The 56,572-nt window shown below is 57.8% G+C and carries 52 protein-coding genes, 1 tRNA gene and 1 other RNA gene (1 of these 54 cut by a window edge); 30 read left to right on the top strand and 24 right to left on the bottom strand.

The genetic code is table 11. The annotated features are described in order from the left end of the window. From AC0V6Q_RS00270 to AC0V6Q_RS00260, 3 genes are all read left to right on the top strand, one after another. Positions 1–505, top strand: the 3' portion of a protein-coding gene (locus AC0V6Q_RS00270) for a metallophosphoesterase family protein (protein ID WP_486166446.1). 302 nt of this gene lie to the left of the window's left edge; the window shows 505 of its 807 coding nt (coding positions 303–807); the start codon falls outside the window, past its left edge; its stop codon occupies positions 503–505. Positions 506–594: 89 nt separating this feature from the next. Next, positions 595–1,905, top strand: coding sequence for a UDP-glucose dehydrogenase family protein (locus AC0V6Q_RS00265; protein ID WP_486166445.1), 1,311 nt, complete (start codon positions 595–597; stop codon positions 1,903–1,905). 160 nt (positions 1,906–2,065) lie between these two features. Further along, on the top strand, positions 2,066–5,581 hold the full coding sequence (locus tag AC0V6Q_RS00260) for an autotransporter domain-containing protein (protein ID WP_486166444.1): 3,516 nt from the start codon (positions 2,066–2,068) through the stop codon (positions 5,579–5,581). 117 nt (positions 5,582–5,698) lie between these two features. Here the strand turns inward: AC0V6Q_RS00260 and rnpB are convergent. The 5 genes from rnpB to AC0V6Q_RS00235 all read right to left on the bottom strand — a co-directional run bounded on the left by rnpB (position 5,699) and on the right by AC0V6Q_RS00235 (position 10,076). Next, an RNA gene (gene rnpB / locus AC0V6Q_RS00255) (RNase P RNA component class A) lies at positions 5,699–6,100 on the bottom strand. Positions 6,101–6,151: 51 nt separating this feature from the next. Further along, complete coding sequence (locus AC0V6Q_RS00250) at positions 6,152–8,098, bottom strand: alkyl/aryl-sulfatase (protein WP_486166443.1); 1,947 nt, start codon at positions 8,096–8,098, stop codon at positions 6,152–6,154. Positions 8,099–8,138: 40 nt separating this feature from the next. Continuing rightward, a complete protein-coding gene (locus tag AC0V6Q_RS00245; protein WP_486169210.1) occupies positions 8,139–8,882 on the bottom strand; it encodes an N-acetylmuramoyl-L-alanine amidase in 744 nt (247 codons plus the stop codon). Between the two features lie 5 nt (positions 8,883–8,887). After that, the gene (locus tag AC0V6Q_RS00240; RefSeq protein ID WP_486166442.1) at positions 8,888–9,541 is read right to left on the bottom strand and encodes a histidine phosphotransferase family protein; all 654 of its coding nucleotides are present in this window, start codon (positions 9,539–9,541) and stop codon (positions 8,888–8,890) included. 139 nt (positions 9,542–9,680) lie between these two features. Continuing rightward, positions 9,681–10,076, bottom strand: a complete 396-nt coding sequence (locus tag AC0V6Q_RS00235) for a M67 family metallopeptidase (protein WP_486166441.1) — start codon at positions 10,074–10,076, stop codon at positions 9,681–9,683. A 17-nt stretch (positions 10,077–10,093) separates the two neighbouring features. Between AC0V6Q_RS00235 and AC0V6Q_RS00230 the strand changes: the two genes are divergently transcribed. Together AC0V6Q_RS00230 and rpoH are read left to right on the top strand one after the other, a co-directional pair. Continuing rightward, positions 10,094–11,047: an RluA family pseudouridine synthase gene (locus AC0V6Q_RS00230; protein WP_486166440.1), complete on the top strand. Its 954-nt coding sequence runs from the start codon at positions 10,094–10,096 to the stop codon at positions 11,045–11,047. Between the two features lie 114 nt (positions 11,048–11,161). Further along, complete coding sequence (rpoH, locus tag AC0V6Q_RS00225) at positions 11,162–12,061, top strand: RNA polymerase sigma factor RpoH (RefSeq protein ID WP_486166439.1); 900 nt, start codon at positions 11,162–11,164, stop codon at positions 12,059–12,061. A gap of 3 nt (positions 12,062–12,064) precedes the next feature. Here rpoH and AC0V6Q_RS00220 read toward each other — a convergent pair whose 3' ends face one another. Further along, complete coding sequence (locus AC0V6Q_RS00220; protein ID WP_486166438.1) at positions 12,065–12,616, bottom strand: hypothetical protein; 552 nt, start codon at positions 12,614–12,616, stop codon at positions 12,065–12,067. An 82-nt stretch (positions 12,617–12,698) separates the two neighbouring features. After that, on the bottom strand, positions 12,699–13,523 hold the full coding sequence (locus AC0V6Q_RS00215) for a helix-turn-helix domain-containing protein (protein WP_486166437.1): 825 nt from the start codon (positions 13,521–13,523) through the stop codon (positions 12,699–12,701). Between the two features lie 129 nt (positions 13,524–13,652). Between AC0V6Q_RS00215 and AC0V6Q_RS00210 the strand changes: the two genes are divergently transcribed. Together AC0V6Q_RS00210 and AC0V6Q_RS00205 are read left to right on the top strand one after the other, a co-directional pair. Continuing rightward, complete coding sequence (locus AC0V6Q_RS00210) at positions 13,653–15,968, top strand: marine proteobacterial sortase target protein (protein WP_486166436.1); 2,316 nt, start codon at positions 13,653–13,655, stop codon at positions 15,966–15,968. A gap of 65 nt (positions 15,969–16,033) precedes the next feature. Then, the gene (locus tag AC0V6Q_RS00205) at positions 16,034–16,639 is read left to right on the top strand and encodes a sortase domain-containing protein (protein WP_486166435.1); all 606 of its coding nucleotides are present in this window, start codon (positions 16,034–16,036) and stop codon (positions 16,637–16,639) included. Here AC0V6Q_RS00205 and AC0V6Q_RS00200 read toward each other — a convergent pair. Continuing rightward, entirely contained in the window at positions 16,636–17,985 is a 1,350-nt protein-coding gene (locus AC0V6Q_RS00200; protein WP_486166434.1) for a M20 metallopeptidase family protein, read from the bottom strand. The two genes, AC0V6Q_RS00205 and AC0V6Q_RS00200, sit on opposite strands and share 4 nt — an antisense overlap. A 107-nt stretch (positions 17,986–18,092) precedes the next feature. Here AC0V6Q_RS00200 and mtgA point away from each other — a divergent pair, with 107 nt between their 5' ends. The 4 genes from mtgA to AC0V6Q_RS00180 all read left to right on the top strand — a co-directional run bounded on the left by mtgA (position 18,093) and on the right by AC0V6Q_RS00180 (position 21,039). Next, positions 18,093–18,773 carry a monofunctional biosynthetic peptidoglycan transglycosylase gene (mtgA, locus tag AC0V6Q_RS00195; RefSeq protein ID WP_486166433.1) on the top strand — a complete coding sequence of 227 codons (681 nt, stop codon included), beginning with the start codon at positions 18,093–18,095 and terminating at the stop codon, positions 18,771–18,773. A 178-nt stretch (positions 18,774–18,951) separates the two neighbouring features. Beyond that, the gene (locus tag AC0V6Q_RS00190) at positions 18,952–19,542 is read left to right on the top strand and encodes a sigma-70 family RNA polymerase sigma factor (protein ID WP_486166432.1); all 591 of its coding nucleotides are present in this window, start codon (positions 18,952–18,954) and stop codon (positions 19,540–19,542) included. Further along, the gene (locus AC0V6Q_RS00185; protein WP_486166431.1) at positions 19,539–20,318 is read left to right on the top strand and encodes an anti-sigma factor; all 780 of its coding nucleotides are present in this window, start codon (positions 19,539–19,541) and stop codon (positions 20,316–20,318) included. The genes AC0V6Q_RS00190 and AC0V6Q_RS00185 overlap by 4 nt, the downstream gene beginning before the upstream one ends. A gap of 151 nt (positions 20,319–20,469) precedes the next feature. Next, on the top strand, positions 20,470–21,039 hold the full coding sequence (locus AC0V6Q_RS00180; protein ID WP_486166430.1) for a fasciclin domain-containing protein: 570 nt from the start codon (positions 20,470–20,472) through the stop codon (positions 21,037–21,039). Positions 21,040–21,182: 143 nt separating this feature from the next. Here AC0V6Q_RS00180 and AC0V6Q_RS00175 read toward each other — a convergent pair whose 3' ends face one another. The 4 genes from AC0V6Q_RS00175 to AC0V6Q_RS00160 all read right to left on the bottom strand — a co-directional run bounded on the left by AC0V6Q_RS00175 (position 21,183) and on the right by AC0V6Q_RS00160 (position 24,443). After that, positions 21,183–21,875: an aspartate/glutamate racemase family protein gene (locus tag AC0V6Q_RS00175; RefSeq protein ID WP_486166429.1), complete on the bottom strand. Its 693-nt coding sequence runs from the start codon at positions 21,873–21,875 to the stop codon at positions 21,183–21,185. Positions 21,876–21,920: 45 nt separating this feature from the next. Then, on the bottom strand, positions 21,921–22,235 hold the full coding sequence (locus AC0V6Q_RS00170) for a hypothetical protein (protein ID WP_486166428.1): 315 nt from the start codon (positions 22,233–22,235) through the stop codon (positions 21,921–21,923). Positions 22,236–22,253: 18 nt separating this feature from the next. After that, entirely contained in the window at positions 22,254–23,519 is a 1,266-nt protein-coding gene (gene clpX, locus AC0V6Q_RS00165) for an ATP-dependent Clp protease ATP-binding subunit ClpX (protein WP_486166427.1), read from the bottom strand. Between the two features lie 207 nt (positions 23,520–23,726). Further along, on the bottom strand, positions 23,727–24,443 hold the full coding sequence (locus tag AC0V6Q_RS00160) for an ATP-dependent Clp protease proteolytic subunit (protein ID WP_486166426.1): 717 nt from the start codon (positions 24,441–24,443) through the stop codon (positions 23,727–23,729). Positions 24,444–24,558: 115 nt separating this feature from the next. On the opposite strand from AC0V6Q_RS00160, the gene AC0V6Q_RS00155 reads away from it, so the two are divergent. Next, entirely contained in the window at positions 24,559–26,088 is a 1,530-nt protein-coding gene (locus AC0V6Q_RS00155; protein WP_486166425.1) for an amidase, read from the top strand. Positions 26,089–26,153: 65 nt separating this feature from the next. Here the strand turns inward: AC0V6Q_RS00155 and tig are convergent, their stop codons facing one another. After that, positions 26,154–27,746, bottom strand: a complete 1,593-nt coding sequence (tig, locus tag AC0V6Q_RS00150; RefSeq protein WP_486166424.1) for a trigger factor — start codon at positions 27,744–27,746, stop codon at positions 26,154–26,156. A gap of 84 nt (positions 27,747–27,830) precedes the next feature. Next, positions 27,831–27,915, bottom strand: a tRNA-Leu gene (locus AC0V6Q_RS00145). A 137-nt stretch (positions 27,916–28,052) separates the two neighbouring features. Here AC0V6Q_RS00145 and AC0V6Q_RS00140 point away from each other — a divergent pair. After that, complete coding sequence (locus AC0V6Q_RS00140) at positions 28,053–28,340, top strand: DUF3297 family protein (RefSeq protein WP_486166423.1); 288 nt, start codon at positions 28,053–28,055, stop codon at positions 28,338–28,340. A gap of 10 nt (positions 28,341–28,350) precedes the next feature. Here AC0V6Q_RS00140 and AC0V6Q_RS00135 read toward each other — a convergent pair whose 3' ends face one another. Beyond that, positions 28,351–28,959, bottom strand: coding sequence for a CHAP domain-containing protein (locus AC0V6Q_RS00135; protein ID WP_486166422.1), 609 nt, complete (start codon positions 28,957–28,959; stop codon positions 28,351–28,353). A gap of 159 nt (positions 28,960–29,118) precedes the next feature. Between AC0V6Q_RS00135 and der the strand changes: the two genes are divergently transcribed. Together der and AC0V6Q_RS00125 are read left to right on the top strand one after the other, a co-directional pair. Then, the gene (gene der / locus AC0V6Q_RS00130) at positions 29,119–30,558 is read left to right on the top strand and encodes a ribosome biogenesis GTPase Der (RefSeq protein ID WP_486166421.1); all 1,440 of its coding nucleotides are present in this window, start codon (positions 29,119–29,121) and stop codon (positions 30,556–30,558) included. Continuing rightward, a complete protein-coding gene (locus AC0V6Q_RS00125) occupies positions 30,555–31,031 on the top strand; it encodes a DUF2721 domain-containing protein (RefSeq protein ID WP_486166420.1) in 477 nt (158 codons plus the stop codon). The genes der and AC0V6Q_RS00125 overlap by 4 nt, the downstream gene beginning before the upstream one ends. A gap of 85 nt (positions 31,032–31,116) precedes the next feature. Here the strand turns inward: AC0V6Q_RS00125 and bfr are convergent, their stop codons facing one another. The 3 genes from bfr to AC0V6Q_RS00110 form a co-directional block, all read right to left on the bottom strand. Next, positions 31,117–31,596, bottom strand: coding sequence for a bacterioferritin (gene bfr / locus AC0V6Q_RS00120; protein ID WP_486166419.1), 480 nt, complete (start codon positions 31,594–31,596; stop codon positions 31,117–31,119). A gap of 512 nt (positions 31,597–32,108) precedes the next feature. After that, positions 32,109–33,431 carry a DUF418 domain-containing protein gene (locus tag AC0V6Q_RS00115; protein WP_486166418.1) on the bottom strand — a complete coding sequence of 441 codons (1,323 nt, stop codon included), beginning with the start codon at positions 33,429–33,431 and terminating at the stop codon, positions 32,109–32,111. A gap of 80 nt (positions 33,432–33,511) precedes the next feature. Next, positions 33,512–34,624: an SPOR domain-containing protein gene (locus tag AC0V6Q_RS00110; RefSeq protein ID WP_486166417.1), complete on the bottom strand. Its 1,113-nt coding sequence runs from the start codon at positions 34,622–34,624 to the stop codon at positions 33,512–33,514. Positions 34,625–34,942: 318 nt separating this feature from the next. Between AC0V6Q_RS00110 and AC0V6Q_RS00105 the strand changes: the two genes are divergently transcribed. From AC0V6Q_RS00105 to AC0V6Q_RS00095, 3 genes are all read left to right on the top strand, one after another. Next, positions 34,943–35,665: an AAA family ATPase gene (locus AC0V6Q_RS00105; protein ID WP_486166416.1), complete on the top strand. Its 723-nt coding sequence runs from the start codon at positions 34,943–34,945 to the stop codon at positions 35,663–35,665. A 5-nt stretch (positions 35,666–35,670) separates the two neighbouring features. Beyond that, positions 35,671–36,144, top strand: coding sequence for a type II toxin-antitoxin system HicB family antitoxin (locus AC0V6Q_RS00100; protein ID WP_486166415.1), 474 nt, complete (start codon positions 35,671–35,673; stop codon positions 36,142–36,144). 123 nt (positions 36,145–36,267) lie between these two features. Continuing rightward, the gene (locus AC0V6Q_RS00095; protein WP_486166414.1) at positions 36,268–37,566 is read left to right on the top strand and encodes an SPOR domain-containing protein; all 1,299 of its coding nucleotides are present in this window, start codon (positions 36,268–36,270) and stop codon (positions 37,564–37,566) included. Between the two features lie 123 nt (positions 37,567–37,689). Here the strand turns inward: AC0V6Q_RS00095 and AC0V6Q_RS00090 are convergent, their stop codons facing one another. Next, complete coding sequence (locus AC0V6Q_RS00090) at positions 37,690–38,925, bottom strand: dihydroorotase (RefSeq protein WP_486166413.1); 1,236 nt, start codon at positions 38,923–38,925, stop codon at positions 37,690–37,692. Then, positions 38,922–39,956: an aspartate carbamoyltransferase catalytic subunit gene (locus tag AC0V6Q_RS00085; RefSeq protein ID WP_486166412.1), complete on the bottom strand. Its 1,035-nt coding sequence runs from the start codon at positions 39,954–39,956 to the stop codon at positions 38,922–38,924. Before AC0V6Q_RS00085 ends, AC0V6Q_RS00090 begins: the two co-directional genes overlap by 4 nt. A gap of 203 nt (positions 39,957–40,159) precedes the next feature. Between AC0V6Q_RS00085 and sppA the strand changes: the two genes are divergently transcribed. The 4 genes from sppA (at position 40,160) to AC0V6Q_RS00065 (ending at position 45,900) form a co-directional block, all read left to right on the top strand. Further along, positions 40,160–42,058, top strand: a complete 1,899-nt coding sequence (gene sppA, locus AC0V6Q_RS00080; RefSeq protein ID WP_486166411.1) for a signal peptide peptidase SppA — start codon at positions 40,160–40,162, stop codon at positions 42,056–42,058. A gap of 171 nt (positions 42,059–42,229) precedes the next feature. Beyond that, positions 42,230–43,684, top strand: coding sequence for a carotenoid oxygenase family protein (locus AC0V6Q_RS00075; RefSeq protein WP_486166410.1), 1,455 nt, complete (start codon positions 42,230–42,232; stop codon positions 43,682–43,684). Positions 43,685–43,705: 21 nt separating this feature from the next. Then, positions 43,706–44,935, top strand: a complete 1,230-nt coding sequence (locus AC0V6Q_RS00070) for an acetyl-CoA acetyltransferase (protein ID WP_486166409.1) — start codon at positions 43,706–43,708, stop codon at positions 44,933–44,935. A 23-nt stretch (positions 44,936–44,958) separates the two neighbouring features. Next, on the top strand, positions 44,959–45,900 hold the full coding sequence (locus AC0V6Q_RS00065; protein WP_486166408.1) for a winged helix-turn-helix transcriptional regulator: 942 nt from the start codon (positions 44,959–44,961) through the stop codon (positions 45,898–45,900). A gap of 67 nt (positions 45,901–45,967) precedes the next feature. On the opposite strand, the gene AC0V6Q_RS00060 is transcribed toward AC0V6Q_RS00065, so the two are convergent. Both AC0V6Q_RS00060 and AC0V6Q_RS00055 read right to left on the bottom strand, forming a co-directional pair. Continuing rightward, positions 45,968–46,291, bottom strand: coding sequence for a hypothetical protein (locus tag AC0V6Q_RS00060; protein WP_486166407.1), 324 nt, complete (start codon positions 46,289–46,291; stop codon positions 45,968–45,970). Positions 46,292–46,431: 140 nt separating this feature from the next. Further along, entirely contained in the window at positions 46,432–47,631 is a 1,200-nt protein-coding gene (locus AC0V6Q_RS00055; protein WP_486166406.1) for a GGDEF domain-containing protein, read from the bottom strand. 221 nt (positions 47,632–47,852) lie between these two features. Here AC0V6Q_RS00055 and AC0V6Q_RS00050 point away from each other — a divergent pair, with 221 nt between their 5' ends. From AC0V6Q_RS00050 to AC0V6Q_RS00040, 3 genes are read left to right on the top strand one after another with little or no spacing between them, the layout of a single operon-like run. Then, positions 47,853–48,065 (top strand): hypothetical protein, encoded by a 213-nt coding sequence (locus AC0V6Q_RS00050; RefSeq protein ID WP_486166405.1) that lies wholly within the window; start codon positions 47,853–47,855, stop codon positions 48,063–48,065. A gap of 20 nt (positions 48,066–48,085) precedes the next feature. After that, positions 48,086–49,564, top strand: coding sequence for a sodium:solute symporter family protein (locus tag AC0V6Q_RS00045; protein WP_486166404.1), 1,479 nt, complete (start codon positions 48,086–48,088; stop codon positions 49,562–49,564). A 53-nt stretch (positions 49,565–49,617) separates the two neighbouring features. Beyond that, positions 49,618–50,355: a hypothetical protein gene (locus AC0V6Q_RS00040; RefSeq protein ID WP_486166403.1), complete on the top strand. Its 738-nt coding sequence runs from the start codon at positions 49,618–49,620 to the stop codon at positions 50,353–50,355. Here the strand turns inward: AC0V6Q_RS00040 and AC0V6Q_RS00035 are convergent. After that, positions 50,330–51,007 (bottom strand): Fe2+-dependent dioxygenase, encoded by a 678-nt coding sequence (locus tag AC0V6Q_RS00035; protein WP_486166402.1) that lies wholly within the window; start codon positions 51,005–51,007, stop codon positions 50,330–50,332. The two genes, AC0V6Q_RS00040 and AC0V6Q_RS00035, sit on opposite strands and share 26 nt — an antisense overlap. A gap of 81 nt (positions 51,008–51,088) precedes the next feature. Here AC0V6Q_RS00035 and AC0V6Q_RS00030 point away from each other — a divergent pair, with 81 nt between their 5' ends. From AC0V6Q_RS00030 to AC0V6Q_RS00015, 4 genes are all read left to right on the top strand, one after another. Beyond that, positions 51,089–51,922 carry a hypothetical protein gene (locus AC0V6Q_RS00030; protein ID WP_486166401.1) on the top strand — a complete coding sequence of 278 codons (834 nt, stop codon included), beginning with the start codon at positions 51,089–51,091 and terminating at the stop codon, positions 51,920–51,922. Between the two features lie 56 nt (positions 51,923–51,978). Next, positions 51,979–53,259 carry a serine--tRNA ligase gene (serS, locus tag AC0V6Q_RS00025; protein WP_486166400.1) on the top strand — a complete coding sequence of 427 codons (1,281 nt, stop codon included), beginning with the start codon at positions 51,979–51,981 and terminating at the stop codon, positions 53,257–53,259. After that, complete coding sequence (surE, locus tag AC0V6Q_RS00020; protein WP_486166399.1) at positions 53,260–54,015, top strand: 5'/3'-nucleotidase SurE; 756 nt, start codon at positions 53,260–53,262, stop codon at positions 54,013–54,015. Positions 54,016–54,105: 90 nt separating this feature from the next. After that, on the top strand, positions 54,106–55,164 hold the full coding sequence (locus AC0V6Q_RS00015) for a potassium channel family protein (protein ID WP_486169209.1): 1,059 nt from the start codon (positions 54,106–54,108) through the stop codon (positions 55,162–55,164). A gap of 4 nt (positions 55,165–55,168) precedes the next feature. On the opposite strand, the gene AC0V6Q_RS00010 is transcribed toward AC0V6Q_RS00015, so the two are convergent. Continuing rightward, positions 55,169–55,567, bottom strand: coding sequence for a DUF1761 domain-containing protein (locus AC0V6Q_RS00010; protein ID WP_486166398.1), 399 nt, complete (start codon positions 55,565–55,567; stop codon positions 55,169–55,171). Positions 55,568–55,784: 217 nt separating this feature from the next. On the opposite strand from AC0V6Q_RS00010, the gene AC0V6Q_RS00005 reads away from it, so the two are divergent. Beyond that, positions 55,785–56,572: radical SAM protein (locus tag AC0V6Q_RS00005; protein WP_486166397.1), on the top strand; the 788-nt coding region annotated here is incomplete at its 3' end.

Below are 56,572 nucleotides of genomic sequence, written 5' to 3'. Positions count from 1 at the left end.
CGATGCGTTCAAGAAGCCTGAAATCCTGCGCCACTTTTTAAAGCACGGCGGGCGCGAGACAGTGCTGTCCTACGGCATGACGAAAAAGCAATTCAATGCAATGACATTGGAAGAGCTGTTTGCATCTTTGCCAAAGCTGATCCCGCAAAGAGAGCGCGACTATATCGCCTCCTTTGAGGAGTATATTGTGGCAGGCGACTATATGTTCGTCCATGCAGGGATCGACCCTGCGCTCCCGATCGAGGAACAGAAGCGCGCCGACCTTCTGTGGATCCGCGACCGTTTTCTCAGCCATGAGGGCCCCTTGGACAAGGTGGTCGTGCATGGTCACACAATCTTTAACAAGGTGATGGATTGCGGCAATCGGATCGGGATTGACACTGGCGCTTTTCGTTCAGGTGTGCTTAGCGCGCTCGTACTGGAAGGCGACCAGCGCAGGATCATTCAAACGATCCAAAACGGTGACGATCCGGTAGAGATTTTTCACGGGGAACGCGGGCAATAACACTGCCATATCGTTTCGCCGGAATTGTGCGGCCCAAAAGGCGTCGCTCGATGAACCTGAATGACGTTTTGACCCAAGGGACATAGACGATGAAAATTGCAATGGTGGGTTCGGGCTATGTGGGGCTCGTCTCTGGTGCGTGTTTTGCCGATTTTGGCCATGACGTGGTCTGCATCGACAAAGATCAAAGCAAGATTGATCGCCTGCATGACGGCATCATGCCGATCTATGAGCCCGGACTTGATGCTTTGGTTGAAACCAATGTGAAGTCTGGCCGCCTGTCTTTTACGACTTCGCTCGCCGAAGGTATTAAAGACGCATCCGCTATCTTCATCGCTGTCGGCACACCCAGCCGCCGCGGTGATGGCCATGCCGACCTCTCCTTCGTTTATGCCGTAGCCGAAGAAATTGGCGAAAGCCTTTCAAACGACGCGGTGATCGTCACCAAATCAACTGTGCCGGTTGGTACAGGTGACGAAGTCGAACGCATTTTGGCAGACAGCGGAACAAAGCACCGCTTTGCCGTTGTCTCCAACCCTGAGTTCCTGCGCGAAGGTGCCGCGATTGGCGACTTCAAACGCCCCGACCGCATCGTCATCGGTGCAGAGGACGATTTTGGCCGCGACATTATGAGCGAGGTTTACCGCCCGCTGTTCCTGAACGAGTCGCCCATCCTCTTCACCTCGCGCCGCACAAGCGAGCTTATCAAATACGCGGCCAATGCATTTCTCGCGACCAAGATCACTTTCATCAACGAAATGGCCGATCTGTGCGAGAAAGTGGGAGCCAATGTTCAGGATGTCAGCCGCGGCATCGGCATGGACAACCGCATTGGCGCAAAATTCCTGCACGCAGGGCCCGGCTACGGCGGATCATGCTTTCCCAAAGACACCCTTGCCCTTCTTAAAACGGCCGAGGATTACGACAGCCCGACGCGAATTGTCGAAGCTGTGGTCAAGGTCAATGAAAGCCGCAAACGGGCCATGGGCCGCAAAGTCCTGGACGCATTGGGCGGAGCAGACGCTGCACGCGGCAAAAAGGCGGCGCTTCTGGGCCTGACCTTCAAACCCAACACAGACGATATGCGCGATTCCCCTGCTATCGCGGTGGCACAAACGCTGACCGATGCAGGCGTCGAAGTTTCGGCTTATGATCCGGAAGGTATGGAGCTTGCCCAGCCGCTGATGCCCGACGTCAAAATGTGCGCTGATCCCTATGAGGCAATCGAAGGCGCAGATGCCACCGTCATCGTGACCGAGTGGGACGCGTTTCGCGCGCTCGACCTTACCCGAGTCGCGGATTTGGCCAATGCACCGGTGCTAGTGGATCTGAGAAACATCTATTCGCCAGAAGACGTGCGTTCGCGCGGATTCACCTACGCAAGTATCGGGCGCGAATAAGCGCCTGCGCGCAATGATATTTTTTAAACCTTTGCGTTAAGCATAGAGTCCCAAAATAAGCCGGTGCAAAAGTAAATTTTGTGTAAATTTTAACTTGGGAATCATCCCCTAGCTATGTAGCCTCCCTCGCAGGGGAAACACCTATGCAAAGGGGCAATACATGAAAAATCGTATCCTACTCTCTAGCGCGGGCTGCATGGCTCTTGCTGGAGCTCTAGCCACTGCACCTGCTCACGCCTCCGGCGGCGACGCAGCAACTGCAGGCGGCGACGGCCCAACCGATGAAGTCTCATTCCGTCTGGAAGCGGATAATGAGGCTGACACAGACACCGCGGATCTTCGTGCAGCGGTTTCGCCGCTGAACACCTTCCAAGGTATCGATGCGTTTGAATTCCAACCAGACGTAGCAACGATTGCCGATTTCCGTACATCGCGCACCGATGGTGGCTTTATCGGTTCGATCGTTGATCCAGACCAGAGACTCCTCGTTCGCGACGACGTGGGTGTCGATTTTGGCGATCCGGACAACGTAGCTCCGTACGCAGTGCACCTGTTCCAACAGCGCAACTCTGATGGCGGCGTGTTCTTCAACTGCACAGGCAGCGTGATCAACCCGCGTACGATCCTGACCGCCGCACACTGCCTCAACGGCAGCGATGGTCCGATTGCGACGATTTCATCTGAAAGCTACGGCCTTCCGGGCTCTGGCGCAGCGACCACGGTTCTGGTTGCGACGGGTCAGAGCAGCGCCGACCGTATCTTTACCTACATCGGTAGCGGTGCAGGTTATGCTGATGGCGGCGTTGCGTCGAGCACCGATGTCATCATCCACCCGACTGGCAATCCTGATAACATCGGCCTCGGTTTCCCATGGGCCGACGTTGCCTTGATCGCAGTCGATGCGCCGATCACTGACGTGCCGTCTTTGTCGATCCTGCTTACACCGCTCTCCGAAGTAACGCACGTTCTTCAAGTCGGTTACGGCACGAACGGCACCGGCCTCACCGGTGGCACGAATGCGGGAAGCCGCTTCCTTCGCCGTGTCGGTGAAAACATGCTTGGCCTTCTGGGCAGCACCAGTGACTTCATTGATGGCGTATTCCCGGACTTCGCTCCTGCAACGCAGACGCTCGGGTTCGAGAGCCAGAACTACTACTGGACCGATTTCGACAACCCAGACCGTACACCGGAGCAGCAAGCAGGCTGTGACTTCACCGGTTCCAACATCAGCTGTGGCACACTTGATGACGTGCTTGCGATCGACTTCTTCGATGGCGACGCGCTTCCGGGTGAAGCAGGTACGGGTCCAGGCGATTCGGGTTCACCTTTGGTCGCAGATCAGCTTGCGGGCTTCCCGCTTGCAATCGGCGTCCTTTCTGGTGGGTTCGATTTCTTCGGCCTCGGCGGCACTTACTCAGACGTGAGCTTCTACAACCCGCTCTATCCGTTCTTCGAATTCATCACCGAGAACACGTCCTACAAGTATGTCTCTGCGAATGCAGGCGATGGTAACTGGTCGGATGCAACACACTGGACGCAGGATCTCGATCCGGGCTTCTTCATCCAGGATGCAAATGGCGACATCGTCAATGGCATTCCAGTCGGAAACGAGCCAGGCATCACTGCATCTGACGGGAACTTCGGTTCGATCTTGGGTCAGGATATCTCCGGTTTCCCAACCGATATCACTCCTGGCTTCGAAGGCATCGATACGAGCGTTCCTGAAAGCTCAGCTCTGCTCGGCCCAGGTTCGACCGGCTTTGTTCCTCAGAACACCGACGGTACTATCGGCGTCGCATTCGCGAACCCGGCTCAGTACTTCGAAGTTCACCTGAACAATGCAGGACGCACCACTGTTGATCTCGACGTAGAGATCGACAAGCTGGTTGTTAACGCATCAGACGCTGAACTGTTCGTGGACTCGCCATTTGCGTTGACCCTCATTCAGGACATCGAGCAATTCGGTGGCTTGGTTGAAGTCGATGGCACGGTGAACACACCGTTCTACTTCCTCGTTAGCGGTGAGCTTGCCGGTAGCGGTGGTACGATCAACACCAATGCCCTGCTTAACGCCAATGGCCTTCTGAACGCAGGTGGTGCTGGTGCATTTGGAGACATGACCATCAATGGTGATTTCCTCCAAACGTCTGCCGGCTTCACTTGGTCAGACTTCAGCCGTGGTCGCCGCGGTGCGGTTACTTCAGATGTCTATGACATCACGGGAACCGCGTTCCTTGGTGGTACGCTTCTGGTTAGCACAAACGACCGCCGCCCTCGCTTCGGCACAGAGTATACTGCTCTGACCGCTGGCGCGATCGACGGTTCGTTCGATGGCACTCTGCTCCTCAGCAATTCTGCAACTCTGCAGGCTGAGAGCCGTGTAGAAGGCAATGAAGTGATTGTTGAGATCACCGCTCGCAGCCTTCGCTCGCTTGGTCGCGGAACCCAAATGGAATCGCTGGGCGGTGCGCTGGATAGCCTTCGTGCATCACGCTTTGCCGAGTTTGCGGGTCTGTTCGACTTCGTTGATGCGGCAAGCTTCGACACGCTCGGAGGCACATTGACTGCGATCTCGCCAGTGAGCGCGCTCAACCAGACCTTCACTGCAAACTCGTTCTCGCACCGTTTCACAGGTCAGATTGCCCAGCGCACTCTTGCGCTGCGTAATGGATCGCGGGCTGCTGGTGGCTTTACCGCTGCTGGCAATGCGAGCTTCGCGATTGCTGGTGGTGCACCTACGGAGATCGGCAAAGTCGGCACGTTCGGCACCGCTTCCGGCATCTACCTCAACGGTGGACAGGTTCAGCAGGGCGTAACCGGCAACGGTACCGCAGGATTTGGTGCCTTTGGTGTCAATGGTGTCAGCACCGGTGAAATCGGCGCGAATGCTTTCGAACAACTGTCTCTGAACCAGGCCGGTGAAATCACCGTTGGTGCGGATCTGCGTGTCTCGGAAGGCTTCAGCTTCGGTGTAGCGGTGTCCAACATCCGCAACAGCCAGCTGGCGCTTGCCGGTAACCAACCGCAAGAAGACATCAGCCGCTCTGTCGCAATCTACGCGACGTATAGCGACGGTGGTCTCTTCGCTGATGGTTACGCCGGTACTGCCGACCAACGTCTGGGCTCGACCCGTCAGTCATCTGGCGAGTTCTTGAACGCCTTCGACAGCTCCATCGGCCAATCCGATGGCGATCAGGTCTTCGGCGGTGTTCGCCTTGGCTACGCTTTCGACCTTGCCCGGGGCCTCGAAGTTGGCCCAGTGGCCAGCCTCGACTATCTCAGCAACCGTATCGGTGGCTATGATGAAACCGGCGCTGGTGCATTTGGTCTCTCCGTTGCTGACCGTACCTTCACCTCGCTTGGTGCGAAGGTTGGTGCGATGGCTAGCGTTGACATCATGGCATCCGAGAAGGGCTCGCTTCGTGCCTTCGGTTCGGTGGCTTATGCCCGCGAACTGGCTGACACTGAGGACACAGTGGTTGCACACTTCTTCGGTGCTGCAGACACGCCGTTCGAGCTTTCAAACTCACTCGACCCACAATGGGTGAGCGTGAACGCAGGCGCAGAAATGATGCTGGGTAACAACTTCTCGGCTTCTGTCTCTGTCACCTCGGACATGGGCCGCGGCGTTCTCTCGAACGACCAGGCGCAGGCTTCACTGAGCTGGCGCTTCTAAGCCTACACTAGAGCTTTTTCGGCTCTAACAAGCGCCGGGCCTTGCCACTTGGTAAGGCCCGGCGTTTTGCTTTTGTTTTCGGGAATGGACCGGACATCCGTTTCCGGCGCGCTAACAATATCAGGGGGCGTCATAAGCCGGGTTCTGTGTCCCCAATGGGGCGGCAACCATTCATCTGGGCGACCTGTTGCCAAGTGCGCTCAAGCAGCCAACCCGGGTCTTCACGGGGCGAAACACCCCTGCCCGCTCCGAAAAGCGCGCGCGAGACCCCTATTTGGCCTTGCTCCGGGTGGGGTTTGCCGTGCGGAGCCTGTTACCAGACCCCCGGTGCGCTCTTACCGCACCCTTTCACTGTTGCCTGTGGTCCTTAAACCCATCGGCGACCTGCTCTCTGTGGCACTTTCCCTAAACGCTGACCCGAAAGCCAACGCTCGGCGGGCGTTACCCGCCACCCTTGTTTCGTGGAGCCCGGACTTTCCTCGCATACCAAAAGGCACACGCGGCTGCCTCAGCCCCCTGATGCCACGCGCCCTACAGGACCGCGCATGTCTAGGAAAGTCCAAAGACGCGCTAGGGCGTGACGATATCAAACTGTGGATCGGGCTGATCCAGTGATTGGAACAAGCCCAGAAGCGCCAGAGGATTGCCTTCGATCGTTGCTGCTCCACTTGCGAGCAAGGACTGGATATCGACCTCTTGCGCAAGCAGGAGGTTGAAGTCGCTGCGATCAATGGTGAGCGCGGCTGCGGGTCCTTCGGCCGTGCCAGAGCGCGGATACATCACGCTGCGGCGCATATCGACGGTGATGCTTTCCCCGGTGTCGGGGAAGGCGAATTGAAGGACAGCAGGCTCTCCTTGCATCTTGGCCGGATTGAACCGAGTGGCAAGCGCATCAAACAGGTCGAGCGTTGGTACAGCGGCAAGCACCCCGGCAGTGGCAGTGGTGATATCAGCGTTCTCGCGCGGGACACGAAGCTCGTCAGCCGCAGACAGATAGATATTGCGCCAGGTCCCGCCTTCAGACTGGTAACCCAATTGCTCATACGTCGCTGCTAGCCATTGCCGGGCCGCTTCGTTCTCGGGCTCTGCAAACACCAGCGTCTGCAAAAGGCGTGCGCCCCAACGGTATTCGCCTGCCTCAAACGCGGCCTGCCCCTTGCCTAGAGCTGCCTCAGCTCCGCCAAGCGCTTCGACCCACCTAACCGCTTCCTCAGCCTTTGGCAGCGGATCATAATCCGCCGGAACCGCATTCCACCAACCGAAATAGCGTTGATAAACGGCGCGCGAATTGTGTTCATATGTGCCGTAATAGCCGCGCGTTCCAAAATCGCTCGCGGCAAAGTCAGGCTCGCCAATGGCGTTGGCGATCTCGTCCATGGTCGCCCCCTGATTGGCAAGACGCAGGGTCTGATCGTGGGTGAACCTGTATGTGTCACGCTGATTGCGCAGCGCCTCTCGGACATTGTCATTGCCCCAGATCGGCCAATGGTGCGAGGCCAGCATAACTGATGACTTGGCACCAAACTGCACCAAAATATCGTCGATTGTGCGGCTCCACTTGAGGCTGTCACGCACCAGAGCGCCGCGCGGGGTGAGAATATTGTGAAAATTGCGCGTAGCGACCTCGGCGGTGTGGAGCGCGTTATATTGCGGCAGGTAGAACACGAATTCCGATGGTGCTTCTGTGCCACCAGCATCGAGGAACTCGAACATCACGCCGTCAATCTCGAGAGTTTGGCTCTCCACCCCAAGCTCACGCGTAGGTGGAAGCAAGCCAATAGGCCCGGTCGAAAGCTTCGGCCCAAGCCCAACGCCCACTACGCCTTGCGAATTGACCGGAAGGTTTGCGCCAAACTGATATTGTGCGCGGCGACCCATAGCCGCGCCTGCAAGCACGCTTTCGCCCACTGTTTCGGCGGTGAAGCCAGCCGGAGCGATAATCTCGACCTCGCCTGCGGCCAAGGCCTCGCGTGATGTCACGCCCAGCACGCCGCCAAAGTGGTCGGCATGGCTGTGGGTGTAGAGCACGGCGACAACCGGACGCTCTCCCAAGGTAGCATTGGCCAGTGCAAGGCCCGCTTTTGCAGGTGCCGGGGTCAAGAGCGGATCGATCACGATCCAGCCGCTTTCCCCCGCGATCAGGGTCATCACCGACAGGTCATAGCCGCGGATCTGATAGATACCGGGCACAACCTCGAACAGGCCGTGAATTGCGGTCAGCCGGCTTTGCCGCCAGAGCGACGGGTTCACGGTATCGGGAGCCTCAGCGTTGAGGAAATCGAAGTCGGGAATGCTCCACGCAACGCTGCCATCTTCATTAAGAATATCGCCTTCGAGCTGGGCCAAAAGGCCGCGCCGGGCATTCTCGAAATCGGCAGTGTCAGCGAGCGGGAGTTCGCTTGCGACAGCGGCATTGTGAACCACTGTTTGCTCGCTTGCAGCGCCTTGGGGTGGAGGAGCGTTTCCGGCCAATGCAAGAAGTGCCAGCACGGATGCCGTCGCCGCTAAGTGTCTCATCAATATCCCCTCGTTCCCGTTTGTTGCTGCCCTTTTTGAGCTAGCGTGTCAGTCCCTGATCTCTTTCAAGCAGCAATTGCCACAAGATGGCCCCCAATTGCGCATCCGGCCGGCCCTCGATCCGTTCCGGCCGCCAACGCCGCTCAAACGCTTCAATCGCCTTGATACCTTCTGTGATATCATAGCCAAACCGCTCCAAAGCGAGGAGAAAAGCCCCGTCATTGTCGAACGGATCAGCAGCCTCAAACTTTGCAGGCGTAGGCAGGCACAGGCCATATTCCGACAAGCGCTCCCACGGGAAAAGCTCGCCCGGGTCCACTTTGCGCATGGGCGCTACGTCGGAGTGGCCGACCACATTGGCGCGGGCAATATCATAGTCTTTGACGATGCGAGCAACCAGCGGGACCAGCGCTTTGAACTGGCTTTCTTTGAAACCGCGATACCCACCATTCACAGGGTCATGGCCCGGGTGATCAAGCTCGATCCCGATACTCGCCGAATTCACATCCTTGATCCCGCGCCAATAAGACGCGCCCGCATGCCAGGCGCGCTTCGCCTCGCTTACAAGCTGGATCACCTCGCCTTCCTCGGTGATGAGGTAATGCGCGCTCACCCCCGCTTCCGGGTCAGTCAGCCGCTCAAGCGCGGTCTCGACCGGCTTCATCTCAGTGTAATGGATCACCAGCATGGTGATCGGCAGCTGGCGATCGTTGCAATTGGGAGATGGTACAACGCGGTGAACAAGTTCGCTCACCTCCATATCGCGCCAATCACCGTCTCGCATTTCGCTCACCCGATCATACCCTCAGGCTCTGGCAGAACCGCGCCCAGGACAAGCGCGCCGTCGGCCATTGCGAACTGCAACCCGCCGCCCATGTCCCTCGCCAGCAAGGCGATCATGTGAGCGGCTGCCGTGCGGCTTGTGATCTCATCGTCGGGCAGTTCGCCCTGCAAGGCCTGTCCGATGGTTTCATCAAAGGCCAGCTTTTCCGCAGTTGCGCGCGCGACGATTTCGACATTTCCGCCGGTCCGTTCCGCCCCGATGTCCAGCGTGCCGCCCCGCACCAATGCATCCAATGCGATTTGCGAGAGGTTGAGCATAACCTTGATCGCTGCTTTGGGCAGCTTGGCATCGGAAATCGCCCAATTGAGCTCAACGCGTTTTGCATCGGCAGCCAATGATCCAATCACTTCCTGCGCTTCTTCGACAGGCACATATTCGCCAAATCCGCCTGCTGCGCCAAAGGCAAGCCGGAAGAATTTGAGCTTGTCTGTGCTGGTCTTGGCGCTTTGTTCAAGCAGCTCCACACAGCGTTTCTGCATCTCCGGATCGGTTTCGTCAGCCAGAAGCTCGATCCCGTTGGATAAAGCGCCCACAGGCGACAAAAGGTCATGGCACAGGCGCGAACACAAAAGCGCGGCGAGATCGGTTTGTGAAGTCATTTAGGCCCTTGTACGTGAAAAGTTTGGCATTCTTGGCACACTGTCTAAGGCCAAAAAACATCTTCGGCCACAGGCGGGTGCGAAAGTTCCACCAAAGCGGCTCAAAAAATGGACGGGTGCGCTCTGCATGAAGGGGAGATTACCCGCCTACCTCCGCGAAGGAAAGCGGCTGGAACCCTTCAGGAAGTTCTCGCCAGAACGCAATCGCGCCTTCGCCTGCAATCGCCCAGATCATTCTATCGCCCGGCGCCATCTCCTGATCCGTGACCGAGGGTTTGGCCGCGCCTTTGGGATGGGAATGAAAATACCCGAGCAATTCGGGCCCGCCGGACCGCGCGGCACGGTGCGCATCAATCAAGGTTTGGGGGTCCAGTTCGAAATGCGTATGCGGCGCATGGTGCACATTGCGGGCCTCCACAAATTGCGTGATGCGCGCCCCCTCACCCAACAATATGCCGCAGGCCTCGCGTGGGTCAGCGCGCAGCGCGGCATCGCGTAACGCTTCGAGCACGTCTCTTGTCACTTCGATAGCCATCGCCCATGGGTTTAGTCATGTCCGACAAGGAAGTCATCAAAGGCACCATCACAATATCTGCCCGGCTCGACAAGGCTCTGGCAGAGGCAACCGATTTGTCGCGTGCCCGTGTGCAGGCTTTGATTGGGGAAGGCTTGGTGGAAGTCGACGGCAAGCCTGAAACCTCTGCCAGCGCCAAAGCGGCTGCGGGTGCGGCCTTCAGCATATCGATCCCCGCCGCGGTCGAGGCACGGGCACGTCCCCAAGACATTCCGCTTGAAGTGACGTTTGAGGACAAACACCTCATCATCGTCAACAAACCTGCTGGCATGGTGGTGCATCCGGCTGCCGGCAATCCCGACGGGACTTTGGTGAACGCGCTTCTCCATCACTGTGACGGGAGCCTTTCTGGCATTGGCGGTGTCGCACGCCCAGGCATTGTGCACAGGATCGACAAGGACACCTCTGGCCTGCTGGTAGTGGCCAAATCCGATGCCGCGCACGAAAGCCTTGCCGCGCAATTTGCCGAGCATTCGGTTCACCGCCGCTATTTGGCGGTCTGCGCCGGGCACCCTACCCCTTCATCGGGCACAATAGACGAGAGATTGGGCCGCTCGGACCACAACCGAAAGAAAATGGCTGTGCTGGACAAGAATTCCTCTCGCGGGAAACACGCCATTACCCATTATAAGACGCTTCAGAGGCTCTCATCGAGTTCATTGATCGAGTGCCGTTTGGAAACCGGCCGAACGCATCAGGTGCGCGTTCACTGTGCATCAATCGGCCATGCGTTATTGGGAGACCAACTCTACGGTAAAACGCCGAAAGCCCTCAAACCGCTCCTTACCGAGCTGGGATTCGCACGGCAGGCGCTTCATGCGGCTGAATTGGGTTTCCACCATCCCGTTTTGGGGCAAGAACTAAGGTTTTCTGCGGATTTACCGCCCGATATGAGGGAACTAATCGACGAACTTGGCCGTTCTTATCGATGAAATGCACTGCAAAACGAGAGAAACTCGCATATATGTAACCAAGTGGCCCGTAACTCCGGATGCCCATCAGGGGTCCGAAAAGTCGAGGTCGACGCAAGAAAGGTTGGAAATTACGTGAGCACTAAAGCAAAAGTTCCGGCACTCAGCGGCGAGCAAAGCCTCAACCGCTATCTGTCGGAAATCAAAAAATACCCCGTGTTGACCGCCGAGCAGGAATATATGCTCGCAAAGCGTTACGCCGAACACGAAGATCCGGAGGCCGCCTCACAGCTGGTTTCGTCGCACCTTCGTCTCGTTGCGAAAATCGCTATGGGCTATCGCGGTTATGGCCTGCCCGTCTCGGACCTGATTTCCGAAGGGAACGTGGGCCTGATGCAGGGCGTCAAGAAATTCGAACCCGATCGCGGCTTCCGCCTCGCGACTTATGCGATGTGGTGGATCAAGGCGAGCATTCAGGAATACATCCTGCGTTCGTGGAGCCTTGTCAAAATGGGCACCACCGCGGCTCAGAAAAAGCTGTTCTTCAACCTTCGCCGGATGAAGAAGCAACTCGAAGCCTATGACGATTCCGATCTGCACCCTGAGGACGTGACCAAAATCGCGACCGATCTGGGCGTGCCGGAGCAGGAAGTCGTCAATATGAACCGCCGGATGATGATGGGCGGCGATGGCTCGCTCAACACACCGATGCGCAATGGTGAAGAGGGTGCCGGTGAATGGCAGGATTGGCTGACCGATGATCGTCCGCTTCAGGACGAGACGGTTGCCGATGCTGAAGAAGCCAACGTGCGCCACGAAATGCTGGTCGAGGCAATGGATAGCCTGAACGAGCGTGAGCAGCACATCCTGACCGAACGCCGCCTGACGGAAAGCCCACAAACATTGGAAGAGCTCTCACAGGTATACGACGTAAGCCGTGAGCGTATCCGCCAGATCGAAGTGCGCGCCTTTGAAAAGCTGCAAAAAGCAATGCAGCGTATCGCTGGCGACCGCCTGATGCCCGGAGTGGCGTAAGCCTTATCGAGGCAGCGCTTTCAACAGCGCGTCAAAAACAGAAACATCGAAGCGCCGGGGGGGCTCCTCCGGCGCTTTGCGTTTGATCTCGGCCAGCAGTTCGTCCTTTTCCGGAAATTCCCAACGGATCCTACCCGGCAAAACTTCAGACACAGCGCTGAACCAAGCTATCAAATCCGGTTGAAGGGCGAGATGCTGCTCGAAATTACCGCGCCTTCGGGTCGGGTCGCCTTCTTTTTGCGCCCGGGCCACAGAAGGCTCGATCCGCTTGACCAGATATAGGTCCGCAAAACCCAGCCTGCCCTTCGAGATGGCTTCACGGACAAAAACCTGCGCGTGCGCAAACTTGTCGGGCCAATGAAAGCCTGCCCGCTCCATGCACCATGAAAAATGGATCTTCATCGGATCAGTGTCGCAGATGGCAAAGCCGTGCTCGCGCTCAATCTCAAGCGCCATCTGGAATTTTCGCACATTGTGTTCAGCCCAGAAGTGGGCGTGCTCGTCCAGACTGGCAATCGTATCCGGAATATCCCCCTTTACCGGAATTTCAGGCACAAAACGGCCATCGCCGAAACCTTGAGCATATGTCGTCTTTCCAGCAGCGCTAATCCCTTCGAGGACGACAATCATCGGTGGCTCATTTCCTCAGCCGGCAAAAGTCATCGCCCATCGCGGTGTTGAGCACGGCGCGGTATTCGGCGAACTTCGCCGCATCCTCTCCTACAAAGCCGAAAACCGGCTCTGCGATCTGTTCCAACGGCACAAACGCCACTGGACACGACACGGGCACCAATTGCGAACCCTGCCCCACTTGCAAGGTGGAGAGCAGACCAAACATGCGCGCCTCGCGCGTTGCCCGGCCCAGCATGATCATTCGGTACTGACCCTCTTCAGAAGTCATTAGATAGGTGTGGCCCGACAGGTGGGGCATGGAGACAAAGCCGCCCTGCTCGAACTCTGTATCCAGCCGGTCACTTTCCGAGAAGACAAGGTGACCCTTCGCATCATCCCAGAGGATGACCGTGCGGTAGGCATAGACCGCGCCGTCCTCGCCAAAGCTTGCGCGCAAGGTAAGGTATTCGCCTTCGATCCAGCGGACAGCAGGACGCGAGTAAGAACCCATGTGCTCCGGCGCGTGCATGGACGCAGGCGGCGAAACGGCAGGTTCTGTGGCCAAACTCCCCCGCAGAGACGCGCCCAGAGCCTCTTCCAGGCGTACAATCGTCGCGAGGGTAAAGCGGCGGCGACCAGACAATGCCTTTTCCAGCGTCGACACAGAGAGCTTTGCTGCCTGCGCCAAACCGGCGCGTGACAGCCTTTGCCTCGCGATCTCTTCGCGAAGCCGCGCTGCCACACTTGCATCATCGAAATCGCTCATCATCCCTCCGCTCACAAACTCATAGCCCATCGCATCCTCCCCTTCATCCTCTTTGCCTCTCAATTGCCGGACATATCCGCACATTTGCGTAAAACTCTGCCTCAAGCCTCCCAACTGTGCGCCAAAGCGGCGGATATTGGCTGGAATTGGCCGTGGCAGTGCGGCTCAATTCGTCGCTACTGAGATACGACTCAACGATGAATGGAGGCTGACATGCGACGAATTGCGGTTTTTCCGAACCGAGATGCACTGATTGTGATGGGTGTTTTGGGGGTGCTCGCCCTTTTTGCGGTTACCGCGATTTCTTTAAGTTCACGGGCGGTGGCTGGGCCCGCTGCCAATTCCAATGCGGGCATCATGCCTTCGCCAACCTCGCCGCAAGCTGAACGCGTCAATTACACTCCCACCTCTTCGGATGGCGGCTTGATGCTGCGTTCGTCCGGTGAAAAGGGTGTTGCAAGCAGCGTTCCGGCCGTGCGGCTTGGCACAGATATTGTCGCCGATGTCTCTGGCCAGACTGCGCGCGTTACGGTGACACAGGCCTTCCGAAACACCTCCGAGGATTGGATGGAGGCGACCTACCTTTATCCCCTGCCCGAAAATGGCGCGGTTGATACGCTTCAAATGGTGGTCGGCGACCGGATCTTCTCTGGCAAGATCAAGCCCAAGGAAGAGGCAAAGCAGATTTACGAGGAAGCCAAGGCCAATGGCCAGAAGGCTGGCCTTGTCGAACAGCACCGCCCCAATATGTTCCGCAATTCGATTGCCAATGTCGGGCCGGGCGAGACTGTTCTCGTCCAGATCGAATTTCAGGCGCCGATCCAGCAGATCAAGGGCGATTATTCACTGAGAATGCCGCTGGTGGTGGGCCCGCGCTATGTGGCTGGCACCGCCAATGCGGGCGGCTCGCTCACCAGAGCAGCGCTTCTTGCAGGTTCCAGCGATATCCTCGCGCCCACCGCTCATCCCGATATGGTTGCGAAAGCTGGAGGTGGATTGAACCCGGTCTCGATCACGGTGAACCTTGATCCCGGTTTTACGGCCGAGGCGATCTCCAGCCCCTACCACGCGGTCAAAGTCGCCGGCGAAGGAGAGAAACGCACAATTACTCTCAAAGACGGGGCGGTCCCTGCCAACCGCGATTTCGAACTGCGTTGGAGCGCGGGCGATACAGCGCCGCAGCTTGGTCTGTTTAAGCAGTCCCACGGCACGCTCGACTATGTGATGGCAACTATTACCCCGCCCAGCAGTGAACCCACGGACGCCGTGGTGCCCCCGCGCGAAATGATCTTCGTGATCGACAATTCGGGTTCCATGGCAGGGGACTCCATGCCAGCTGCCCGCCGCAGCCTGCTCTACGCGCTTGAAACACTGCGCCCGCAGGACCGGTTCAACATCATTCGGTTCGACCACACGATGGACGAGCTATTCGTTGGAGCGGTTCCGGCCACGGATGAAAACATCGCAATCGGCAAGAGCTTCACCCACGGGCTGGAGGCTGATGGCGGCACGGAAATGCTTCCTGCTCTACGCGCAGCCCTGGATGAGTGCCGGACCCGCGACGTGGTGCAAGCCGCCGAATGCGCTGTGGAAAGCACTGCATCGGGCAGATCCCTTCGCCAGATCATCTTCCTCACCGACGGTTCGCTCTCGAACGAGACAGATATGATGCGCGAGATCGCCCAAAACCGCGGTCGCAGCCGTGTGTTCATGGTTGGCATAGGGTCTGCTCCCAACAACTACCTTATGAGCCGCATGGCCGAAGCGGGGCGCGGAACCTTCACCAACGTGGGATATGGCGATGAGGCAGAGCCGCAAATGCAGCGCTTGCTCGACCGCTTGAGCAAGCCGATTGCGACCAATCTGACCGCGAGTGTGTCAGGCGGCAATCTTGATATTGCACCGCGCGATCTGCCTGACCTTTATGCAGGCGAGCCGCTCGTCCTGCTGGGCCGGACAAAGAACCTTACAGGCACTCTCACCGTTAGCGGCACGATTGCGGGCAAGCCGTGGAGCCAGCAAATCGACCTTTCCGAGGCGAGCGAAAGTGATGTTGTCGCCAAACTTTGGGCGCGTCGCCGGATCGCCGAGGTCGAGGCGGAACGGTACTCGGGCGAAACATCCTATGAGCGGGCCGATGCCTCGATCGAGGAGCTGGGGATGGACTTTCACCTTGTTACCAGCCGCACCAGCCTCATCGCGGTCGACGAAACGCCCAGCCGTCCGGACGGTGCCCGGTTGATGCGTGAAGAGCTTCCGCTTCTGCTACCTGCGGGTTGGGACTTTGACCATCTGTTCGGTGCGCAGCTTTCAGGAGCCTCGCGGGATGTGCCCACGCGCGATTTGGAAGAACGCCAACTGTTGCAACTGCCCAACACCTTAACCGGATATCAGCTCACCCTCGCGATTGGCCTGACCTTGCTGCTCTCAGGGATGGCTGGCGCGGTGTGGTGGAGGCGGGAACGGTTTGCCTATCGGACAGGTAGCAATCGGACGGGTGGCCACGGCCTCCAGCTGGCGGCCCAATGATGCTGACCGTTTCCGCCCGATATCCCGACCAAACCGGAGAGCGCGCAGATCAGAAAGGAGCATTCATGCGCGCTCTTCCCTTGTGGGTCATCGCGAGCCTGCTTTTGAGCGGCGCTGCGGTGACCGCGAAGGCACTTTACATTCCGGTAAAGGCCGAAGTTGCACAGGTCATGCTTACCCGCGCATTTAACGCCAGCGTCGAAAGCGGCCGTCCGGTCAAACCGTGGAGCTGGGCCGACACGGCCCCCATTGCCCGCATCAGCGTGCCTCGACTTGGACAAAGCGAAGTGGTGCTTTCAGGCGGGTCAGGCGAGGCGATGGCGTTTGGGCCGACGGCTTTGGTCGATGATCCGGCGCGCGCACTTACGATCCTGGCTGCGCACAGGGATACGCATTTTGAGTTCGTCCAGAATTTGGTGCCGGGTGATCTGGTGGAGATGGAGCGGCTGGACGGGACGCGCGTAGCCTATCGCATCACCCGTCTGGAAACGGTGCGCTGGGACGAATTTGCCCATCCGCATGATGGACACAGCATCGGTGATGGCGGCCTCTTGGCGCTCACCACATGCTACCCCTTCGACTCAAGCACACCTGGACCCTTACGCCGGGTGGCTTGGGCTGAGTTGGTAGGGGCTGAGCTGGTAGAGGCTGACTTGGTTACTGATCCCTAGTTTGCAGGCGCGAGATCAAGCACCGCTGCAATCATCGCGCGCGTGCCCAAAGTGACGCTTGGACGCGGGGTGACTTTGAACAGGGGAGAGTGGTGACTTGGCACCGCAGGCCCGCCATTGTCGGCCGCGTCAAACGCTTCCTGAGGCGTTCCGCCAACCGCAAAATAATATCCGGGCACGCCCATGTCTTCGGCTACGAAGTATGAGAAATCTTCGGCGCCCATGCCTTGTTGACGAAATTCCTGGAAAGTCTCTTCACCAAGGTCGCGACGCATGACGCCGTTCAAACGCTTTGCCAGATCCACGTCATTATAGGTCACAGGCGTGCCTTCGCTCACCACCACTTCGACCGGCATATCGTCGGGAAGGCCGTGCGCCTTGCCTGTGTTGACCGCGATCCGCTTGATGCTTTCCAACAGCTGCGCGCGCACTTTCTCATCATTGGCCCGAACGGTCAGCTGCAATTCGGCCAGATCAGAAATGATGTTGTGCTTGGACCCTGAGTGGAACGAGCCCACGGTGATAACAGCAGGCTGAAGCGGCTGGACTTCGCGGCTGACGATAGATTGCAGACCGGTCACGATTTGCGAGGCAATATAGACCGGATCGCGCCCAGCATGCGGGCTTGCCCCGTGTGCGCCGATTCCAGGCACCTTGATGTCCACGCTGTCCGCGCTCGAATATTGGATGCCTTCCGCCGCCGATACCTTGCCCGTCGGGAGAACCGAGGCAACGTGGAAGGCGAGCGCATAGTCAGGCGTGCCGAAGCGTTCGTAAAGGCCGTCAGCCAGCATTGCCTTCGCGCCGCCAACACGCTCTTCTGCTGGCTGGACGATGAACATGATCGTGCCCGACCAACTGTCTTTCATCTCAACCAGCTTGCGCGCGGTCCCGACAAGTGATGTGATATGCACGTCGTGTCCGCAGGCATGCATGACGGGATACTCTTTACCGTCCTGCCCAACTTGCGTCGCAGTCGAGGCATAGTCGAGGCCCGATTTCTCAAGCACAGGCAGCCCGTCCATATCAGCCCGGATCAGGATCAGCGGCCCCTCTCCATTTTCCAGCATACCGACAACGCCCGTACCACCGACGCCTTCTGTCACCTCTACGCCCGCCTGACGCAGCTCTTGTGCCATGCGCGCAGCCGTCTCGTTCTCGAGGAAGGACAGCTCGGGGTTTTCATGGAAGTGCACGAAAAGGGGCGCGAGGTAATTGTCATAATCCGCCTCGACCGCGGCTTTGATAGCGGCATGATCCACCATATGATCATCCGCCAGAGCAATCACAGGCGTGCTTGCAAACGAGAGTGCAACGGCTGCTGCGGCGGTGCGGAATAGGTTCATGTCTGCTCTCCTGCGAAGTTTTTCAGCAGAAAGCACGCCCGTTTCCTGCGCGCAAGGTCCAAGCGCAATTGCACCTTGCACAGCGGCACCCTAAATGCGTTTTCACGATGAAGCGCATTGCTACTTTCACCTTACGGATTCTGGCCAAGGCAATCCTCTGGTTTGTGGGGGTGACCCTGTTGCTGGTCATTGCATTCAAGTGGATCCCCGTCCCGATCACGGCGACAATGGTCATGGACGAAAACTCCATCACCAAGGATTGGGAATCGCTCGAGAATATCGATCCCAACCTTGCCTATGCGGTGATCGCCTCTGAAGATGCAAAGTTCTGCGAACATTGGGGTTTCGACGCGGAAGCCATCGGCAAGGCGGCTCTGGAAAACGCCAAGGGTGGCCGGATCAGAGGCGGTTCGACCATCAGCCAGCAAACGGCCAAAAACGTGTTTCTGTGGCAAGGCGGCGGCTATTTTCGCAAAGGTCTGGAGGCGTGGTTTACCTTCTGGATCGAGGCCGTCTGGGGCAAAGAGCGCATCATGGAAGTGTACCTCAATGTCGCTGAAACAGGGATTGGCACTTACGGTGCAGAAGCAGGCGCGCAGCGTTACTTCGGCCATTCCGCAGCGCGGCTTTCACCTGACGAAGCGAGCCGCATGGCGGTCGCCCTTCCTCTGCCCAAAGAACGTGCGGTCATAAACCCAAGCGGATGGCTTGCCCGGCACGGCAACAGGATCGAACGCAGCATCGCCGACGTGAAACAAGGCGGTCTTGCTGCATGTATCTACAATTAGGAACTTTTTGACCTTCGACTCGTCCCCATTGCATATGATGCAAGGATTGACCTAGCTTGATCCCGGTGCTCAAGGGACGATCAGTGAGGAAGAATTACACCGTGCGATGTAAGCCCATTTTGTCAGAATCCAGCCTTCAGCCGGCCACCGTCATGGTGGACGTGGAGCGCATGATCTGATGGCTGACGGTCGCTCTGATCTGGCGGCAAATGCTGCGCGCGAGCGCCTCAAGGCCGCGATGGCGCGCCTGGCAGACGGCGACAGTGCTGCTCTTGAGGAAATTTATCAGGCCACGCGTGTGAAGCTATTTGGAATCTGCCTGCGTATATTGGGTGATACAAAAGAAGCAGAAGACGCATTGCAAGACGTTTACATCAATCTTTGGCAAAAAGCCGACCGGTACGACCCGGAGAGAGCGAGCCCGATTTCGTGGCTCGCGACCTTTGCGCGCAACCGGGCGATCGATCGTCTGCGCACTGGCAAGGTGCGCGGCGGCGCTGTTCCGGTCGAAGAGGCGTTGCCGCTTCCCGACAACAATCCTTTGGCTGATGCCTTGATGGTCGATGCTGAACAATCCGCGCAAATACATAAATGTATTCAAGGGCTTGATGAACGCACCCGTGATCACATCCGAAGCGCATTCTTCGATGGCTTCACCTATGCAGAACTTGCCACACGCGCCGATGTCCCTCTTGGCACGATGAAAAGCTGGATCCGCCGCGGTTTGCAAAAACTGCGCGCCTGCCTGGAAGCGAGTGAGGCGACATGAGCGCGGACAAGACGCCTTTCAACGAAGCGGAACGCGATGACGCGATGAAGGCGGCCGAGCATGCGCTTGGCCTTCTTGAAGGTGAGGAATTGCTTGCCTCGCGTGGAAAACTTGCGACCGATCCCGAATACGCCGCACGCAAGGAATGGTGGGACAACTGGTTTGTCCCGTGGACTGACGAGGTTGCGGGCGCACAGCCAAGCGATGCTGTCTGGGCGCGAATTAGCGCAGAGATTAATGCGTCTCGCGGCGAAACCTCAGGGGATACTGACGGCTCGAATGTCGTCGACCTTACAGCCCGCCTGAGGCGCTGGCAGTGGGTCGCAGGTCTCACCTCGGCTGCCGCCGCTGTGATGCTTGCGCTTATGCTTTTCTCCCCGGGCAGCGAGCCCGGTTCTATCGCCCCATCCCAAGACGGGGTGATTTTGGCTGCAAGCGGTCCTTTGGTCGCCCAGGTGCCAATTGGCGACACCGGCCTTCGGTTGGACGTCACATATATCCCTGAAAGCGAACGTCTTCTGGTCGGAGCCATTGGCCTCACCCCTGACGGCGTCCACGATCACGAATTGTGGCTTGTCCCGTCTGATGGCAGCGCATTGCAATCATTGGGCGTTGTGAAGCCGGGCGAAGTGCTTTCTCAAGAGCTTACCCGCGAAATCACGGCCAATATGGGCGACGGGGCCAACCTTGTCCTCACGCGCGAGCCTATTGGCGGGAAGCCTGAAGACGAAGATGCAGGGCCGGTTGTTGCCGAAGGTGCATTCTCTAAAGTCTGATTGGCATCTCCTAAGAGACTAAAAAACCTTCAGAATTCAGTGTTTTTGTGAAATTTTGGAAAAAAGTTGATCTGCATTGCATCCGCTAGCGAAAGGCTTGCGTAATTTTCAATGCAAGACTGGGAGGGCTTGCACTAACTGGAGATCCCCTATGTCCAAGAATTTCAATGCCTTCCGTGCTGCCGCTCTTGCTGCGGTGGCTGCAACCACCGGTCTTGTTGCAGTAAGCACAACACCGCTTGCCGCCCACCACCACAAGCAGGCCGCCGTCGAAGCGCCCAACATCGTACAGACCGCGCAAAGCACTGGTGTCCACAACACGCTTGTCGCTGCCGTGACTGCTGCTGAACTGGCTGGCACTTTGTCCAACCCCGGCCCCTTCACAGTGTTCGCGCCAACCGACACCGCATTTGCCAAGCTTCCCGCAGGCACCGTCACCACGCTGCTGCGTCCGGAGAATAAGGGCCAGCTGACCAACGTCCTCGTCTATCACGCAGTGTCAGGGTCGGTCACATCCGATGATCTGGTAAAGCTCATCAACAAGCACGGCGGCGAAGCGACCATCGATACGCTTGCCGGTCAGAAGCTCACTGCGCGTCTTTCAGGCGACAACATCATCATCACCGATGCAAAGGGCCGCGCGACCGCTGTCACAACTGCGAATGTGCAAACCTCGAACGGCATCATCCACGTGACGGATGGCGTTTTCCTGCCAGCCTAAACCCCCGTAACAACCCCGCAACACCCGCAAGCGCCACTTCGCTATTCCCCCCTCCCAAAGCAGAAGAGGCGCTAGCAACTGCCCCGCCTGGCTCACCGTTCCCGAGCCAGGCGGGGTTTCTTTTTGACTACGCACTTAGCGTCTTAGGAGAGGGCGAATTCCACCGCAGCTTTTGCATGGAGCTGCGTCGTATCGAACAAAGGCACTGAACTGTCAGACTGGTCGATCAGAAGGCCGATTTCGGTGCAGCCGAGGATAACGCCGCCAGCGCCCTCACTCACAAGCCTCGTGATTATGTCGCGGTAAGCCTCGCGCGATTCCTCAAGCATCTGGCCTGCGATCAGCTCTTCATAGATTACACGGTGAACTTCGGCGCGGTCCTCGGCCTCTGGCACAATGACATCAAGGCCGTGGTGCTCTTCAAGCCGCTCGCGGTAGAAGGGCTCTTCCATCGTGAAAGCTGTACCCAGCAGCGCTACTCTGGTGATCCCGGCCTCGCACACGACATCTGCTACCGTGTCCGCGATATGGATCAACGGAAGGCTTGTCGCCTCTTCGATCTCGTCTGCAAGCTTGTGCATGGTATTGGTGGCAAGCAGCACGCAATCCGCCCCGCCCGCTTCCAGATTCTCTGCACTTGAGACCAGAAGCTGAGCGAGCTCTCCCCAATCGCCTGCGCCTTGCGCTTCGGCGATGGGGCCAAAGTCCAGGCTGTCCATCAGGATTTTGGCAGAATGCGGCGCGCCCAGCCTATCACGCACTGCGCGATTGATTTGGCGGTAATATTGCGCCGAGCTTTCCCAGCTCATTCCGCCAATGATGCCTATGGTGCGCAAGCTATCGGGTCCTATTTCCTGACGTTCGCGGGGGTAATGCGGCAGTTACCCATCGCTCTGATCCATCACCTTTGCAAAGTAACCAAACAGAAGCTGCACTGCCGGCAAAATGAAGCACAATACCCAAAAAACAGCCGCGATCAGGCTCATAGCAAAATACCGGTATCCACCAGCCGGACCGTAGAGGCCATCGAAAACGAGATAGGCAATCAGGATCAGACCGAGGAACGGGACGATCCAGCACACCGTCTTCGAGCTTTGCTGCGACAGGGAGTTTGCGCGCAGCACCGCAAGAGCGCACGCCACAAACCAGCCGATGAATGCAAAAACTGCGGCGGTGAAGAATTCTTGCTCAGCCACAGCCGGGAGAGGTCGCGATTAAGCCGCCTCTTCCTTTGCCTCGTCGCTACCGTGTACGCGGACGGGGTCTTTCTTGCCGCCTACGACGTCCTCGTCGATCACAATCTCGGTGACGCCTTCCATGTCTGGCAAGTCGAACATCGTATCGAGCAAAATGCCCTCCACGATTGAACGAAGACCGCGAGCGCCGGTCTTACGCTTGATCGCGCGTTCAGCGATGGCTTGAAGAGCCTCGTCGGTGAAGGTCAGTTCCACATCTTCGAGTTCGAAGAGCTTCTTATACTGCTTCACCAGAGCGTTTTTCGGCTCCTGAAGGATCGTCACCAGCGCATCGACATCCAGATCGTGCAGCGTTGCGATCACAGGCAGACGGCCGACAAATTCGGGGATCAGGCCGAATTTCAGCAGATCCTCAGGCTCGCTCTTTTCCAGAAGCTCGCCAATGCGGCGCTTTTCCGGATCAGCGACATGCGCGCCAAAGCCGATTGAGCGTTTCTGCAAACGGTCAGCGATAATCTTGTCGAGGCCTGCAAAGGCGCCGCCGCAGATGAACAGGATATTGGTCGTGTCCACTTGCAGGAATTCCTGCTGCGGGTGCTTACGACCGCCTTGCGGAGGCACGCTGGCAGTGGTGCCTTCCATCAGTTTCAGCAAAGCCTGCTGCACGCCCTCACCCGACACATCGCGAGTGATCGAGGGGTTTTCGGCCTTACGGGTAATTTTGTCGATTTCATCGATGTAGACGATGCCGTGCTGCGCCTTTTCGACGTTATAGTCGGACGCCTGAAGCAGTTTGAGGATGATGTTCTCGACATCTTCGCCCACATAACCCGCTTCGGTAAGGGTGGTCGCATCAGCCATGGTGAATGGCACGTCGAACGTGCGCGCCAGCGTTTGCGCAAGCAGCGTTTTACCCGTGCCGGTCGGACCGACGAGCAGAATGTTGGATTTCGCCAGTTCCACTTCGCCCGCTTTGCCGGAGTGCTTCAAGCGCTTGTAGTGGTTATGGACCGCCACCGAGAGGTTACGCTTGGCCGATTTCTGACCAATCACATAATCGTTCAGCGTTGCGAAGATTTCGGACGGAGTTGGAACCTCGCCCTCTTTCTTGCCAGCAATGCCCGCCTTGGTTTCTTCGCGGATGATGTCGTTGCACAGTTCAACGCACTCATCGCAAATGAAGACCGTGGGGCCAGCGATAAGCTTGCGCACCTCATGCTGCGACTTCCCGCAGAAGCTGCAATACAGGGTACTTTTGCTGTCAGATCCGCTCAATTTGGTCATTCCTAATGTTCCTCGAATCCGCATTCGCCTTAACCAAAGACGTACCAACGGATTCGGCAAGTGTATCTAGCTACCCATATGAATCAACACATGGCTCAGCATTTTTGGTCCGCAGTGCCGATAAATACGCGCAAATCGTGCACATGGGATTAAGCAAAGCAGCCCTGCGTACCGGATTGGGGCGCAGGGCCGACTTAGCGTTACCGCTTATTCAGGTGCGCCGCCTGAACCCTTCTCGTCAGAGCCCTCACCGGCCTCGTCTCCTGACTCCGGACGGGTTTCGAAGACTTTATCGACAAGGCCGAATTCCTTGGCTTCTTTCGCTTCAAGGAAGGTGTCACGGTCCATCGCCTCTTCGATGTCGTCGAGGCTTTGACCGGTGTATTTCACATAAAGGTCGTTGAGGCGCGTGCGGATGCGCAGGATTTCGCGGGCCTGAATTTCAATATCCGATGCCATACCGCGCGCACCGCCCGAAGGCTGGTGCACCATGATCCGCGCGTTTGGCAGCGCGACGCGCATGCCCGGCTCACCGGCTGCAAGCAGGAAAGAGCCCATGGATGCGGCCTGACCGATACACACGGTCGAAACGCGCGGCTTGATGTACTGCATCGTGTCATGGATCGCCATGCCAGCGGTCACAACGCCGCCGGGTGAGTTGATATACATGCTGATCGGCTTCGATGGATTTTCGCTTTCGAGGAAGAGCAGCTGCGCAACGATAAGCGAAGCCATATTGTCTTCTACCTGGCCCGTCACAAAAACGATCCGCTCGCGAAGCAGGCGCGAAAAGATGTCGAACGCGCGCTCACCACGGCTTGATTGCTCGACCACGGTTGGCACCAAAGCACCGGTCACAGGATCTTGCCCAAACTGCCCTTGAGCGCCGAAAGTTTCGCCAGAATTGCCGAACAGATCGATCATCGAGATATTTCCTCATCCAAAACGTTGACGCCCTATGTCGGGCGGACGCGCGCAATGTTCAAGGGCGTTAACTTTGCTCTTGGGCAAAAGAGCGAAAAGTGCGAGGTTCCCTCTTATGAAAAAACCACTTGTTTCGCTTCTCGCGATGTCGATCGCGCTCGGCCCTGTAGGTCTTAGCGCTGAGGAGAAACCTGCCGATTATGATGCGGTTGCCGCCGTGGGCGAGCAGGTTGAACGCATCAAGCAGTATGATGACGGCGACGACGGCCTCAATGCGGTCATTACCTATTCCTACACCGCCGGTTTCAAAGCACGCGAGATGTCCGACGTGGGCATTTTGCGTGGGCGAACGGTGTTGGTGAAAGACAATATCGAGACAGAGGAATTTGCGACAACTGCGGGAAGCCTTGCGCTCAAAAACAACTTCACCCGCCGCGATGCGCCCCTGATTGCTAATATGCGCGCGGCGGGCGGTGTGGTTCTGGGTAAGGCGAACCTGTCAGAATGGGCGAATATCCGCAGCAACAATTCGACCAGCGGGTGGAGCGCTGTGGGCGGACTTACCCGTAACCCCCATGCGATTGACCGCAATTCCTGCGGCTCATCCTCAGGCAGCGGGTCAGCGGTGGCGGCAGGTTTTGCCTGGGGAGCGATCGGGACCGAGACCAATGGCTCGATCACTTGCCCCGCCAGCATCAACGGCGTTGTCGGGTTCAAGCCCAGCGTAGGGATCGTCAGCCGCACCCATGTGGTGCCGATTTCCAGCACGCAGGACACAGCCGGCCCCATGACGAAGACGGTGTATGATGCCGCTTTGCTGCTCACCGCCATTGCGGGTGAAGACCCCGCCGACAGCGTGACTTTGGACGCGGTTCGGGTGCCGGATTACACTGCGGGCCTCAGCGATTATTCTCTGGACGGTGTGCGCATTGGCGTCATGCGGGGTCAGATCGGGGACAACGATCAGGTCGAAGACGTGTTCGGCACCGCCCTTGCCGACCTTGAACGCGCAGGCGCGGTGCTCGTGGATATCGAGCACGAAGTGAACACCGAGATGTACGGTAACAGCTTCACCGTCCTTTTGTTCGAGCTGCGCGAGGAGATGGGCAAATATCTCGAGAGCATTCCAGCGATTGGAGGCGGCGCAGGCGAAACCGATAGCGATATCGCGCCGCGCTCATTGGCCGACCTGATCGCCTTCAACGAGGCCAATGCCGACATAGAAATGCGCTGGTTCGATCAGGGCCTTTTTCAGGCTGCTGAAATGACAACCGACCGCGAAGCCTATGAAAAAGCGCGCGAGACTGCGGTGCGGATCGCTGGCGAGGAAACACTCGATATGCTGCTTGCCAAGCACGACGTCGCCTTCCTAGTCGCCCCAACGCGAGGGCCAGCGTGGATGAGCGACCTTGTGCTGGGCGATCAGTTTAACGGCTCTATCGGCTTTGGTTCACCCGCGGCCATCGCAGGCTATCCGCACCTCACCGTTCCGATGGGACATGTGGAGAGTCTACCGGTCGGGATCAGCTTCTTTGGTGCGAAATGGGCCGACCATGAAGTGCTCAAGGTCGGCGCAGCTTACGAGCGTGCCCGAAGCGCTGAATTGCCGACGCCAAGCTTCAAGCGCTGGTCACCCGAAGGCTAAAACGAAAAAGCCCCGCCTGGATCATCCAGGCGGGGCTTCGAATTTCTAGCCTTGGCTCTGCAAGATTACTTCTTGGCAGCTGGCTTTTTCGCCGGAGCTTTCTTGGCTGGCGCTTTCTTGGCTGGAGCCTTTTTCGCAGCTGGCTTCTTTTCAGCAGTCTTGGCTGCGGGCTTTTTAGCCGGAGCTTTCTTGGCCGGAGCCTTTTTGGCCGCAGGCTTGTCGCCCGTATCCTTAGCCGCTGCCTTCTTGGCTGGTGCCTTTTTCGCAGCCGCTTTCTTGGCAGGAGCTTTCTTCTTCGGAGCAGCTTTGACTTTTTCAGCCTCGGCCTCTTCATCCGCTTCGATAGCCGCTTGCAGTTCTTCGAGGGTCACTTCGCGCTCGGTGACTTCAGCCTTCTCGAACAGGAAGTCGACGACCTTATCTTCGTAAAGCGGTGCGCGCAGTTGAGCTGCTGCCATCGGCTCTTGCTGAATGTACTGCATGAAGCGCTCGCGATCTTCTTCGCGATATTGCTGCGCTGCTTGCTGGATCAGCATTTGCATCTCTTGCTGAGTGACTTCGACGCCGTTTGCCTGACCGATTTCGGAAAGGAGCAGGCCCAAACGCACGCGGCGTTCAGCGATGGTCTTGTAGTCATCCTTTTCAGCTTCGATCTCTTTGATCGCTGCTTCTGGATCTTCTTCCTTAGCCGCTTCCTGCTGAAGCTGAGCCCAGATCTGTTCGAACTCAGCTTCGACCATTTGCGAAGGCACTTCGAAATCGTGACCAGCAGCCAGTTGATCGAGCAGTTGACGCTTCATCTGTGTGCGGGTGAGGCCAGCGGTCTGCTGTTCAAGTTGACCCTTCATGATCTCTTGCAGCTTCTCGAGGCTGTCGAGGCCCAGGTTTTTGGCAAACTCGTCGTCGATCTTGGTCTCGGTTTCGACCTTCACGGCCTTAACTGTAATGTCGAAGGTCGCTTCTTTACCGGCGAGGTTTTCCGCCTGATACTCTTCAGGGAAAGTGACAGTGATGGTTTTCTCATCACCAGTCTTCACGCCCACAAGCTGCTCTTCAAAGCCCGGGATGAACGCGCCTGAGCCGATAACCAGCGCTGCGTCTTCGGCTTTGCCGCCTTCGAACTCTTCGCCGTCAAGCTTACCAACAAAGTCGATGATCAGCTGGTTGCCCTCTGCCGCTTTCTTGGTTTTGGCCGCGTCCTTATAGCTCTTGTTCGAGCCGGCGATGTTGGCGATCGCTTCTTCAAGCGCTTCGTCGCTTACCGGAACGGTCAGTTTCTCGAGGCTGATGCCATCGGTAGAAGGCGTTTCGACTACCGGGAGCACTTCGAGCTCAACCGTAATCTCAGCATCCTTGCCTTCTTCATAGCTGTCACCAAGCGAAACCGCTGGTTGCATTGCCGGACGCAGATCTTCGTCGCGGATAAGGCCGTCGACCGAATCGCGAATCATATCGTTGACCGTCTGGCCGTGGATTTGCTCGCCGTGCATCTTTTTAACAAGATTGGCGGGGACTTTGCCCGGACGGAAACCCGGCATTTTGACCTGAGGCGCGATCTTCTTGATCTCAGCTTCGATCTTGGACGCAATTTCAGCGGCCGTGATGGTGATCAGATAGGCGCGTTTGAGGCCTTCATTTGTGGTCTGCTTGATAGCCATGAGATTGTTACTTTTAGCCTCTGTAAGCGATAGGTTTGAGCAAGAATTTCGTAGTTCGAAAGAGCGTCTGCAGAAGGGCGAAGGTGGTGCGGGCGAAGGGACTCGAACCCCCACATCTTGCGATACCAGAACCTAAATCTGGCGCGTCTACCAATTTCGCCACGCCCGCATGCCCAGACGAAGCCGCGCGGCAAACCGTATAAGGTTCCCCGCGCGCGTCAGAGGGGGCCTCTATATCGCTCTTGCCAAAAGGGCAAGCGTAAGGATGCTTGTTTCGTGCAGCGCACGCGACTAAGGGCGAAATCTATGAGTGAAGAAACAAATTCAAATGACGTTCCGCCCGACCACCTTTCGGTCAATCCGCGCAATTCTGCGTTCGATGCCGAAGTGCTCCAACGCGGTGTAGGCATCAAGTTCAAAGACCGTGTGCGCACGGACATCGAAGAGTATTCGATCTCCGAAGGCTGGGTCCGCGTCCAAGCAGGCAAGACGGTCGACCGCAAAGGTCAACCGCTTACCATCAAGCTGAACGGTCCGGTTGAGGCATGGTTTGAAGATTTGGGCGAAAACCCGCCGGTCGCAAAGAAGGGCTAAACGCCTTTTTTCAGCGGGCGAATTTCGCAAACGCGTCGTCGAACTCGAGCTTCGCAAAGGCATTTTCAAACTCGCTTGAGCTTTGCGCGCGCACCGGGCTGCGAACGCGCGGGGTAACCTGTTGCATCTGTGGTTTGCCGTCGGCGTAGATGAAGCCGTGCAGCGGCCAATGCGTGCCGCCAGGCGCCCCTATCGAATGGTACCAAACGCGCACCTCGCTCCAGTCATTATTGGGCGATACGTCGATCGCGGGCACGTTGAACTCTTTTTGACCGCGTTTGCCGTTGATCTCTGACCAATTGGCATGGGTCAGGCGCACTGTTCGCGAATCGACGACTTCACTGACATAGGCGACGTGGCCAAGGCGCATGTTGCGATGGGGTTTGAACACCATCACCGCCCCTTCTTGCGGGCGACGACCCCGTGCATATTCGCCCTCGGCCTGATCCCACCAGGTGCGGGCATCGCCATAAATCTCGATACCGGAAAGCTCGCGGGCATAGGGCACGCATTGCAAATAGCCCGAGCTTTGCGCAATTGCTGGCGCAGGGGTGAGAGCGGCGGACGTGCTTGCCAAAGCAAGGCTAGCGGCGAAAAGGGGTTTGAGGTGGCAATTCATAATTACCCCTAATGGCCCGGTAATCTTGATATGGGCCTTTGGATAAGGGTTAATTTCGGGTTTAGCACGTTTGCCTTTAGCGCGGCGCCATGCACCCTTATGCTTGCTTATTCACGCTTCAGCGGCCACTTGGCGCCCAGACAAGCAGGCAATCGCAATATGAACACGCCCCAAAAACCAACAGTCATCATCATCGGACGCCCGAATGTGGGCAAAAGCACGCTGTTCAACCGGCTCGTGGGCAAGAAGCTTGCGCTTGTCGATGATCAGCCAGGTGTGACGCGTGACCGCCGCTTGGGCGATGCGGAAATTGCTGGCCTCCAATTCACCGTGGTCGATACGGCGGGGTGGGAGGATGAGGACGAACTCACTTTGCCCGGACGCATGCGCAAACAAACCGAAGCCAGCCTTGAAGGTGCAGATGCCGCCATGTTCGTGGTTGATGCGCGCGCAGGGCTAACCCCGCTCGACAATGAGATCGCGCGGTACTTGCGCGAACACGACGTGCCGATTGTCCTCGTCGCCAACAAGGCCGAGGGCAAATCGGGCGAAAGCGGCGTTCTTGAAGCCTACTCTCTCGGCTTTGGCGAACCTCTCGCGGTGTCGGCTGAGCACGGTGAAGGCATTGCGGACCTGTTCGGCGGGCTTTGGCCCATCATTGGCGAACAGGCAGACGCGGCAGAGGCCGCAGCCAACGCCCCTGTCGAAGAAGGCGAAGAGGCACCGCTGGGCCCACTAAAGCTAGCGATTGTAGGCAGGCCTAATGCGGGCAAATCGACACTCATCAACCGCTTGCTGGGTGAAGATCGCCTGCTCACCGGACCCGAGGCAGGGATAACCCGCGATTCGATTGCGATTGATTGGGAATGGGAGGACAAACGTTCGGGCACTACCCGCGAAATCCGCCTGATCGACACCGCAGGGATGCGCAAGAAACGCAATGTGACAGAGAAGCTGGAGAAGCTCTCGGTTGCCGATGCACGGCGCGCGGTGGATTTTGCCGAAGTCGTTGTCCTGCTATTGGATGCAACCCAAGGTCTGGAGCATCAGGACCTCAAAATCGCTGCCCTTGCTCTGGAAGAAGGCCGCGCCCTGATGGTTGCGATCAACAAGTGGGACATTGCCGAAGACGCCTCCTCGCTTTTCAACGGGATCAAGGCGGCATTGTACGACGGCTTGGCGCAGGTACGCGGGCTGCCGGTATTCTCTGTCAGCGCCAAGACCGGCAAAGGCCTCGACACAATGCTTGGCGCAGCTTTCACGCTTCGCGAAAGCTGGTCCAAGCGCGTGCCAACCGCCGCCCTTAACCGCTGGTTCGACGATGCATTGGCCGCCAACCCGCCGCCAGCGCCGGGAGGCCGCCGGATCAAGCTGCGTTACATTACACAGGCCGGCACGCGCCCTCCGCGCTTCGTTATCTTCGGATCGCGGCTGGATGATTTGCCAAAAAGCTATGAGCGCTATCTCGTCAATGGCATCCGCTCCAAGCTCGGCTTCGAAGCAGTGCCCGTGCGCGTCACGTTGAAAAGCGCCAAGAACCCCTACAACGCCAATCGCGGAGGCGGCGGGAATTACTCGAGCGGGACGCGCAAATCATGATCCTCGACCTGCTCTCTGTCGGCGTTGCCAGCGAATTTCTCGAGCGGACAGCTGACACGCCGCGTGTTCTGCGCGCGGTTGAGCTCAGCCTTGCGCCTGCATTTCTTTTGGTGGGTATCGGCAGCATCATGAATGTCATGATGGCGCGCATCATCTGGATTGCGGGCAGGATCGAGCGTTTGGTCGAAAGCGACAATATTTCATGCGATGTGGCCCACGCGGGCGAGATCGAGTGGCTGCGTAAGCGTCGAAGGCTTGTGCGCGTGGCGATCAAATTCTCGACCGCTGCTGCGGTAGTCATCAGCTTCGTGATCGCGATCCTGTTCGTATCCGCCTATATCGAACCCAAAATCGGCACGCTTGTCGCGGTTCTTTGGGTAATGACGGTCGCGCTCTTGATTACCGGCCTTATCTATTTCCTGCGCGAAACCCTGCTTGCAGCGGATGGGCCAAGGACTGACCCTCATCCGTAGGTGAGAACAGCAAAAAGGGCGGAAAAGCATCACTGCTTTTCCACCCCTTTTAAATTTAGGACTGCTTGAGCTGCGCCGCTCGGCGTTATTCGCCCACAGCCTTTGAATTTAGCTGCACATAGTTTTCGAGGCCCATGCGCTCGATCATGTCGAACTGGGTCTCAAGGAAGTCGACGTGCTCTTCCTCATTGTCGAGGATCATCGCGAACAGGTCGCGGCTGACGTAGTCGCGCACGCTTTCGCAATACTCGACTGCATCACGCAGCAGGGGAATAGCGTCTTCTTCCAAAGCCATATCGGCCTTGAGGATTTCGAGCACCGTCTCGCCAACGCGAAGGTTGTGGATCGCCTGGAAGTTGGGAAGGCCGTTGAGGAACAGCACTCGCTCGGCCAGCTTGTCGGCGTGCTCCATCTCTTCGATGGATTCTTTGCGCTCATATTCGGCAAGCTTGGTCACGCCCCAATCGTCAAGGACGCGGTAGTGCAGCCAATATTGGTTGATCGCGGTCAGCTCGTTGGTGAGAGCCTTGTTCAGAAATTCGATTACCTTGGGATCGCCCTTCATGGGTTAAAGTCCTCTATTAGTGTGCGGGGTCAAAAGCGTTTGAGCCAGATCAATGCTGACTCTCGTTGAACACACATATAGAGTCGGCCCCCATGCATGCGCAAGGGGTTCGAGCAATTTTTTCTTTTAAAAACAGGTGGTTGCGACCCATTCGCAATTGCGTATTAGCGGCTTATAATGCGACTTCTTCGCAAAGTTTGCGCCGCGGATCGAGGCTTGCGACCAATGCGCGTTCTTCCTCGATAGTTTTCTGAGCTTTCTCAAGGCACTGCCCGCAATTTGGTTTTTTGCCCAGGCTTGCATAGACCGTTTCGGCACAGCCATCAGTCTTCTGCGCAGCTGCACGTAAGTCTGTTTCGCGAATAGCGTTGCAAATGCAAGTGTACATAGGCTTCCGAATCTCTCCTGCGAGGCGTTTGCAACACCTAGATATGCGAATTAATCGCAATAGCAAGTCAAATCGTGCGCAATGAACGCCTTTACCCACACCCGCGCCGGCTTGCGTGCGTGATTTATCGCTTGTTTGGGAAGACCCGCCGATAGGTGAGACACCGCCACAGCCACTCGAGCGGGCCATAGCGATAGCGATCAAGCCACGGCTTTGACCATGCCAGCATCAAAGCGCAGGTCAGCAGCGTGACAAGATAAAGCTGAGGCCGGGTAAGCTCACCGAACAGGCCAAGCGCCCAACCGTGCATCACGAACAGCATCACGACGGAAGTGCCGAGGTAATTGGTAAAAGCCGCCCTCCCCGCAGCCCTCACCCGTGTCGCAAACCAACCCACCCAAGCGGGGGAATAGGCGACCAGCAGCGCAGCCAGCCCCAGAACCATCGCGAGGCGTGGAAGCGGACTCCATGCAAGGAAGGCGGAATTGCTTGCCCAGTAATCGAACCCTGAGCCTTTTGCGATCAGGCCGATCATCAAGGTAACGCCAGCGCCAACAAAGAGGCCAGCCCATCCCCATGCAATCATTTTGCCCCGTTTCAACGCGCCACTGAAGAAGCCAAGCCGGTACAACGCCATACCCAGAAGCATCAGCGGAAATGTCTCGAGAAAGAACATCGCCGAATTGGCGAGCGGCATGTACCAATCATCGCTCAAACGGTGCTGAACGAGGCCCAGATAATCGCCGGACGTTTTGAAGCCGGTGATGATTTTATCGTCGGCTAAGGCTTCTTTGATGGCCTTCTGAAACTCGGACTTCAATTCGTCCATACCCTCGGCCTCTCCCAATTTTGTGTTGGTCACGAAATAGGGAAACGAGAAAAGCAAAGAGACCATGGCGCCAAAGCCATAGCCCGTTAGTCCCACAGCAAGCTGTGTCTTTGCCTTCCAACCGATGCAAGTAAGGGCGAGAAGGCCAATCAGGGCATACATCGCCAGAATGTCGCCCATCCAGATAAAGAGGAAGTGGACATATCCGAACACTAGCAGGATCAACAATCGCCACGCCTGGAGTTTTGCTGTGTCCCCGCGCGCCCATGCCCGCTCCATGAACAAATACATCCCAGCACCAAACAACAGGGTGAAAAGCCCCCGCATCTTGCCATCGATTGTGACGAACTGCGCAACCCAGAGCCATCCGTCGGGATCACCTGATGGCCCTATCCAGGCCCCCGGATAGGTGTAAGCATTAAAGGGCTGTCCAAACGCAACGATATTCGCTGCAAGAATGCCCATAACGGCAATCCCGCGGATGAAATCGAGCGTTTCGATCCGGTCGCCTTGAGCCACGGGAGCAGCGGGAACGGCATTTGTCACGTCGGCGGCAGGTTCAATTACCCCCGCGTCAGCACTGTCGATGTCCTGACCTGTGCCACTTGATGCCGTCATACATGATTCCCTGATCCCGGTTTACGGCGAACCTTAGCAGCGCCGCAGACAAGGGGAAGAGGGGAGAAGCGGTGTTACGCTTATGGAGCCTTGACGAGGCACCCTTGGCCCTGGCGCTTCAGGCTGTCGCAGGCGCGTTGTGCTTCGGCGCGGCTGTAAAAGCCCACCGCTTGTAGCCGCGTGACATTGCCACCCGGGACAAGAGCCTTGCTGGTGCCGGAAAGCGCCGGATTTGATTGAAGCGTCGACCACAGACGGTCTGCATTGCTCTTCACGCCAAATGCGCCAAGCTGAACCCGCCAATTGCCATTGCGGGTTGCGGACGGAACAGGCGCAGGGGCAACCGGCTGCGCGACACGCACCGGCTGCGGTGCAGGTGTAGTCACTGGTGCAGGTGTAGTCACTGGCGCAGGTGCAGTTGACACTGGCGTTGCCGAAACCTGCTGCGTCATAACCGCATTGCCTCGCGGCGCACGCTCGACAAAAGCAGGGCGAGGTTGGGCAGAGGTCTCGGCAGACGCAGGGTTAGTGCGCACCGAAGTCTTCCTGCCCGGTGATCCAAGATCAAGCGCGGCAAGCTCGGCGCTGCGACGCTGTGTTGCTTTGCCTTCCAACTCACGCGCGACCGATTGCGCCATCTGGCGCTGTTCGATCGGCACATATTGGTCCATCTGTTTAAGCGCGTTGGCCGCTTGCGGCAGGCCAGCTCCATTTGCGAGCGTCAAAAGAGCATAGGCTCGCACCCAGTCCTTTTGTGCATAGTCGGCATTAAAGTGGGCAAGACCCAGAATATATTGCGCGCGCGGATCACCGCGCTCTGCTGCATCCTTGATTAAAGGCATGGCGCTTGCCTGCTCGCCTTGTTGGAAAAGCAGGAGGCCGTAGTTGTCGGCCGCTTTCACATGACCTTTTTGCGCCGCTTCTGCATAAAGTTCGCGCGCCCGGTTAATGTCGGCAGGAACCCCCCGGCCAAGGCGATATGCCTGCGCCAGATTAAACAGCGCATCGGCATCTCCGTTAGCCGCAGGCATCTGCCATTGCTGCACAGCTGCTGCGTAATTGCCCGAGCTCCAGGCATCGACGCCCTGTTTAACGTCAGCCAGAACCGGCGCAGCCATCAATGCAGCAGCCGCAGTCCCCATTCCCGTTACAAAACGAAGAAAGCTCGGTTTGATGTCAGTGCTTTGTGCCATAGCGTCGGGGCTCCTCATCTGCTTTGCGCAATGCACCTGTCTGCACGTGCGCGGAGTTAATCGAGGTTTCTCTAGCGCCTTAATGGTTATCATTCCGTTCACGAAGTTCTGGTGAGAACTCGGTGCCAGCCAGAATGCTGCTCTGCGCGCTTTCAATCTAGCGCATGACCAATGTCCCAAACCCGCAAGTGGACCGCCAATCGCGTGATCGAAGGCGAGCGGCTGTTAACTCTAAATTAGGGGTAGTCTGCGATCCACGTAATCCAAGAGCCGCAATCAGGCGGCATTTCTTTTGGTCACATTTTAGGGGGACCGGTTTTGCGTGTACTAGCTCTGGCATCGCAGAAAGGCGGATCGGGTAAGACGACTCTTTCCGGGCATCTGGCCGTACAAGCGCAGCGAGCTGGCGCTGGCCCGGTCGTGCTTATCGATATCGACCCGCAAGGTTCGCTTGCCGATTGGTGGAATGAACGCGAGGCGGAATATCCTGCCTTTGCGCAAACCACGGTCTCGCGTCTTGCAAACGATCTGGCCGTATTGCGCCAACAAGGTTTCAAGCTTGCTGTCATCGATACGCCGCCCGCGATCACAATGGCTATCCAATCGGTCATTTCGGTTGCCGAGCTGATCGTTGTACCCACCCGCCCCAGCCCGCACGATTTGCGCGCAGTTGGCGCGACAGTGGACCTGTGCGAACGCGCAGGCAAACCGTTGGTGTTCGTTGTGAACGCCGCGACACCAAAGGCCAAGATTACCTCAGAAGCCGCGGTTGCCCTGTCACAGCATGGCACTGTTGCTCCGATCACGCTTCACCACCGCACGGATTTTGCAGCCTCTATGATTGATGGCCGCACCGTGATGGAAGTTGAACCGGAAGGCCGAAGCTCGGCCGAAATCACCGCTTTGTGGAAATACATTTCGGACCGGCTCGAGAAAAACTTCCGTCGGACTGTCTTCGCATCACCAGGCGCTGGCCATCAGGCACAGGCTAATGGCGTGCAACGTCCAGGTGGCGGCTTTGGCCGCCGTGTGGCGCAGTAACCCAGATGGGCCGCGCCCTTCCCGATAATGGGTCCCCCGAAACCGGATCCGATGCCGGTTTCGCCTCGCTTGGACCCACATTGCTCGCTCGCAAAGGCGGAGCAAAACCAGCGATGCGCCCGCAACTTGCACCTTTGCCGGATATGGCTTTGGTCGATGCCGAAAAGCTCGAAGACCTCGGCTGGAACGACATGGGCGAGGCTCGCGAAGATGACGCTCCTGCGCCAAAGCAATCGGCGAAAAAACCCAAGAAGCGCGCTCCTGCAAAAAAATCCAAGCCAGTTGCAAAGAAGGCTGCAAAACCTGCTCGGAGAGCCGCGTTTACCCTGCGCCTTGACGCGGACCGGCACCTGAAATTGCGCCTTGCCGCGACCATGCACGGCATCAGCGCGCAAGCACTTGTCACTCAGGCGATTGATACACTTTTCAGCGAGATCGAAGATCTCGACGCACTCGCCAAACGCATGAAACGCAACTGAATATTAACCCTTGGCCTCAATAAGCCGGGAACGAACATGATTAAATTAGGGGAAACAGAAATGGCTCGCAGTTACTTAGGTGCACCATCCGCCCGTACGAGCGGCCCGAAAGCTGGCTTGATCTTGGGAACAGCCATTGCGAGCCTTGCGCTTGCGAGCTGTACCTCATCTGCGCCGCCGGCTCAGGTTTCTTTCAACAAAGCACAAAGCGCTCTGGAAGACGGCAAAGTCGACAAGGCAATTTCCTATGCCGAGGCTGCTGTTCTGGCCGCACCGCGTGACCCCGAATATCGTGCAACACTTGGCACCGCCTATCTTGAGGCAGGCCGCTTTGCATCAGCCGCAACCGCATTTGGCGAAGCGATTGAACTGGGCGACACACGCGGTCGTACAGCTCTCAGCTACGCACTTGTTCAAGCCGCCAACGGCAACAACCGCGATGCGGTACGCGAACTTCAAGCGCGTCAGAACTCCATTCCGCGCGCAGACCTTGGCCTTGCCCTGGCGCTCGCAGGCGAAGCGGATCGCGGCGTAAAAATTCTTGTCGACGCGATCCGTGAAGGCAACGCATCGCCAAAGGCTCGTCAGAACCTTGCCTATGCGTATGCGCTTGCCGGTAACTGGCGTGCCGCCCGCGTGATGGCTTCTGAAGATGTGCCACCGGATCAACTCGACGCGCGCCTTTCGGATTGGGCATCGAGCGCACGTCCCGAAGATCACATGCTTCGTGTTTCAAAGCTGCTTGGTCTTGACCCTGTCAATGACGGCGGTCAGCCACAGCACCTTGCGCTTGTAAACTTCCCGACCCAGCAAGAAATGGTCGCAGAGGCCGAACAATTTGCAGAGGCAGAACCTGCGCCTGCACCAAAAGCTGTTGCAGTGGCAGCACCGGCTCCAGCCCTTGCTGTTGCCGATCCAGTGCTTCCGGCAGCTTCGGTTGCACCGCCAGTAGCCGCACCTGTTGTTGCCAAACCTCGCCCAGCAGCACCTGCTGGTCCGCGCTTTGTTTCAAACGCGGTGGTTCAAAAAGTTCCCGTATCAGCGCCCGCTCCAAGCGTTGCAGCCCGCCCTGCGCCTCAACGTGCCAGTGCCGCGCCGCGCCGTGCAAGCTCACCTGCCACAGGTTCAGCCGATACACACCGCATCCAGCTTGGCTCTTTTGACAGCCGCGAGGTCGCTCAGCAAAAATGGGGCGAATTCCAACGCCGCTTCCCTGCGCTCAAAGGGCATGAGGTTGTCATCACCGAAGCCAAGGTAAACGGCCGCACGTTCTTCCGTGTTGCTGCTGCCGGATTTGGCGCACGCTCTGCAAGGTCAATGTGTGGTTCGGTCAAAGCATCGGGCGGCGGTTGCTTTGCTTATGCAAAGTCCAGCCCGCCAGCAGGCGCCGTTAAACGCGACGTCCGCGTTGCGGCCCGCTAAGGCGAACACATTCCCCCCGCTTTAGCGCTCAAACAAGCTTCAGCGAAACTACCCTCGGAACCTTGGCCTCAGCGCTCCGGTTCCGGGGGTATTTTTTAGCTCACGGGAAATGCGCCGCCAGTATCAGCTTTCGATTGCGACGCCGCCTTTGATCAACGCTTTGACGCGGCCTTGCACACCTTGCATGTCGAAAGGCGTATTGTCGCGCGTGGCCGTCATTTTGCGGCGATCAATGACCCAAGGCGCGTCGGGATCGACAATCGCCAGATCAGCCTCCAGCCCCTTTTCAAGCGCACCAGCGGGTACACCGAGCAGTTTTGCAGGATTGGCCGCGAGCACTTCGAACACTCTGGACAGGTCGATCACCTCGTCCCGCACAAGTCCCAAAACCATCGCCAGCAGCGTTTCAGCGCCCGCCATGCCCGGTTCTGCGTCGGAGAAAGGCAGGCGCTTGTCCTCTGCCCCGCGCGGATCGTGTCCGCTTGAGATGACATCGATGGTGCCATCCGCAATCGCTTCGAGCGCCGCTTGCCGGTCCGCCTCGCTTCGCAAAGGAGGCGAGAGTTTGGTAAAGGTTCTGAAATCCGCTGTGGCGAGGTCTGACAGCATGAAATGAGCAGGCGTTATGCCGCAAGTCACACCTACACCGCGTCCTTTAACTGCGCGCACCAGATCAAATCCGGCTTTGGTTGTCACTTGCCGGAAATGCAGCCTTGCGCCGCTAAGCTCTGCCAGAGCAATATCGCGGGCAATCGCCAGTGTCTCGGCTTCGGCAGGCGCGCTTGGCAGGCCAAGGCGCGTTGCATATTCGCCCGCAGTCGCGGCTGCATCGCCGACCAGCGCCGCATCTTCGGCATGGGTCACAACCACAAGGTCTAGCATTGCGGCATATTGAAGCAGGCGCAGCATCACACCGCTGTCACCGATCCATTTTCGGCCCGTTGCAACGCCTCTGGCGCCAGCTTCGCGCATAAGGCCGATCTCGGCCAGCTGCTCGCCCTCAAGTCCCCGTGTGGCAGCGGCCAGAGGATGGACCCAAAGGTCCGGTTTCCCGCTTTTCGCGATGTAATTGACGCGGCTCGGATAATCGAGCGGCGGAGATTGATCGGGCATCAAGGCTGCGCGCGTGATGCCGCCGAAATGAAAAGCAGGCTTGTCGATTGCAAAGACGCCAAAATCGACGATACCGGGCGCGACAAGTTTGCCCTTGGCCGAAATGACCCGGTCACTCTCTTGCGCGGCAACATCTGCGCCAATCGCCTCGATTATTCCGTCAACGCAGCGAAGCGCGCCTTCGACGATGCCATCGGGTGTGACAATCTTGCCGTGGGTGAGTGTAATTGGCTGAACCTGCTTCATGCGCTCCACCCCTCAACACCGCGCCCTGCGCGCGTCAGAATGTCGAGACACGCCATGCGGATGGCAACGCCCATTTCGACCTGGCTCGTGATGATCGACCGGTCGAGCATATCGGCAACGTCGCTGTCGATCTCCACACCCCTGTTCATCGGGCCCGGATGCATCACCAGAGCATTAGGCGCGGCCCGCTCAAGGCGTTCTTTGGTAAGGCCGTAAAGGTGGTGATATTCGCGTGCTGACGGAATGAACTGGCCCGACATTCGCTCGGTTTGCAGACGCAGCATCATGACGACATCGCTTCCCTGAAGCGCTGCATCAAAATCATGGAAGGCCTCTGCCCCCATCATCTCCACCCCTTGCGGCATTAGAGCAGGCGGCGAACACAAACGCACTTTCGCGCCCATCGCCTGCAGGCATAGGATGTTCGAGCGCGCGACACGGCTGTGGAGGATATCTCCGCAGATGAGGATCGTGCGTCCGGTGAAGTCTTCGCTCGCCTCCCCGCGTGCGGCCAACGCCTGACGCAATGCCAGCGCATCGAGCAGCGCCTGTGTCGGATGTTCGTGTTGTCCATCGCCAGCATTCAAGACAGGGCAATCCACCTTGTCCGCGATCAGCTGCGTCGCACCGCTTGACCCGTGCCGGATGACAATCGCATCGGCGCGCATCGCATTGAGGGTGATCGCTGTATCGATCAGCGTCTCTCCCTTCTTCACGCTCGATTGCGCCGCATGCATATTGACCACATCCGCGCCAAGCCTCTTGCCCGCTATCTCGAAACTGAGAAGCGTGCGGGTCGAGTTTTCGAAAAAGGCGTTGATGATGGTGAGCCCGCTTAAAAGCTCAACGCGTTTGTTGCGGCCCCGGTTAAGCTCCACCCACTCCTGCGCCGAGGCAAGGAGGTACAGGATCTCGTGCCGTTCAAGCTGGCTGATACCGGTAAGGTCGCGGTGGGGAAAAGCGAGGCGGCCTTCGGGAAAGCGTCCCGAGCTCAGTGAGAGGCCCTCGCTGGATTGCGGTGTCTGGTTCATTAAAGCCAAGCCCTTAGTCGAGTGAGGTCAGGCGCTCAACCCATGATCGGTCCCCTCCCCTAGAAGTTTACGAATGCGTGGTTATGTTGCAGTGGTGTTTTCAGGGGCTTTGTTTCAGTGGTTTTGTTTCGGGGGAACTGGAACGGTCGCAAGGGCGTTTTTCAGCAAAGACTGATCTCGCGTCACGCATACAAGGAATTCAAATGAGCTTTTTGGGTAAGGCATGGAAAATCATTGTCGGGATCAAGGACGGCCTGGTCCTCGTTTTCATGCTGCTTTTCTTTATCGCGCTGTTCAGCATTCTTTCGGCCACACCCAACCCGGGTCAGGTGCGCGAAGGTGCGCTCTTCATCGACATGACCGGATATGTCGTGGAAGAGAAAAGCGAGGTTGATCCTCTCACTACCCTGCTGAGCGGGACCGCTCCTCCCATAGAGCTTCAGGCACGCGACCTTGTCCGTGCTCTGGATGCCGCAGCAAGCGATGACCGCGTAAAAGCGGTTGTTATGGATATGAGCGCCTTTATCGGAGGTGGTCAGGTTCATATGCAATCCATAGCCGATGCAATGGACCGTGTGCGCAAAGCGGAAAAGCCGGTTCTCACATATGCGCTGGGCTATGGCGATGACCATATGCATCTGGCATCGCACGCAAGCGAGGTTTGGGTCGACCCCATGGGCGGGGCAACAATCGTTGGCCCGGGCGGTGCGCGGCTTTATTACGCCGACCTTCTTGAAAAGTTGAAAGTCAACGTGCGGGTTTACCGCGTGGGTACGTTCAAGTCCGCCGTCGAACCGTACCTGCTGGATGGCCCATCAGATGCCAGCCAAGAAAACCTTGCCGCGCTTTACGGTGCGCTTTGGGAAGAATGGCAGGCCAACGTCAAGAAAGCGCGCCCGTCGCTCGATCTTGACCGTGTGACCACTGATCCCGTCGCGTGGGTGCAAGCCTCCTCGGGCGATTTGGCTAAGGCGGCTCTTGATGCTGGTCTTGTCGATACAATCGGCACCCGCGTCGAGTTCGGCAAACACGTCGCAGAAATTGTGGGCGAGGATGCCTTTGACGAAAAGCCCGGCACTTATGCCAAAAGCGACTTTGCGCCCTATCTTGCCGATGTTGGTCCGGGAACAGGATCATCCAGCAACAAGATCGCGGTTGTGACCGTTGCAGGCGTCATTGTTGACGGGGACGCAGGTCCGGGCACAGCAGGCGGTGCACGCATTGTCGAACTGCTCGACAAGGCGCTGAGCGATGATGACATCAAAGGTCTTGTGGTGCGTGTCGATTCCCCCGGTGGTTCTGCAATCGCATCTGAAGACATCCGCCAGGCGGTCGAACGATACCGCGCAGACAAGGACGTGCCGGTCGCCGTCTCCTTTGCCAATGTCGCAGCAAGCGGCGGGTATTGGGTCGCGACAAAGGCCGACCGCATCTTTGCCCAGCCTGAAACGATCACCGGTTCCATCGGCGTATTCGCTGTCATCCCGACTTTTGAAGGCACAGCCGACGAAATCGGGGTAAGCGCAGGCGGGTTCCGCACGACGCCATTGTCAGGCCAGCCCGATCTGGTTGACGGTTTCTCCCCTGAACTCGACGCGATCCTTCAGGCCGGCGTCGAAGACACCTACACCGACTTTCTCACGATTGTGGGCGAAGCGCGCGGGATGACCACGGACAAGGTCGACCAGATTGCTCAGGGGCGCGTCTGGGACGGCGGCACTGCGCGCCAGCTTGGCCTTGTCGATCAATTCGGCGGCCTTGAAGATGCAATGCAATGGGTCGCTTCGGAAGCGGGCCTTGAAGAGGATGACTGGAGCGCGATGTTCCTTGGCAATGCGCCGGGTGGTTACGACAGCCTCATCCGCCAGCTTGTCACCAATGCGGTTGCTCCGGCTGTGACTTCGCGTGGTGGTGATCTGTTCGCCATGACCGCGCGTCAACGCGAAGTGTTGCTGGGTCAGATGGTGAGCGATGCAAAGATGCTCACCGGCACACAAGGGGTGCAAGCCTACTGCCTTGAATGCCCCGCTGATGTGCGACCCCTGAACGCTGGCGAAGGCGCTACTCTGACAAAGCTCATCGGTTCGTGGTTCTCTGATTAACACGGGTTCAAAGCTCAGCGGCGGGGTGAGCACCTCCCGCTGAGCTGCCCGCTTTCAAGACATCTCATATAGTCCAACCGGCCTCGCGCCAGTGTACCATTTCGCGTTGACAGTTTCGTTATGCAATCTATGACTTGCATAACGTTACCTACTATTGGACACCCCACCGCGATGAACCAAATAACGAACCGTATCCGGTCGACCCTAAAGCAGGACGATCATCCCTATTTGAACGGCGCCTGGACCCCGAATTACGAGGAATATGACGCCTCTGACATGGAAGTGATCGGGACCATCCCGGCCGATATTGACGGGATTTACGTTCGCAATACAGAAAATCCGGTCCACCAACCCATTGGCCTCTATCACCCGTTTGATGGTGACGGCATGCTCCATATGATGCGGTTTTCGGGCGGAAAGGCGGAGTACAAAAACCGCTTCATCCGCACCAAAGGCTTCGAAGCGGAAGCCGAAGCGGGTGAGGCATTGTGGGCAGGCTTCATTATGCCACCTGCCAAGTCAAAACGGCCCGGCTGCGGCATTGGCTCGCACATGCGCGATAGCTCTTCGACCGATGTGCTGGTGAGGAATGGCAAGATCCTCTCGACATTCTGGCAATGCGGGGACGGCTACCTGCTCGATCCAGAAAGCCTCGATACGCTGGGCATTGAGGACTGGACCCCGGTCGAAGGCCTTTCAGCGCACCCGAAACTGGATCATAAAACCGGTGAACTGATGTTCTTCAATTACGGCGATAAAGCGCCGCACATGCATTACGGCGTTGTCGGGCCGGACAATGAGTTGAAGCATTACATTCCGATTGATCTGCCCGGAACACGGCTGCCGCATGACATGGCGATTTCGGAAAATTACTCGATCCTCAACGACTTCCCTCTGTTTCCAATTCCCGCAGCACTGGAGAACGGGTTTTTCATCCCGCAGTTCGACAAAACGATGAAAACCCGCTTTGCGGTGCTGCCGCGCTATGGTTCGCCTGACGACATTATGTGGTTCGAAGCTGAACCGACATATGTCCTTCACTACACCAATTGCTGGGAAGAAGGCGATGAAGTGGTGCTGGAGGGCTATCATCAAAAGAACCCGATGCCCGCGCCGCTCGACCATATGCCCGATAAATACAAGCTGATCGGCGCAGGGATCGACCTGCATTCGCTCAAACCGCACCTCCACCGCTGGCGTTTCAACCTCAAAACAGGCGAAACCCATGAGGAACGCGTGTGCGAGGAAGAGCATGTCGAGTTTGGCAACATCAATCCCGAATTTTACGGGCGCGAGCACCGCTATGTTTACAGCGCCCATGGTGAGCCCGGCTGGTTCCTGTTCAATGGGCTGGTCAAGCACGATTTGAAAACCGGCACCGCGACCAAGGTGATGTTTGGCCAAGGCCGCTTCGGGTCCGAAACGCCGTTTATCCCTCGAAAGAACGCGACCTCGGAAGATGACGGCTATCTCGTCAGCTTTGTGACCGACATGGAATTGGACCGCTCCGAATGCGTCATCTTTGATGCGGCAAAAATCGAAGACGGGCCGGTTTGCCAGATTATCCTTCCGCATCGCATTTGCAGCGGAACCCATGCTACATGGGCGCAAGGCAGCGAGCTGTAAGGGGCAGGAAGGGAATTCTCCGTGTCACAATCGATCTACATCCTGGGCGGGCACCAAACCGACTTCGGACGCAATTTGGCGCGCGAAGACCTGTCCATTTTCGACCTTCTCAAAGAGGGGGTTGAAGGCACGCTTTCATCGGCATGTGTGGACCCGAAAGAGATCGAAGTTGCGCATGTCGGCAATTTCGTGGGCGAGCTTTTCACAGGGCAAGGGATGCTTGGCGGCTTTCTCGGGCATGTGCACCGTGACCTCGCGGGCGTCCCTGCATCACGCCACGAGGGGGCCTGTGCATCGGGCTCGCTTGCCGCTCTTGCTGCGATGGCTGACCTTGAGGCGGGCCGATATGATTGCGCCCTTGTGCTTGGCATTGAATTTATGCGCAATGTCTCCGGCCAGACCGCAAGCGAGCATTTGGGCGCGGCCGTTTGGGTCGGGAAAGAAGCGCAAGAGGCGACCTTTGTCTGGCCTGCCATGTTCTCCGATCTGGCCGAGGAATATCATGCGCGCCACGGGCTAAAGCACGATCACCTGAAAGAGATTGCGAGGATCAACTTTGGCAATGCGAAAGCCAATCCGAACGCGCAGACCCGCAAGTGGACCTTGTCTGACGAACATTTTGCCGAAGACGAAGAGTTGAACCCCGTGGTCGAAGGCTGGATGCGGCGGCAGGATTGCAGCCAGATCACGGATGGCGCGGTGGGAATTGTTCTGGCGTCGCACAAAAAGGCGAAAGCTTATGCCGATGCGCGCGGCATTCCATTGGAAAGTCTTGCGCAAATCAAAGGCTGGGGCCACACCACAGCGCCGATGTTGATGGACACAAAACTGGTTGCAAGTCAGGGCGCAGAATACCTGCTGCCATGGACGCGAAAAGCAATTACCGATGCCTATACCAGAGCCGGTGTTGCGGACATCTCCCAAATTGACGCTGTCGAAACGCACGACTGTTTCACCATCAACGAATATGTCGCGATCGAACATTTCGGTATCACTGCGCCCGGCGAAGCGTGGAAAGCGGTCGAGGATGGCCGGATTGCCCCCGGCGGTTCTATCCCGATCAATGCCTCTGGCGGCCTTATGGGAATAGGGCATCCTGTCGGCGCAACCGGCGTGCGTATGCTGCTTGATGCGATGAAACAGACCACGGGCAAGGCAGGCGACTATCAGGTCGAAGGCGCGCGCAATGTCGCAACCTATAACGTGGGTGGATCAGGCACCACCAATTGCAGTTTCGTGGTCGGAGTGTAATTTGGGTGTGAGGCCGGCCCGAGATGATTGAAGCGCTCACCCAGGGCGATCCACCCAAAGGGATGGTACGCACCTGCTCTATCTGGCGGGCGCTCGAGGTATTCGGGGATGTGCCCTCCTTGCTTATCCTTGAATTGATTTGGCTTGGCGACCTTCGCTTTGAAACAATCCGCGCCCGCACCTCGCTTTCAAAGCCCCTCGTGTCAGAGCGGCTCAAATCACTGGTCTACCACGGCATCATCAGGCGCTCCCGATATAGCGAGCATCCGGAACGCTTCGAGTTTGTGCTCGAGGAAAAGGGGCGCGCCCTGTTCGCGATGACGATGATGCTATTGCGCTGGGAAAAGAAGTGGTCATCGCGCAGCGCCGCTTTGCCGATGGAGATCATCCACACCGATTGCGGTGAGCGGGCGACACCCGTTCCCCAATGCGCCCACTGCGGCGAGGAGGTGCGAGCAGGAGAAATTGACTGGCAGGAAGGGCCCGGTCTTGGCTGGATGGAACCAACCTACACCCGCCGCCGCCAAAACCGCAATCGGGCCGCCATTGCCGACAGCGTGACGCTTTTCACTGATGCGGCAGAGGTCCTTGGTGACCGCTGGTCCAGCCTTGTGATGCGATCTGCCTTCACCGGGCTCAACAAGTTTGACGAAATGCTCGCTGACAGCGCGATGGCATCGAACATCCTCTCGGACCGGTTGAGCTGGCTTGTGGAACGCGATTTCCTGAAAGCCAAAGTGTATCAATCAAAGCCCGACCGGTTTGCCTATTATCCAACGCGCAAGGCGCTCGATTACCTGCCAATCCTGCTGATGCTCCAACAATGGGGTGACCGGTATTATGCCGCCGAAGAAGGCGCGCCGCTGATCCTGCACCACAAAACATGCGGGGCAGAGCTTCGATTGATCGCGGGCTGTGATAGCTGCGGACAAGAGCTCAAGGCGCAAGCGGTACGGCTGGCCTGAAACCACCGCGCCGCGAACAAGCAAATCGTGATCGGGAAACGGGTCAGCCGCGGAAATCCGCTCCCTGTCAGGACCGGCTATTGGCCTGGCGAGACTGCGCTATCCGGGCCACATATTGTGCCATCGCTTGATACCCTTTAGACGAAAGACGCAGATAAATCTGCCCTGCCTTGGCGTTCTCGCCATCCTCTTTGTGATAGGCAAAGACCAGCTCTTTACGCTCCAACAATTCGAGCCAGCGCAAGGCGGATGTCATAGGGAGCCCTGAGCAAAGTGCGATGCTCTGAATCGGGACATCTTGCGCGTCGCAATGCCCTTGAAAAATATGCAAGAGAATATCCCAGGCAGGCTCACCAAACAGCTCCCGGTCACCGAAATGATCGGAACGCATTTGTCGTTCCTTCGCGATCCCCTTGGCAACTTGGGAAAGTGCTTTGCGGGGTCGTCTCAAGATGTGAGATGGGCCTACAGGCTCGTTTTCCATTTTTTTGCACCCGGCAGTCAGTTTCTAAAAAGCGCGTGGTCAAACTACTATCCGTGTGCCACGAAGGTTCCATCCGTGGAACTATCGATGCTGTAGTGCTGCTTTTCAATGCCATTCACAAAGCTGATATTGGCCCCGAGTTTTCCGGCGTATTGAAGCGGGGTGAGCGCATCGCGCATAAGCACCTTGGAGCCCATCCCGGCCCGCGCCTCCAGAATTGACGAGCTCAGGGTGAATTTAAGCAGGCCGCTCATTCGCTCATTGCACGCCTCGTCAACCTCATCCCTCAGCTTTCGTACGGTTTTCTCAGCGGACCCGGCGCCCATTCCGACAAAGAGGATCGCGAACTGGTCTTCTGCAACCCGTCCGATCACATCGCTTTCACGCTGCCATGATCGCACAACGTCGCAAATCTCGCGGATCACCATGTCGGTGGTATCGCCCCCCCATTTCTGCGTTACCTGTTGAAACCAGTCAAAATGCAGCACTGCGATTGCAACCGGCATATCGAGGCGATGCGCCTTTACCAGTGCGCGTTCGCAATTGTTTTCAAACGTGTGCTGATCAAGAAAGCCGGACACCGGATCAGAGCGCTCGGCCCCGTGCCGGATCTCGATCGCTTCCTGGATCGCAATCGTCACAAGGATGATGCCCAGCACCACAGTAAGAACGGTCAGCACGACAAGATTGACGGCGTTAAGCTCAACAGCACGTTCAACCATTGGCCCAACTTCAACCTGCAGATAAAACAGCAAGAGGGGACGCAGAATGCTGAACGCTGAAAGCAGGCTCAGTGTCCAGACCAGCATTCGATCGAGGAAGTTCGTCGAGCGGGCCATCCAGAGCGAGACCGCCCCGATCCCGAACAGAAGACCGCTTGCGCCATTCTGGGTGATAAGCGCGACTTCGTGATCCTTGTTCTCGAGCGCTAGGAACAGCAGCAAGCACGAGATGAGAGTCAAAACGCTCATCGCCAAAAGCGGCATTCTTTGATTGAGCCGGTCAACCGCGCCCCAGGCAATCGCGATCACACTAATGCATGCAAGCGAGTGAAGAAACGCGAGCAAGTAGGATGATTTGTACGCGGGGAACGCAATGATCACAGTCATCGATATGAACAATGCAAGAAAGCCGGCGCTAAAGCTCAGAAGGTAACGCCTCGTCCGGTCGAGGTTCCACAAGCCGAAGAACGCTCCTGCAAATACAAGTGCGAGCGCAGGCCACACAAGAGCCGCGACAATCTGCATAAAAACTCCCTAACAAGAGGGTGTTAAAGTAAATCACGGACAAACATCAATGATCTTGTTTCAATAGAAAATGATACGTCCCGTTTCTAAACATAGGCCCTGTAAAAAGCGCATGCTTACTTGCATAAAACGCACTAGTCCGGGGTCTTGAGAATTGCCTTGATGCGGCGGGTTTGTCAGTTAGACACCTTGTTGCGAGGTTGGGCGCACAGGAGGGCGGCATGATGGGCAAAAACGCAGTGAGAGCTTGGGTCACATCCTATCTGTTGTTGTTTTTGTTGGCCACGACATGGCCGGGGGCCACACTTTTCAACACCGCCACACCGCTTGTTCTGGGCTTGCCGTTCAACCTGTTTGTTCTCGCGGTGCTGATCTCGGTAGCGTTGGTCATGCTGGCCGCATTGTACGTCAGCGAAACGCGATCCGAAGAATGATAATCGGGAGCTAGGTCGCGATGGAACGCTGGCATATTATTGCAGCCGTTATCGCGGCGTATCTTGGCATCACGTTGGCCATCGGATTACTGTCGGGAAGGCGCGCGTCGAAGAGTGTGGCCGGCTATGTTGCGGGCGACCGCGATTTTGGCCTTCTGGTCATGTATTTCGTGCTGGGCGCTTCGATCTTCAGCGCTTTTGCTTTTCTGGGCGGGCCAGGTTGGGCGTATAGCCGGGGCGCGGCTGCATTTTACATACTTTGCTATGGCGTGCTGGGCATCGCGCCTTATTTCTTCCTCGGGCCAAAGGCCGCCGCTTTGGGGCGTAAATTCGGCTATGTGACGCAGGCGCAATTGATCTGCGGGCGCTTCCCGTCGCGCAGCCTGTCGTTGATGATTGCGGTTCTGACTGTGCTGGCCTTTATCCCCTATATCACCCTGCAAATGCGCGGGGCGGGCATTGTGATCGAGGCTGTGACAGAGGGGAACATCCCGCTGTGGGCAGGCTCTCTCGTCGCCTATGGAATTGTGCTCATCTACGTCCTGTTTTCAGGCGTTGCTGCGGTGGGGTGGACCAACACATTTCAGGGCATTTTCATGCTCACCATCGCGTGGACACTCGGCCTCTATCTGCCGATTTCGCTTTATGGCGGGGTGGGCGATATGTTCACGCAGATCATGGCAGAGCGGCCCGAGCTTTTGACTATGCCAGGGCTGACAGCATCGGGCGAGCCTTGGGGCTGGGGCGGGTATTCGAGTGCCATCATCGTCTCCGCCGTTGGCCTGATGATGTGGCCGCACCTGTTTATGAAAGCCTTTACCGCGCGTTCGGACAACACTTTGCGACGCACAGTGGTCCTGTTCCCGACGTTTCAGCTGTTTTTGATCCCGGTGTTTCTCATCGGGTTTGCAGGAGTGCTTTATCCCAAAGCTCCACCTTCATCCGATTTCATCCTGCCGTTCATGATCCTCAACGCGGAGCTTCCGGCGGTTGTCGTGGGCCTGTTTTGCGCTGGCGCATTGTCCGCCAGCATGTCCACGGGCGATTCATTGATGCACGCCGCCGCCTCGGTGACAGTCGAAGACGGCGTTAAACCATTCAAAGAGATGTCGGACGAGGCGCGGCGTCGTCTGATTCAGGTGCTTGTGGTTGTTGTCGGCGCGCTCGCCTATGCCTTTGCCGTGGTCGAGGGTGTGTCGCTCGTCGTGCTGCTCCTCACCGCTTATGGCATCATCTGCCAGCTTGCCCCGCCCATTGTCGCCGCGATGTATTGGGGACGTGCGACCACAGCGGGCGTGATCGCAGGCTTTGCCAGCGGCTCTTTGACCGCCGCCGTCTTCTTCCTCAGCGGATATTTGGGCAATGATCTGAGGCCCTTTGACCTGCACGAAGGGATGCTGGGACTTATGGTCCATATCCCGGTTCTGATCGTTGTGAGCCTGCTGACCCAGCCGCAAGCTGCTGACCACAGTGAAGGGTTCACAAGGGCAACAACCTAAGCGTCAATCACGCTGGATTTTCAAATAGTCCAGATTTCTGTACACACTTGGCCATGCACCTGTTCGAGATTCTCGTTGTCTTTCATGTGATCACCGGGCTCACCGGCCTGATCGCGTTTTGGGTGCCGATAGTTTCCAGGAAAGGCGCAAAGAACCACAGGCGCTGGGGCCGCATTTGTTGTTATGGCTTTATCGGTGCCGGCGCGCTTGCGGTCGCGATGGCGCTTTTGTCATTGTACGGACCTGAAGAGCGCATACCCTCTGTCACAGACCGCGTTTTGTTTGATGGGCTGTTCGGCTGGATGATGCTGTATCTGGGCCTGCTCACCATCGGTTTTGCCGACTATGGCCTTGCAGTGGTCAAGCATTCGCGCCAGCGCAAGGCATTGCGAAGCGCGCGTTATCAACTCGTGATTGCCGCTGTGCTCGCATCGGCGGCCTATTGCTTTTACTACGGTTTCACCATTGGCGAGGCCTTGATGATGGCGGTCGCGGTGCTGGGCATTGTGGCGATGAGCATCCAGCAGCTCTACATCTGGCGCAAGGCAGCGCCTGCCCCGCGTTCATACGTTGGCGAACACTTCCGCGCGCTGATCGGCATGGGCATTTCCGCCTACACCGCTTTCATGTCGGTGGGCCTTATCCGCTATATTCCGGAACATGTGTTCAACCCGCTGGTCTGGGCTTTGCCGAGCGCGGTTGGCGTGTCGCTCATCATCGGCTTCACGCTTCAGGCGAAGCGGGTGGCCAAACCGCGCGCGCAGGCTAACGCCCGGCCCACATCCGCATAAGGTTGGCGATCGATTTATCGATCATCAAAAGCTCAGGCGCATCTGCCGAGAGTTTTTCAGACAAAGAGCTGCGCGTATTTTGCAAGTCGAACAAAAGCTCGCGCTGAGCTGCATCGCGGATCTGGCTCTCGATCCATCCCACTGCGACAATGCGTGTGCCGCTTGTCACAGGCTTGACCTCGTGAATGCTGGTCGAGGGGTACAGCACAAGATTGCCAGCCGGCGCTTTAACCGTCTGCGTCATGCCCGCTGATTGCACCACCAATTCGCCGCCCTCATAGCTTTCGGGATCGCTCAAGAAGAGGGTGAAGGACATATCGGTGCGAAGCTGCGCGACCCCTTTGCCCATAAGCGCATTGTCGACATGCGCGCCGTAATGCCCGCCATCCATCGTCTTGCTTATTATAAGCGATGACATGTGACGAGGGCGCACGGCCGCCCTTACAACCGGGTGATCAAGGATCAACGGCGTAAGCATTTGCTGAAGCGCGCGCCCTGCCGGTTTGCTCATGATGGCTTGTTCATTGACCTTGACGCGCGAGGCCACTTTGCCCGCCGTGGCGCGCCCGTCCTGCCACTCCAGCTTGGAAAGTCCCTCGTGGATTTCGTCGAGCTTACCTGCCTCTGAAATGGCAGCGATACTCAGGATCATAAAATGCCTCTTGATAATGGTTTGCAAAAAGGATCGCTTCCCTTATGCGCTTGATCAAGGAATAGATTTGGAGCGCTGTAAATGAAAGTCGAATTGAAAACCTGGAGCCAGCTTGGCGTTGCGACCGCTTTGGCGGGCCTCACGCTTGCGGGGTGTTCGGGCGAGGCTGGCGAAGCGGGGCAAAGCGATGAGAGTACCGTGGTCGGCACCGCTGGCGAAGGTGAAGGCGGCGAGGCGGGCGAAGGCTCGGGCGGAGAGGGCGGCGAAGGCGGCGTCGAGATCGCGGCGGCGGGCAATGATCCGGTCGTCTATGGCGCGGCGCTCGGTGTGGCGAAAGCCCATGTGATCGCGGCCCGCGATGCCTATGCTGCGGGTCAAACCGAGGCGGGTGCAGAAATGTTCGCCCACCCTGTCTCCGAAGTGCTCCTCGAAATGCAGCCGGTGTTCGCGAGCCAGGGGGTCAAGGATTTCTCTGATCTCTTCTCGGCCGCCTCTCAGGCAGCGCTTGATGGTGCGAGCGCTGATGATATCGCTGCCCGGACCGATACCATCATCGCGGCGCTTCGCGCAGCGGAAGCAAAGGCCCCGTCAAGCGATGCAAGCGAAGGCAAAGTCGCAGCCGGAGTAATCGCCGACCAGATCGAGCGCGCCGTCGCCATGTACGCGCAGGCGAGCGAAGGCACGCAGTACGGCCCCTATCTCGACGGATATGGCTATTACAAAGTGGCCGCCGCCACTTACGAACGCTCTGCTAACGCCATCAAGGCCGAGGACGCAGACCTCGCCAGCGATATCGAGGCAGCCCTTGGTCTTCTTGGCAAAGCCTACCCGAGCGTCCTTCGCCCCGAGGTACTTGACGCCAATCAGGGAGCGCTCTCGGGCGCTTCGGCAGGTGTTCTGCTGGCCGCAAGCTGATCGGGGCTTTCAATCCCCCTTTTCATCATCGGGCGATGAGGGCATAGGCGTGACCCATGCATGATATTCGCTTGATCCGAGACGACCCGGAAGGGTTTGACGCCATTCTAGCCCGGCGCGGAATTGATCCCGTTTCGGCGCAGATCCTTGCGCTTGACGAAGAGCGCCGCGTTCTCACCACCAGGCTGCAAGAGATGCAATCGCGCCGTAACGAAGCCTCCAAGGCCATTGGTATGGCGATGGGCCAAGGCGAAAAGGACAAAGCCGAAAGCCTGAAGGCCGAGGTTGCCGAGCTTAAGCAGACGATGCCTGCGCTTGAGGAAAGCGAGCGGGAATTGGGTGCAAAATTGCAAGATGCCTTGCTTGCCCTCCCCAACCTGCTCGACCCTTCTGTTCCCGATGGGGAGAACGAGGACGATAACCAGTATCTGCGCGAATGGGGCGAAAAGCCCACCTTCGATTTCACCCCGCAAGAACACGCCGATATGGCGCCGGCTCTGGGTATGGACTTTGAGACGGGTGCCAAGATTTCGGGCGCGCGTTTCACTTTCCTTCGCGGCGATATGGCGCGGCTTCACCGGGCACTGGGCCAGTTTATGCTCGACACCAATACGCGCGAACATGGCTTTACCGAATGCAATCCGCCGCTCCTGATCAACGAGCAGGCAGGATATGGCACGGGACAGCTTCCCAAATTTGGCGAAGACCTGTTCTGGACTACGGATGACCGCATCCTCATCTCCACATCCGAGATGGTGCTGGGCAATTCCTTCCGCGAGCAATTGTTTGCCGAAAGCGATTTTCCCATGCGCCTGACCGCGCTAACCCCGTGTTTCCGCTCCGAAGCGGGCGCAGCGGGACGCGACACGCGCGGCTTCATCCGCCAACACCAGTTCGAAAAAGTCGAGATGATCGTTGCGGCGTTGCCCGAACAAGCAGCACAAGAGCATGAGCGGATCACTGGCATCGCCGAGGGACTGCTGCAAAAGCTGGGGCTGCATTACCGCGTTATGGCGCTGTGTTCGGGCGACATGGGCGCATCCATGATGAAGACCTATGACCTCGAAGTCTGGTTGCCGGGACAAGGCGCTTACCGCGAGATAAGCTCTTGTTCTGATGGTGGCACCTATCAACCGCGCAGAATGAATGCGCGCTATCGCCCCGAAGGCTCTAAAAAGAGCGAATATTTCCACCTTCTCAATGGCTCCGGCCTTGCTGTGGGTCGCACGCTGGTCGCGATTATCGAGAACTATCAACAGGCGGACGGCTCTGTGCTGGTGCCCGAGGTGCTGCACCCTTACATGGGCGGTGTGACCAAACTTGAACCGGCCCAATAGATGCGTATCCTTCTGACCAATGATGATGGCATTCATGCCCCTGGCCTTGAGGTGCTTGAGGCAATCGCGGCGCAGTTTTCCGACGATGTCTGGGTATGCGCGCCTTCGGAAGAGCAATCGGGTGCGGGCCACTCGCTCACCCTTAATCATCCCGTGCGGCTCCAGAAGTTTGGTGAAAGGCGTTTTGCCGTCACCGGCACGCCAACCGATGCGGTCACAATGGGCCTTCGCCAAGTGCTCGACAGCCCGCCTGACCTCATCCTGTCAGGCGTCAACCGCGGGGCGAACCTAGGCGATGATGTGACCTATTCGGGCACCGCCTCAGCGGCGATGGAAGGGGCGCTGGCTGGCATTCGCGCGATTGCGCTTTCCCAAGTGATCTCGCCTGAAACACGGGGCACGGACGCGGAGTTTGCGCAGGCGCTTGAGTGGGCTCCCAAAGTCATCAAGCCGCTGATTGATGCGCCCTTCGGCAATCGCACATTCCTCAACGTGAATTTCCCGCCAAAAGACGCTCAAGGCATCCGTATCACCCGCCAGGGCTTTCATGATTATTCACGCGGCAGCGTGGTTGAAGGCACCGACCCGCGCGGGCTTCGCTATTTCTGGTTTGGCCTCGACCCGATCGAGCATACGCTTGACCATGGCACTGATCTGGAAGCGATTGATGATCGATTTGTGACGGTGACACCGCTCCAGCTCGACTTGACGCATTACCCTACAATCGACAATCTTGCCGGCAGGTTCGAGGGGTAAAACAGACGAGCGATGGCACAACGCGAGAACGAGAGGTTCTTTTCGCGGCCCAGAGAGAGCCAGCGCGGTCGTCACCCTGTGCAAAAACGCATGAGGCCACTGCGCCGCGCGGTGGGTTTGTCGGTCTGGGCGGATGTGTCCTTGCGTTTGGGGGCCGCCTTTGCCCTTATCCTGATCGTGGTGATGATCCATTGGTTCGACCGCGAGGGGCTGGTCGATAATGTCGACGGCCATATCAGCTTCCTCGACGTTGTGTATTTCACCATGATCTCGATCACGACGACCGGGTTCGGCGATATCGCCCCCGTGTCAGAAGCCGCGCGGTTCAAAGAGGCGGTGATCGTTACCCCGATACGCTTCCTTGTCCTGTTCATTTTCGTTGGCACGACTTACAACTTTTTCATCAAGCACAGCTGGGAGAAATGGCGCATGGCCCGCATTCAGGAAAAGCTCTCGAACCATGTGGTTGTCCTTGGCTATGGCGTATCAGGTTCGCAAAGTGTCGAGGAGCTGATCGAACGCGGCACTCCGGCTGAAAAGGTCGTGGTTGTCGATCCCAGCGATGATCGTTTGCGCGAGGCAGAAAAGCTTGGCGTCAACGTCATAGCTGCCGATGCGACCCGCGATGAAACCTTGAAGGCGGTGCGGATCGAAACCGCCAAGAACGTCCTTGTATCAGCAGGGCGCGATGACACTTCGATCCTGATTGTGCTGACCGTGCGGCACCTCGCTCCCAAAGTACCGATCAGCGTTGTTGTGCGCGCGGATGATAACGAATTGCTCGCCCGTCAGGCAGGCGCCACCAATGTGATCAATCCGGTGCGCTTTACCGGGCTTCTTCTGGCAGGCAGCGCAAACGGCGCGCATATTGCGGAATATCTCGCCGATCTGGCATCGGTTTCAGGCCGGGTCCAACTGGTCGAACGGGTCGTTACCGAAGAAGAATGCGGCTGCTCCATCACCGAGCTTAGCACGGGTGGCAGGGGCCTTCGCATCTATCGCAATGGCCGCGCGATCGGTTTTTGGGAAGAGGAATGCGAGAGCCTGCAACCCGGCGATGTGATCGTCGAAATCGTGCCGTCCGAAAATGGCAACGGGAATGGCAGCGGGAATGGCAGCGGCCACTCCAAGAGTAACGGCGACAGCTGACCCTTTAGAGGAACAGCAAGAACACCCCGCCCATGGCGGCCATGCCGAGGGTGAAGTGGCCCACATCAATCGCAAAAAGCATGCCTGATTTGCGTTGATAGAGGTAATTGATCCCGATTGCCGGTGCCATGATCCCGAGGGCAAAGCCGATCGACATCATCATCACGACATGGGGCGCAGCGCCCGTACGTGCGATCAAGTGCCACAGCACCATCGCGATCAGCATCTCGAACAGGAATGTGAGCCCGAAAATCACCAGCATATTGCCGGTTTGCACATCCTCATCAGAAAGCCCTGCGGCCTTTTGCCAGGCTTTGCCAAAAAGCACGCCGTACCAAATCGCGCCCACTACAAAGAATGCGGCCGCTCCGGCCAAAACTGGCCACAATGCAAAGTCACTCATGTCTGATCCCTCCCTAACTGTAGCCTAGTGTAGCGCGCGGTGTGCGCTTGGGAAAGCGAGCCCAAAGACAGGCCCACCCCCAACCCCGGTACCTGCTCCCGCGAAAGCAAGGGGCAAGCGGGAGGGGAGCGAGACTTGCCGAGCCGCAGGTGAGGCTCAGTCGCAGCGGGGTGGGCTCTAGCGCAAGCGTGAAAACCCGTGTAACGGCGCGGCAATCATGTCGAACACCACCACTCTCCCTGATGCCAAGAAAGTTGGCATGGTCTCGCTTGGCTGCCCCAAGGCCCTGGTCGATTCTGAACGCATCCTCACACGCCTTCGCGCTGATGGCTATGCGATGAGCCCTGATTATGCGGGCGCGGATGTGGTGCTGGTCAACACTTGCGGCTTCCTCGACAGTGCCAAGGAAGAAAGCTTGGCCGCTATCGGCGAAGCGATTGCCGAGAACGGCCGCGTGATCGTCACCGGTTGCATGGGCGAAGAGGCAGAGGCCATTCGTGCCGCTCACCCGCAGGTGCTCGCCGTCACTGGCGCGCATCAATATGAGCAAGTTGTCGAGGCCGTGCACGAGCATGCGCCCCCGTCGCAAGGGCCGTTTGTGGATCTGATCCCGCAGCCGGATATCAAGCTGACGCCGCGCCACTACAGCTATCTGAAGATTTCTGAAGGTTGCAATCACTCCTGCTCTTTCTGCATCATCCCTGACCTTCGCGGGAAACTGGCGAGCCGCCGGATTGATGCTGTACTGCGCGAGGCGGAGAAGCTGGTTGCCGCTGGCACGAAAGAGCTGCTTGTCATCTCTCAGGACACCTCCGCTTACGGCGTAGATACCAAGCATGATCCGCGCCAGTGGAAGGGACGCGAGGTGCGCGCGCATATGACTGACCTCGCGCGCGAGCTTGGTCAGCTGCGCACCGCCGAAGACAAAGCCCCGTGGGTCCGCCTGCACTATGTGTACCCTTACCCGCATGTCGACCATGTCATCCCGCTGATGGCAGAGGGGCT

The sequence above is a fragment of the Erythrobacter sp. S227 genome (assembly GCF_057364925.1).
The sequence above is the reverse complement of the archived record's forward strand: the minus strand, read 5'-3'. Positions and strand labels throughout refer to the sequence as shown.

What these genes read in the sequence shown, in the direction of transcription:
- AC0V6Q_RS00265 (WP_486166445.1), top strand. Translation starts at nt 595, where the DNA reads ATGAAAATTGCAATGGTGGGTTCGGGCTATGTGGGGCTCGTCTCTGGT.
- AC0V6Q_RS00260 (WP_486166444.1), top strand. Translation starts at nt 2,066, where the DNA reads ATGAAAAATCGTATCCTACTCTCTAGCGCGGGCTGCATGGCTCTTGCT.
- AC0V6Q_RS00250 (WP_486166443.1), bottom strand. Translation starts at nt 8,098, where the DNA reads ATGAGACACTTAGCGGCGACGGCATCCGTGCTGGCACTTCTTGCATTG.
- AC0V6Q_RS00245 (WP_486169210.1), bottom strand. Translation starts at nt 8,882, where the DNA reads ATGCGAGACGGTGATTGGCGCGATATGGAGGTGAGCGAACTTGTTCAC.
- AC0V6Q_RS00240 (WP_486166442.1), bottom strand. Translation starts at nt 9,541, where the DNA reads ATGACTTCACAAACCGATCTCGCCGCGCTTTTGTGTTCGCGCCTGTGC.
- AC0V6Q_RS00235 (WP_486166441.1), bottom strand. Translation starts at nt 10,076, where the DNA reads ATGGCTATCGAAGTGACAAGAGACGTGCTCGAAGCGTTACGCGATGCC.
- AC0V6Q_RS00230 (WP_486166440.1), top strand. Translation starts at nt 10,094, where the DNA reads ATGTCCGACAAGGAAGTCATCAAAGGCACCATCACAATATCTGCCCGG.
- AC0V6Q_RS00215 (WP_486166437.1), bottom strand. Translation starts at nt 13,523, where the DNA reads ATGTGCGGATATGTCCGGCAATTGAGAGGCAAAGAGGATGAAGGGGAG.
- AC0V6Q_RS00210 (WP_486166436.1), top strand. Translation starts at nt 13,653, where the DNA reads ATGCGACGAATTGCGGTTTTTCCGAACCGAGATGCACTGATTGTGATG.
- AC0V6Q_RS00205 (WP_486166435.1), top strand. Translation starts at nt 16,034, where the DNA reads ATGCGCGCTCTTCCCTTGTGGGTCATCGCGAGCCTGCTTTTGAGCGGC.
- AC0V6Q_RS00200 (WP_486166434.1), bottom strand. Translation starts at nt 17,985, where the DNA reads ATGAACCTATTCCGCACCGCCGCAGCAGCCGTTGCACTCTCGTTTGCA.
- mtgA (WP_486166433.1), top strand. Translation starts at nt 18,093, where the DNA reads ATGAAGCGCATTGCTACTTTCACCTTACGGATTCTGGCCAAGGCAATC.
- AC0V6Q_RS00190 (WP_486166432.1), top strand. Translation starts at nt 18,952, where the DNA reads ATGGCTGACGGTCGCTCTGATCTGGCGGCAAATGCTGCGCGCGAGCGC.
- AC0V6Q_RS00185 (WP_486166431.1), top strand. Translation starts at nt 19,539, where the DNA reads ATGAGCGCGGACAAGACGCCTTTCAACGAAGCGGAACGCGATGACGCG.
- AC0V6Q_RS00180 (WP_486166430.1), top strand. Translation starts at nt 20,470, where the DNA reads ATGTCCAAGAATTTCAATGCCTTCCGTGCTGCCGCTCTTGCTGCGGTG.
- clpX (WP_486166427.1), bottom strand. Translation starts at nt 23,519, where the DNA reads ATGACCAAATTGAGCGGATCTGACAGCAAAAGTACCCTGTATTGCAGC.
- AC0V6Q_RS00160 (WP_486166426.1), bottom strand. Translation starts at nt 24,443, where the DNA reads ATGATCGATCTGTTCGGCAATTCTGGCGAAACTTTCGGCGCTCAAGGG.
- AC0V6Q_RS00155 (WP_486166425.1), top strand. Translation starts at nt 24,559, where the DNA reads ATGAAAAAACCACTTGTTTCGCTTCTCGCGATGTCGATCGCGCTCGGC.
- tig (WP_486166424.1), bottom strand. Translation starts at nt 27,746, where the DNA reads ATGGCTATCAAGCAGACCACAAATGAAGGCCTCAAACGCGCCTATCTG.
- AC0V6Q_RS00140 (WP_486166423.1), top strand. Translation starts at nt 28,053, where the DNA reads ATGAGTGAAGAAACAAATTCAAATGACGTTCCGCCCGACCACCTTTCG.
- AC0V6Q_RS00135 (WP_486166422.1), bottom strand. Translation starts at nt 28,959, where the DNA reads ATGAATTGCCACCTCAAACCCCTTTTCGCCGCTAGCCTTGCTTTGGCA.
- der (WP_486166421.1), top strand. Translation starts at nt 29,119, where the DNA reads ATGAACACGCCCCAAAAACCAACAGTCATCATCATCGGACGCCCGAAT.
- AC0V6Q_RS00125 (WP_486166420.1), top strand. Translation starts at nt 30,555, where the DNA reads ATGATCCTCGACCTGCTCTCTGTCGGCGTTGCCAGCGAATTTCTCGAG.
- bfr (WP_486166419.1), bottom strand. Translation starts at nt 31,596, where the DNA reads ATGAAGGGCGATCCCAAGGTAATCGAATTTCTGAACAAGGCTCTCACC.
- AC0V6Q_RS00115 (WP_486166418.1), bottom strand. Translation starts at nt 33,431, where the DNA reads ATGACGGCATCAAGTGGCACAGGTCAGGACATCGACAGTGCTGACGCG.
- AC0V6Q_RS00110 (WP_486166417.1), bottom strand. Translation starts at nt 34,624, where the DNA reads ATGGCACAAAGCACTGACATCAAACCGAGCTTTCTTCGTTTTGTAACG.
- AC0V6Q_RS00100 (WP_486166415.1), top strand. Translation starts at nt 35,671, where the DNA reads ATGGGCCGCGCCCTTCCCGATAATGGGTCCCCCGAAACCGGATCCGAT.
- AC0V6Q_RS00090 (WP_486166413.1), bottom strand. Translation starts at nt 38,925, where the DNA reads ATGAAGCAGGTTCAGCCAATTACACTCACCCACGGCAAGATTGTCACA.
- AC0V6Q_RS00085 (WP_486166412.1), bottom strand. Translation starts at nt 39,956, where the DNA reads ATGAACCAGACACCGCAATCCAGCGAGGGCCTCTCACTGAGCTCGGGA.
- sppA (WP_486166411.1), top strand. Translation starts at nt 40,160, where the DNA reads ATGAGCTTTTTGGGTAAGGCATGGAAAATCATTGTCGGGATCAAGGAC.
- AC0V6Q_RS00075 (WP_486166410.1), top strand. Translation starts at nt 42,230, where the DNA reads ATGAACCAAATAACGAACCGTATCCGGTCGACCCTAAAGCAGGACGAT.
- AC0V6Q_RS00065 (WP_486166408.1), top strand. Translation starts at nt 44,959, where the DNA reads ATGATTGAAGCGCTCACCCAGGGCGATCCACCCAAAGGGATGGTACGC.
- AC0V6Q_RS00060 (WP_486166407.1), bottom strand. Translation starts at nt 46,291, where the DNA reads ATGCGTTCCGATCATTTCGGTGACCGGGAGCTGTTTGGTGAGCCTGCC.
- AC0V6Q_RS00055 (WP_486166406.1), bottom strand. Translation starts at nt 47,631, where the DNA reads ATGCAGATTGTCGCGGCTCTTGTGTGGCCTGCGCTCGCACTTGTATTT.
- AC0V6Q_RS00050 (WP_486166405.1), top strand. Translation starts at nt 47,853, where the DNA reads ATGATGGGCAAAAACGCAGTGAGAGCTTGGGTCACATCCTATCTGTTG.
- AC0V6Q_RS00045 (WP_486166404.1), top strand. Translation starts at nt 48,086, where the DNA reads ATGGAACGCTGGCATATTATTGCAGCCGTTATCGCGGCGTATCTTGGC.
- AC0V6Q_RS00040 (WP_486166403.1), top strand. Translation starts at nt 49,618, where the DNA reads ATGCACCTGTTCGAGATTCTCGTTGTCTTTCATGTGATCACCGGGCTC.
- AC0V6Q_RS00035 (WP_486166402.1), bottom strand. Translation starts at nt 51,007, where the DNA reads ATGATCCTGAGTATCGCTGCCATTTCAGAGGCAGGTAAGCTCGACGAA.
- AC0V6Q_RS00030 (WP_486166401.1), top strand. Translation starts at nt 51,089, where the DNA reads ATGAAAGTCGAATTGAAAACCTGGAGCCAGCTTGGCGTTGCGACCGCT.
- serS (WP_486166400.1), top strand. Translation starts at nt 51,979, where the DNA reads ATGCATGATATTCGCTTGATCCGAGACGACCCGGAAGGGTTTGACGCC.
- surE (WP_486166399.1), top strand. Translation starts at nt 53,260, where the DNA reads ATGCGTATCCTTCTGACCAATGATGATGGCATTCATGCCCCTGGCCTT.
- AC0V6Q_RS00015 (WP_486169209.1), top strand. Translation starts at nt 54,106, where the DNA reads ATGAGGCCACTGCGCCGCGCGGTGGGTTTGTCGGTCTGGGCGGATGTG.
- AC0V6Q_RS00010 (WP_486166398.1), bottom strand. Translation starts at nt 55,567, where the DNA reads ATGAGTGACTTTGCATTGTGGCCAGTTTTGGCCGGAGCGGCCGCATTC.